General features: G+C 44.5%; 49 protein-coding genes and 1 tRNA gene (2 of these 50 running past the window's edge). 27 read left to right on the forward strand and 23 right to left on the reverse strand.

Annotated features, from left to right (window positions below; genetic code table 11):
- Positions 1-530: the 3' portion of an elongation factor G gene (gene fusA, locus ACXAH6_RS00885; protein ID WP_474874736.1), read on the forward strand. 1,555 nt of this gene lie to the left of the window's left edge; only the last 530 of its 2,085 coding nucleotides appear in the window; its start codon lies off the left edge, out of view; it ends in the stop codon at positions 528-530.
- 65 nt (positions 531-595) lie between these two features.
- On the opposite strand, the gene ACXAH6_RS00890 is transcribed toward fusA, so the two are convergent.
- The 3 genes from ACXAH6_RS00890 to ACXAH6_RS00900 all read right to left on the reverse strand — a co-directional run bounded on the left by ACXAH6_RS00890 (position 596) and on the right by ACXAH6_RS00900 (position 4,556).
- Complete coding sequence (locus ACXAH6_RS00890; RefSeq protein WP_474874737.1) at positions 596-2,617, reverse strand: transglutaminase TgpA family protein; 2,022 nt, start codon at positions 2,615-2,617, stop codon at positions 596-598.
- Entirely contained in the window at positions 2,617-3,351 is a 735-nt protein-coding gene (locus tag ACXAH6_RS00895) for a DUF58 domain-containing protein (protein WP_474874738.1), read from the reverse strand. The genes ACXAH6_RS00890 and ACXAH6_RS00895 overlap by 1 nt, the downstream gene beginning before the upstream one ends.
- Positions 3,352-3,638: 287 nt before the next feature.
- Positions 3,639-4,556, reverse strand: coding sequence for an AAA family ATPase (locus ACXAH6_RS00900; protein ID WP_474874739.1), 918 nt, complete (start codon positions 4,554-4,556; stop codon positions 3,639-3,641).
- 316 nt (positions 4,557-4,872) lie between these two features.
- On the opposite strand from ACXAH6_RS00900, the gene seqA reads away from it, so the two are divergent.
- The 7 genes from seqA to ACXAH6_RS00935 all read left to right on the forward strand — a co-directional run bounded on the left by seqA (position 4,873) and on the right by ACXAH6_RS00935 (position 13,418).
- Positions 4,873-5,475: a replication initiation negative regulator SeqA gene (seqA, locus tag ACXAH6_RS00905; RefSeq protein WP_474874740.1), complete on the forward strand. Its 603-nt coding sequence runs from the start codon at positions 4,873-4,875 to the stop codon at positions 5,473-5,475.
- Between the two features lie 39 nt (positions 5,476-5,514).
- Complete coding sequence (pgm, locus tag ACXAH6_RS00910) at positions 5,515-7,167, forward strand: phosphoglucomutase (alpha-D-glucose-1,6-bisphosphate-dependent) (RefSeq protein WP_474874741.1); 1,653 nt, start codon at positions 5,515-5,517, stop codon at positions 7,165-7,167.
- 203 nt (positions 7,168-7,370) lie between these two features.
- Complete coding sequence (locus ACXAH6_RS00915; protein ID WP_474874742.1) at positions 7,371-9,842, forward strand: glycogen/starch/alpha-glucan phosphorylase; 2,472 nt, start codon at positions 7,371-7,373, stop codon at positions 9,840-9,842.
- Positions 9,843-10,247: 405 nt separating this feature from the next.
- Entirely contained in the window at positions 10,248-11,561 is a 1,314-nt protein-coding gene (locus tag ACXAH6_RS00920) for a putative bifunctional diguanylate cyclase/phosphodiesterase (protein WP_474874743.1), read from the forward strand.
- A gap of 90 nt (positions 11,562-11,651) precedes the next feature.
- On the forward strand, positions 11,652-12,686 hold the full coding sequence (astE, locus tag ACXAH6_RS00925; RefSeq protein ID WP_474874744.1) for a succinylglutamate desuccinylase: 1,035 nt from the start codon (positions 11,652-11,654) through the stop codon (positions 12,684-12,686).
- Positions 12,679-13,095, forward strand: a complete 417-nt coding sequence (locus ACXAH6_RS00930) for an HIT domain-containing protein (RefSeq protein ID WP_474874745.1) — start codon at positions 12,679-12,681, stop codon at positions 13,093-13,095. Before astE ends, ACXAH6_RS00930 begins: the two co-directional genes overlap by 8 nt.
- A complete protein-coding gene (locus ACXAH6_RS00935; RefSeq protein ID WP_474874746.1) occupies positions 13,092-13,418 on the forward strand; it encodes a heavy metal-binding domain-containing protein in 327 nt (108 codons plus the stop codon). Before ACXAH6_RS00930 ends, ACXAH6_RS00935 begins: the two co-directional genes overlap by 4 nt.
- Before the next feature lie 25 nt (positions 13,419-13,443).
- Here the strand turns inward: ACXAH6_RS00935 and ACXAH6_RS00940 are convergent, their stop codons facing one another.
- From ACXAH6_RS00940 to ACXAH6_RS00965, 6 genes are all read right to left on the reverse strand, one after another.
- Positions 13,444-13,593, reverse strand: a complete 150-nt coding sequence (locus ACXAH6_RS00940; RefSeq protein ID WP_474874747.1) for a hypothetical protein — start codon at positions 13,591-13,593, stop codon at positions 13,444-13,446.
- Positions 13,590-14,267, reverse strand: a complete 678-nt coding sequence (locus ACXAH6_RS00945) for a M15 family metallopeptidase (RefSeq protein WP_474874748.1) — start codon at positions 14,265-14,267, stop codon at positions 13,590-13,592. The genes ACXAH6_RS00940 and ACXAH6_RS00945 overlap by 4 nt, the downstream gene beginning before the upstream one ends.
- A complete protein-coding gene (gene dapE, locus ACXAH6_RS00950; protein ID WP_474874749.1) occupies positions 14,264-15,391 on the reverse strand; it encodes a succinyl-diaminopimelate desuccinylase in 1,128 nt (375 codons plus the stop codon). Before dapE ends, ACXAH6_RS00945 begins: the two co-directional genes overlap by 4 nt.
- Positions 15,388-15,738 carry an ArsC family reductase gene (locus ACXAH6_RS00955; protein WP_474874750.1) on the reverse strand — a complete coding sequence of 117 codons (351 nt, stop codon included), beginning with the start codon at positions 15,736-15,738 and terminating at the stop codon, positions 15,388-15,390. Before ACXAH6_RS00955 ends, dapE begins: the two co-directional genes overlap by 4 nt.
- 107 nt (positions 15,739-15,845) lie before the next feature.
- Positions 15,846-16,355 carry a PTS sugar transporter subunit IIA gene (locus tag ACXAH6_RS00960; RefSeq protein ID WP_474874751.1) on the reverse strand — a complete coding sequence of 170 codons (510 nt, stop codon included), beginning with the start codon at positions 16,353-16,355 and terminating at the stop codon, positions 15,846-15,848.
- A 9-nt stretch (positions 16,356-16,364) separates the two neighbouring features.
- A complete protein-coding gene (locus tag ACXAH6_RS00965; protein WP_474874752.1) occupies positions 16,365-16,751 on the reverse strand; it encodes an ACT domain-containing protein in 387 nt (128 codons plus the stop codon).
- A gap of 508 nt (positions 16,752-17,259) precedes the next feature.
- Here ACXAH6_RS00965 and ACXAH6_RS00970 point away from each other — a divergent pair.
- Positions 17,260-18,333, forward strand: coding sequence for a patatin-like phospholipase family protein (locus tag ACXAH6_RS00970; RefSeq protein WP_474874753.1), 1,074 nt, complete (start codon positions 17,260-17,262; stop codon positions 18,331-18,333).
- Positions 18,334-18,381: 48 nt separating this feature from the next.
- On the opposite strand, the gene ACXAH6_RS00975 is transcribed toward ACXAH6_RS00970, so the two are convergent.
- On the reverse strand, positions 18,382-21,906 hold the full coding sequence (locus tag ACXAH6_RS00975) for an ATP-binding protein (protein WP_474874754.1): 3,525 nt from the start codon (positions 21,904-21,906) through the stop codon (positions 18,382-18,384).
- Positions 21,907-22,162: 256 nt separating this feature from the next.
- Between ACXAH6_RS00975 and ACXAH6_RS00980 the strand changes: the two genes are divergently transcribed.
- A tRNA-Val gene (locus ACXAH6_RS00980) sits at positions 22,163-22,239 on the forward strand.
- A gap of 197 nt (positions 22,240-22,436) precedes the next feature.
- Here ACXAH6_RS00980 and ACXAH6_RS00985 read toward each other — a convergent pair.
- The 5 genes from ACXAH6_RS00985 to ACXAH6_RS01005 all read right to left on the reverse strand — a co-directional run bounded on the left by ACXAH6_RS00985 (position 22,437) and on the right by ACXAH6_RS01005 (position 26,216).
- The gene (locus ACXAH6_RS00985; RefSeq protein ID WP_474874755.1) at positions 22,437-22,871 is read right to left on the reverse strand and encodes a hypothetical protein; all 435 of its coding nucleotides are present in this window, start codon (positions 22,869-22,871) and stop codon (positions 22,437-22,439) included.
- A gap of 360 nt (positions 22,872-23,231) precedes the next feature.
- The gene (locus ACXAH6_RS00990; protein ID WP_474874756.1) at positions 23,232-23,651 is read right to left on the reverse strand and encodes a hypothetical protein; all 420 of its coding nucleotides are present in this window, start codon (positions 23,649-23,651) and stop codon (positions 23,232-23,234) included.
- Between the two features lie 194 nt (positions 23,652-23,845).
- Positions 23,846-24,918, reverse strand: a protein-coding gene (locus ACXAH6_RS00995) for an IS3 family transposase (RefSeq protein WP_474874757.1) whose coding sequence is annotated in 2 segments (ribosomal slippage) — positions 23,846-24,672 and positions 24,672-24,918 — 1,074 coding nt in all. Because the reading frame shifts where the segments join, the coding sequence is not laid out codon by codon here.
- Positions 24,919-24,990: 72 nt separating this feature from the next.
- Complete coding sequence (locus ACXAH6_RS01000; protein WP_474874758.1) at positions 24,991-25,251, reverse strand: hypothetical protein; 261 nt, start codon at positions 25,249-25,251, stop codon at positions 24,991-24,993.
- 359 nt (positions 25,252-25,610) lie between these two features.
- Positions 25,611-26,216 (reverse strand): hypothetical protein, encoded by a 606-nt coding sequence (locus ACXAH6_RS01005; protein ID WP_474874759.1) that lies wholly within the window; start codon positions 26,214-26,216, stop codon positions 25,611-25,613.
- Between the two features lie 263 nt (positions 26,217-26,479).
- Here ACXAH6_RS01005 and ACXAH6_RS01010 point away from each other — a divergent pair, with 263 nt between their 5' ends.
- The 5 genes from ACXAH6_RS01010 to ACXAH6_RS01030 are packed head-to-tail and all read left to right on the forward strand — an operon-like array spanning position 26,480 to position 35,860.
- The gene (locus ACXAH6_RS01010; RefSeq protein ID WP_474874760.1) at positions 26,480-29,704 is read left to right on the forward strand and encodes a helicase-related protein; all 3,225 of its coding nucleotides are present in this window, start codon (positions 26,480-26,482) and stop codon (positions 29,702-29,704) included.
- Positions 29,701-31,545, forward strand: a complete 1,845-nt coding sequence (gene drmB, locus ACXAH6_RS01015) for a DrmB family protein (protein WP_474874761.1) — start codon at positions 29,701-29,703, stop codon at positions 31,543-31,545. Before ACXAH6_RS01010 ends, drmB begins: the two co-directional genes overlap by 4 nt.
- Entirely contained in the window at positions 31,545-32,750 is a 1,206-nt protein-coding gene (locus ACXAH6_RS01020; protein WP_474874762.1) for a DEAD/DEAH box helicase, read from the forward strand. The genes drmB and ACXAH6_RS01020 overlap by 1 nt, the downstream gene beginning before the upstream one ends.
- Positions 32,747-34,288: a hypothetical protein gene (locus ACXAH6_RS01025; protein WP_474874763.1), complete on the forward strand. Its 1,542-nt coding sequence runs from the start codon at positions 32,747-32,749 to the stop codon at positions 34,286-34,288. Before ACXAH6_RS01020 ends, ACXAH6_RS01025 begins: the two co-directional genes overlap by 4 nt.
- Positions 34,289-34,291: 3 nt before the next feature.
- On the forward strand, positions 34,292-35,860 hold the full coding sequence (locus ACXAH6_RS01030) for a nuclease-related domain-containing DEAD/DEAH box helicase (RefSeq protein WP_474874764.1): 1,569 nt from the start codon (positions 34,292-34,294) through the stop codon (positions 35,858-35,860).
- A 397-nt stretch (positions 35,861-36,257) separates the two neighbouring features.
- On the opposite strand, the gene ACXAH6_RS01035 is transcribed toward ACXAH6_RS01030, so the two are convergent.
- The gene (locus ACXAH6_RS01035) at positions 36,258-37,316 is read right to left on the reverse strand and encodes an SDR family oxidoreductase (protein WP_474874765.1); all 1,059 of its coding nucleotides are present in this window, start codon (positions 37,314-37,316) and stop codon (positions 36,258-36,260) included.
- A gap of 126 nt (positions 37,317-37,442) precedes the next feature.
- Between ACXAH6_RS01035 and ACXAH6_RS01040 the strand changes: the two genes are divergently transcribed.
- From ACXAH6_RS01040 to yfbR, 3 genes are all read left to right on the forward strand, one after another.
- A complete protein-coding gene (locus ACXAH6_RS01040; RefSeq protein ID WP_474874766.1) occupies positions 37,443-38,405 on the forward strand; it encodes a LysR family transcriptional regulator in 963 nt (320 codons plus the stop codon).
- 178 nt (positions 38,406-38,583) lie between these two features.
- Positions 38,584-39,852, forward strand: coding sequence for a diguanylate cyclase (locus tag ACXAH6_RS01045; RefSeq protein WP_474874767.1), 1,269 nt, complete (start codon positions 38,584-38,586; stop codon positions 39,850-39,852).
- Between the two features lie 106 nt (positions 39,853-39,958).
- Positions 39,959-40,603, forward strand: coding sequence for a 5'-deoxynucleotidase (gene yfbR, locus ACXAH6_RS01050; RefSeq protein ID WP_474874768.1), 645 nt, complete (start codon positions 39,959-39,961; stop codon positions 40,601-40,603).
- A 2-nt stretch (positions 40,604-40,605) separates the two neighbouring features.
- On the opposite strand, the gene ACXAH6_RS01055 is transcribed toward yfbR, so the two are convergent.
- On the reverse strand, positions 40,606-41,508 hold the full coding sequence (locus ACXAH6_RS01055; RefSeq protein ID WP_474874769.1) for a LysR family transcriptional regulator: 903 nt from the start codon (positions 41,506-41,508) through the stop codon (positions 40,606-40,608).
- Between the two features lie 219 nt (positions 41,509-41,727).
- On the opposite strand from ACXAH6_RS01055, the gene ACXAH6_RS01060 reads away from it, so the two are divergent.
- Positions 41,728-42,024 (forward strand): ArsR/SmtB family transcription factor, encoded by a 297-nt coding sequence (locus ACXAH6_RS01060; protein WP_474874770.1) that lies wholly within the window; start codon positions 41,728-41,730, stop codon positions 42,022-42,024.
- Between the two features lie 99 nt (positions 42,025-42,123).
- On the opposite strand, the gene ACXAH6_RS01065 is transcribed toward ACXAH6_RS01060, so the two are convergent.
- Positions 42,124-42,480 carry a MaoP family protein gene (locus ACXAH6_RS01065; protein ID WP_474874771.1) on the reverse strand — a complete coding sequence of 119 codons (357 nt, stop codon included), beginning with the start codon at positions 42,478-42,480 and terminating at the stop codon, positions 42,124-42,126.
- 334 nt (positions 42,481-42,814) lie between these two features.
- Between ACXAH6_RS01065 and ACXAH6_RS01070 the strand changes: the two genes are divergently transcribed.
- From ACXAH6_RS01070 to ACXAH6_RS01090, 5 genes are all read left to right on the forward strand, one after another.
- Positions 42,815-42,988 carry a hypothetical protein gene (locus ACXAH6_RS01070; protein ID WP_474874772.1) on the forward strand — a complete coding sequence of 58 codons (174 nt, stop codon included), beginning with the start codon at positions 42,815-42,817 and terminating at the stop codon, positions 42,986-42,988.
- Positions 42,989-43,117: 129 nt separating this feature from the next.
- The gene (locus ACXAH6_RS01075; RefSeq protein WP_474874773.1) at positions 43,118-43,966 is read left to right on the forward strand and encodes a LysR family transcriptional regulator; all 849 of its coding nucleotides are present in this window, start codon (positions 43,118-43,120) and stop codon (positions 43,964-43,966) included.
- 76 nt (positions 43,967-44,042) lie between these two features.
- On the forward strand, positions 44,043-44,393 hold the full coding sequence (locus ACXAH6_RS01080) for a DUF2750 domain-containing protein (protein WP_474874774.1): 351 nt from the start codon (positions 44,043-44,045) through the stop codon (positions 44,391-44,393).
- 117 nt (positions 44,394-44,510) lie between these two features.
- Positions 44,511-45,803: an MFS transporter gene (locus tag ACXAH6_RS01085; protein WP_474874775.1), complete on the forward strand. Its 1,293-nt coding sequence runs from the start codon at positions 44,511-44,513 to the stop codon at positions 45,801-45,803.
- Positions 45,804-45,819: 16 nt separating this feature from the next.
- Positions 45,820-46,842: a LacI family DNA-binding transcriptional regulator gene (locus tag ACXAH6_RS01090; protein WP_474874776.1), complete on the forward strand. Its 1,023-nt coding sequence runs from the start codon at positions 45,820-45,822 to the stop codon at positions 46,840-46,842.
- Positions 46,843-46,868: 26 nt separating this feature from the next.
- On the opposite strand, the gene ACXAH6_RS01095 is transcribed toward ACXAH6_RS01090, so the two are convergent.
- The 5 genes from ACXAH6_RS01095 to ACXAH6_RS01115 all read right to left on the reverse strand — a co-directional run bounded on the left by ACXAH6_RS01095 (position 46,869) and on the right by ACXAH6_RS01115 (position 51,981).
- A complete protein-coding gene (locus ACXAH6_RS01095) occupies positions 46,869-49,322 on the reverse strand; it encodes a glycoside hydrolase family 2 TIM barrel-domain containing protein (RefSeq protein WP_474874777.1) in 2,454 nt (817 codons plus the stop codon).
- A 73-nt stretch (positions 49,323-49,395) separates the two neighbouring features.
- The gene (locus tag ACXAH6_RS01100; protein WP_474874778.1) at positions 49,396-49,995 is read right to left on the reverse strand and encodes a hypothetical protein; all 600 of its coding nucleotides are present in this window, start codon (positions 49,993-49,995) and stop codon (positions 49,396-49,398) included.
- Positions 49,988-50,563: an RNA polymerase sigma factor gene (locus tag ACXAH6_RS01105; protein ID WP_474874779.1), complete on the reverse strand. Its 576-nt coding sequence runs from the start codon at positions 50,561-50,563 to the stop codon at positions 49,988-49,990. Before ACXAH6_RS01105 ends, ACXAH6_RS01100 begins: the two co-directional genes overlap by 8 nt.
- Before the next feature lie 42 nt (positions 50,564-50,605).
- Complete coding sequence (locus tag ACXAH6_RS01110; RefSeq protein ID WP_474874780.1) at positions 50,606-51,244, reverse strand: energy transducer TonB; 639 nt, start codon at positions 51,242-51,244, stop codon at positions 50,606-50,608.
- Between the two features lie 68 nt (positions 51,245-51,312).
- Entirely contained in the window at positions 51,313-51,981 is a 669-nt protein-coding gene (locus tag ACXAH6_RS01115; protein WP_474874781.1) for a YceH family protein, read from the reverse strand.
- A 221-nt stretch (positions 51,982-52,202) separates the two neighbouring features.
- Here ACXAH6_RS01115 and ACXAH6_RS01120 point away from each other — a divergent pair, with 221 nt between their 5' ends.
- The 3 genes from ACXAH6_RS01120 to ACXAH6_RS01130 form a co-directional block, all read left to right on the forward strand.
- On the forward strand, positions 52,203-54,380 hold the full coding sequence (locus ACXAH6_RS01120; protein ID WP_474874782.1) for a S46 family peptidase: 2,178 nt from the start codon (positions 52,203-52,205) through the stop codon (positions 54,378-54,380).
- A 108-nt stretch (positions 54,381-54,488) separates the two neighbouring features.
- Positions 54,489-55,859 (forward strand): ribonuclease J, encoded by a 1,371-nt coding sequence (locus ACXAH6_RS01125; RefSeq protein WP_474874783.1) that lies wholly within the window; start codon positions 54,489-54,491, stop codon positions 55,857-55,859.
- 219 nt (positions 55,860-56,078) lie between these two features.
- Positions 56,079-57,671, forward strand: partial view of an EAL domain-containing protein gene (locus ACXAH6_RS01130; protein ID WP_474874784.1) — the beginning only. The gene runs 2,529 nt beyond the window's last position; the window shows 1,593 of its 4,122 coding nt (coding positions 1-1,593); its start codon is at positions 56,079-56,081; the stop codon falls past the right edge of the window.

Below are 57,671 nucleotides of genomic sequence, written 5' to 3' on the forward strand. Positions count from 1 at the left end.
GATTCAAATTTGAATCTACTGTTGTTGGTGGTAACGTTCCTAAGGAATTCTTCCCTGCCATCGAAAAAGGCTTTAAGTCTATGATGGAACAAGGTCCTCTAGCGGGTTACCCAGTACTAGACGTTGAAGTTGAACTATTCGACGGTGGTTTCCACGCAGTTGACTCATCAGCTATCGCGTTCGAAATCGCAGCGAAAGGTGCATTCCGTCAATCTATGCCTAAAGCGGGTCCTCAGCTTCTTGAGCCTGTGATGAAAGTTGACGTGTTCTCACCTGAAGACAACGTTGGTGACGTAATCGGTGACCTTAACCGTCGTCGTGGTATGATCAAAGACCAAGAAGCTGGCGCTACTGGCGTTCGCATCAAGGCTGACGTACCGCTTTCAGAAATGTTCGGTTATATCGGTCACTTGCGTACTATTACATCTGGTCGTGGTCAGTTCTCTATGGAGTTCAGCCACTACTCAGCATGTCCTACTAACGTAGCTGACAAAGTAATTGAAGAAGCAAAAGCGCGCAAAGACAAATAAGTCTTGGTAGCTAAACGCTGATACGAAAACCCTGAACTTGTTTCAGGGTTTTTTTTTAGTTTTTTTTAACTAGGGCGAGATGTTTTTGCTTGTTTATTCAGCCTTTTGATAAAGGTATCAACGGCGTTAACAAACTGGCCGTCTTGTTGTTGTCCTGACTGATAGGTGAGCTGCACTAAATTTTGTGACAACATTAAAAAATGCACCGCCAGTTCATGGGGGAGTTTACCGTATACTAAATTGGCGTAATCGATTGGCCCTAGGTTACCGCGTGCAATCTGGGTGTAGTGAGTAACGGCTTTTACAGCGCGAAGATAATGAGGGATGGGACCGCGTTGTCGTTTTTGCTGCCAAACAGGCAAGTAATACACTGCGACTAACAAGGTGATCATCAACAACACCGTGAGGCACAGGAGTATGAGCCTTTCTGGTGTAACATCGCCAAGGAGAGTTTTGAGTAAGTCCTGTTGTAGCGCACTGTCATAACCGAGTATCCAACGGCTCCACATGTAATCAATGTTTGACCACACATGTTTTAGCGCCCCAATGCCCGGCAATACCTCAATATTAATCCAACTGCTGCTTAATAAAGCTGACTCTTCAGGTACTGCGCGCGCTAGACCAAATTCTACGCGGTCAGGAGAAACCAACGCAGTTGGGTCGAGTCGTTGCCAGCCTGTTTCGTCTAGCCAAGCTTCAACCCACGCATGAGCATCGTACTGATAAACGCTTAATACCTTGGGCTTTAATGCTTCACCCCCTTGATACCCAGTGACGAGGCGAGCTGGAATACCACCAAGTCGGAGTGAATAAGCCAGTGCAGACGCATAATGGGCGCAAAACCCAGCCTGATGCTCAAATAAAAATGCGTCAACAGGGTTTAGCGGCATCGGTGGTGGGGTTAGCGTATAAACAAAACGGTTGGTGGTAAAATAGCTCATTAGTGCGTTGACGAACTGCTTATTGTCTTGATTGCGTGCACGCAATTGTTCCACCCAAGCCTGGGTTTTGGGGTTCCCTTGCGCTGGCAGTTGCAAATTAAGGCGTGTGACCCATTCAATGGGCTCCTGATTCAGCGGCAGTTGGGGGTACGAACTCAACTGATATGCAGTTCTGCTCATTAAAGGGCGCTTAGCCCACAATTGATAATCGTAACCTCGCCAAATGAATTGCGTGTCAGTTGGATCAGTAGGTACGGCAATATCCAATCCGTAAAGCCACTGTTTACCCGTTGGCTCGGCAATAACCTGATAGTTGAAGTGATGGCCAAATACGTGGGGAGAAAACGGCACGCCCGCCTGTTTGTATTGTTGTCTTACTGCTTCTCTTTTAGGGCTTACAGACCATGTTGCACCATCGAACTGTTCTAAACTCATTGCCCGCCAGTATCGCTCTTGCATAACGGGGACACGGTTATTAAACGTAGCGCGAAATACTAATTCATCTGATTTTGACAACTCCGCGATGTCTCCTGGGGTTATCGTGTCAGATAGCCCGGTTTCAGAAGACTGACCATTGGGCATTTTCCACAATGGTGGTAACTGTGGGATCATCAAAAATAACAGTGCAGCAATCGGTGTTGCTTGAATAGATAGAGTAATTACCTGCTTAATGTGATTGCGAGGACCTAACTGCGGCGTATACAAGCTAGCCAGTGCAAGTAGTTGTAACACCATCAGCAAAATATAAAATAGTGAGGCGGCAACGGATTGCTCAAAAACAAAACCACAAGCGGTGAGAAATAAACAACACACAAAGAGTTGCAGAATGTCTCGTCGACGCGACAACAACATGAGCTTCAAAGCACAGGCCATGACTAATAAGTTAACCATGCTGACTAACAAGCCAAGTGAAAAACTAAACGAGGCCAGTGTGACACCAGATAACAGAGCTAATAAATTGACTGTTCGCTTACTTGGGGCGTGTTGATACCAACCGAAAAATAGTACGACGCGTACGGCTAATCCACACATGGCGAGTAACAAAACCCAAAACGCTAAGGGCGAATACAAGCTGATGCTTAACAGAGCAAAAACAATGCTAATCAGCAGGCTTGCATGGTGATGTACTATCGGAAGACGGGGCATTAACTTTGCCTCGCGGCAGATGAAACTTCAAGGTTAGGTGAATAAGTAGCTAAGGCATTCAAGCAGTGAATACGGTGTGTTTCACCTGCGGCAGGCGCAATTTCTACCGATCCTAGTTTTAACCCAAATTTGTGTTTGCGGTCAGACAGTGTCATGACTTGATAACACAACTTGCCTAATTCGGTTTCTAATTCATTGGCGGTAGAAGAGGGCAACATTAACCAACCCGTGGTTGCCACCTGAGCACTAAAGGTTTTACTCATCCATTCACCGCCTTTGGCTACTTGTTTCCAGGCAACACGGTGAAGTGGATCACCTTCTCGGTAAGTGCGCAGACTGTGAAAATCATCCTGACCAGCTATATCACTTTCACGCTCTCCCTCGTCGTCTTCGTCGTGAAGTGCGTGAAGTTGAATTGGGCACGTAATGGGTTTGGGGTAAACCGTCACACATTGATCAAAGTCTAAATAGGTCCAGCATCGATAAAGGCCAAGTGGGTAATCAGAGCCAATACTCACTCTTGGTAACATGAACTTGCCACGAGAATGCATTTCTCTTGGTAAATAGAGTTTGTTTTCACCTTGAGTCATTTCATGTTCGATAAAATCACCCTGTTCGTGTTGCCAATGTAAATTTAGTAGCCCCTGCGCAGATACTCGGTGGTTCGACGCTAAGTGGGGAGTGCCAAGTGTGATCGTCAATACGGCATTTTCTCCACAGAATACTGGTTTCACGCCTCGACATGCGGGTGTTAATCGCGAGAAATTTAAATAGCTCAAAAACAGTGTGAGCAGAAAAATTGCCAACAAAAAATGACACAAAAGAATGATCAAGTTGTTTTGATAATTGGTGCCCAATAAGAACAAGCAAAGGCACATTCCCAGATAACCCAGACCAAAACGGCTGGGAAAAATAAAAATCGACCGGTTGCCTAATGTGAATGATGTACTGGCCGGTATCCGCCGGCGTAACCAACGTTCTGAGTACGTATTCAGGCGCGTTTTCAGATAGCGATACATTGCTATGCGGCCAAGGGGTCGACTTGTTCCAGTAAGCGTTGGCTTAGTACGCCTTTTTCAAAATGGTTACTGTTTTCACTCCGTAGCCTATGTTCGGCAACGGCGGCAAACACCGCTTGCACATCTTCGGGAATGAGGTAATCGCGGTCGTGTAATACAGCCCAAGCTCTCGCTGCGTGAAGCAGTGCTTTACTCGCCCTTGGTGATAATGGGTTGGGAAAGTGGCCGCTTTCACGAGAATAACTAACTAGTCGCAGAATATAATGGATAACCGCGTCACTGGCGTGAACGTGGGTGGCTGTGTGTTGAAGGCTCAATAGATCTTGTATGGATAACTGGCTATTTAACTGTTTAACATCAGCCAGTGTATCTTGCTTTAACATTGCCTTTTCTGCTTCCCAGTCGGGATATCCTAGGGTTATTCGCATCAAAAAGCGGTCGAGTTGTGACTCAGGAAGGGGGTAGGTACCCGATTGATGACTTGGGTTTTGTGTCGCAATAACGAAAAAAGGCTCAGGTAGTCGGTGCGTCACACCGTCAATACTCACTTGGCGTTCTTCCATTGCTTCAAGTAACGCACTTTGTGTTTTGGGGCTAGCTCGGTTGATTTCATCGGCTAAAACTAAATGATTGAAAATGGGGCCTTGATGAAAACGAAATGTTTGCTCTTGAGCGTCGAAAATACTGACCCCCAATACGTCTGTGGGTAGAAGGTCGGAAGTAAATTGAACACGTGAGTAGTCAAGATCCCAAGCCTTGGCGAGTGCGTGAGACAGGGTGGTTTTGCCCATGCCGGGTAAATCTTCAATTAATAAATGCCCATTGGCAATTAAACAAGTGATGGCTAATTTGAGTTGTTCTGTTTTGCCTATCACAAACTTATCTAGCGTTTTAAGCAGCATCTCACAATTTTTTCGCATGGGTACACCTTTACCATGACCTAACTAACACTTTGACCACTATCGCGAATCACGTTGTACGCTTGTACTTTTTGTTTATCTATTACTACAGCAATCTCCCGCTGGTGTACATAGCGCAATGATTGTCTTAGGTGGTTAAGCTGATACTTGAGTATAGGCTATGTCTGATTTGGTTCCCAATTGAAAAAGGCAGGGGAGAATACGGTGGATCGCAAACCCAACAGGCCGGATCAGAAAAAGCGTCATTTGCACAGATTAAGTGCTGCGATAGTGGGCGGGGTTGTCTATAATGGTGCGTCAAAAAAGGAAGTCGTCTATGAAAAACATTGAAATTGATGAAGAGTTGTATGCTTTCATCGCTAGTCAAACCAAACATATTGGTGAAAGCGCTTCGGATATTTTGCGTCGCTTATTGATGCCGGAGTCTCCTGCACCTGTTACACCTACTACGGAAAAAGCAGTCACTACCACTGCCAAACCACAAAAGAAAAAAGTAACACCAGTGAAAGAAGTGCAAGAGCAGAGCCAATCAATTGAAGAGGCGCCAGTTGCTGCTGCAGCCCCAGAAGATTTGCTAGCCCGTATTACTGCTGACACATTAGGCATTTACACTAAACGCGTTGAGCAATTCTTGTTTATCTTGTCTCAGATCTGTGCCGTGCAAGGTGACGAATTTAAACGCGTGGAGCAAATTAAAGGTAAAAACCGTATTTATTTTGCCACCAGTAAAGAAGCGTTACTGGAAACGGGCAGTAGTACAAATCCAAAACAAATTCCTGACAGCGAGTATTGGGTAGTGACGAATAACAATACCGGTAAGAAAGTCACGATGCTGGAGCAAGTTTTGCAAGTATTAGGATACGATGAACAAACCGTGACAACGGTGACGTCATGTTTTGCACCAGAACTTACGAAATAGCAGAGATTCATTAAAATTGTAAAGCAATAAGGATATCTAATGGCATTACACCCAGAAGCTGGTAAGCCAGCTGCACCCGAGCAACTGATTAACGTTGCAGAACTGATCACGCAATATTTCACTTTTCAACCTGACCCAACCAAGCCAGCTGAAGCAGTGAGCTTTGGTACATCAGGCCACCGAGGTACAGCGGCGAATACAACTTTTACAGATATTCATATTGCCGCGATATGCCAAGCACTAGCGGAATACCGTCAGCACCAATCAATTACTGGCCCTATTTTTATTGGTAAGGACACCCATGCGTTGTCTGAACCCGCTATGGTGACAGCCATTGAAGTGCTGTGTGCTAATAATATCAATGTGGTTATTCAACGAGCTGACAATGCCAGCAAAGGTTACACGCCAACGCCGGTTATTTCCCGCACCATCATTCGCCATAACCGTGGTATTACCGAAGGTTTTGCCGACGGTATTGTGATTACACCTTCTCATAACCCACCATCAGATGGTGGTTTTAAATATAATCCTCCTCATGGTGGCCCCGCAGACAGCGATGTAACTAAAGTTATTCAGGATCGCGCAAATGCGTTTATTGCCAATGGCAATAAAGACGTGAAACGCATGTCGGTGCAAGATGCTAAAGCCTCTCCATTTTTCACAGAATCTGATTTCATGATGGATTATATCGACGACCTAGCTCAAGTTGTGGATATGAAAGCGATTGCGGGTGCCAAGCTGAAACTGGGCACCGACCCTCTCGGTGGGGCTGGTGTTGGTTATTGGGAGCATATTGCAGACAAATACGGGCTTGATATTACGGTAGTTAACGACAGTGTCGACCCACAATTTGGCTTTATGCGTCGCGATAAAGACGGCAAGTTACGCATGGATTGTTCTTCTGCTTATGCCATGGCGGGCCTAATTGAATTAAAAGACAAATTCGATTTAGCATGGGGCAACGACCCCGACTTTGATCGTCACGGTATCGTATGCCCGAGTTCAGGGCTAATGAACCCTAATCATTATCTCGCGGTCGCAATTAACTATTTGTACCAGCATCGTCCTGAATGGTCGAGCGAAATGAAAGTGGGTAAAACCTTGGTATCAAGCAGTATGATAGACCGTGTTGCGGGTTCTCTCGACAAGTCGTTGGCAGAAATGCCAGTAGGCTTTAAGTGGTTTGTACAAGGCTTGTCATCGGGAGATCTAGGTTTTGCCGGTGAAGAAAGTGCCGGTGGGATCTTCTTGCAACGCAATGGCGAGACATGGGCAACCGATAAAGACGGTTTTATTATGTGTCTTCTTGCTGCAGAAATTACTGCGGTCACGGGTAAAGATCCAGGGCAACACTACAATGCACTAACAGAAAAGTTTGGTGCACCTTGTTACATGCGTGTTGATGTGGCTGCATCGCTGGAAGAAAAACAGAAGCTATCGGCAATGGATGCATCGGTTGTTACCAGTGATACGTTAGCGGGTGAGCCTATTACCGCAGTACAAACTCATGCACCGGGTAATAATGCTGCGATTGGCGGTGTGAAGGTGTCCACTGAAAACGGTTGGTTTGCTGCTCGTCCTTCAGGTACAGAACAAATTTATAAAATTTACGCAGAGAGCTTTAATGGTGAAAGCCACTTACAAGATCTAATAAAAGAAGCTGAAGCGCTTGTTGGTAAAATTATAAAATAACGGCGTTTACGCCACCATTTAAAACAACTTTTAGTTAAATAAATGTTAAAAACCGAGTGATTGCATACGAATTCACTCGGTTTTTTCGTATTTTAACAAAGATTTTACAAAAAGTTTGTTTTAACCTTGCTATATTCTCATCATTACCGCTGTAATTTAATTACACTTTATTTTTGGCTAGCAAGTAAATGGTGGGAAAAATCATGAACGCGAAGACCTCTGATACTGATCTTCAGTTGGATAAAAACGAATTTAAAGCTTCTGTCATTCGTCATCTTCACAGTACGCTGGGAACAGACGAAAACAAAGCGAACAACCATGCTTGGTGGAAAGCAACCTGTGCTGCGATGCAAGAACAGGTTCTTGAAGGATTAAGAAAGACGCAAAAGACCCACTACCTGAACGACACCCGTGCAGTGCATTATTTTTCTGCAGAGTTCTTGATGGGCCGTTTGCTGTCTAACAACTTACACAACTTCAATTTATTTGAAGCCGCTGACGAAGCACTGCAAGAACTGGGCATTAGCCTGACTGATGTACTCGAAGAAGAACCTGATATGGCCTTGGGTAACGGTGGGTTAGGGCGTTTGGCCGCGTGTTTTATTGACTCACTTGCGACTAAAGAGCTGCCAGCTATTGGTTATGGTATTCATTATGAGCACGGCCTTTTCCGTCAAGAAATTCAAGCTGGCGCACAAATAGAGCGCCCAGACAGCTGGCGTGACTACGGAAACCCTTGGGAGATTTGTCGTCCTGAATCGATTCAGGAGGTGTCTTTGTTTGGTTATGTGGAAACCAAATATGGCGACAATGGCCGCATTCAAAAAGAATGGCATCCGGGCGCTATTGTAAAAGGCGTACCTTGGGATATTCCAGTTGTTGGCTTTGGTGGCAAAACCGTTAACGTGTTGCGTTTATGGCAAAGTAAGTCGTCTGGTTATTTTAACTGGGACGTGTTCAATGCCGGTGGTTACGTGGATGCACAAGTTGAAAATGTACAAGCTGAAACAATTTCAAAAGTCTTGTATCCGAACGATGAGACCGAAGCGGGTAAAGAATTGCGCTTAATTCAGCAATACTTCTTCTGCGCTTGTTCATTAAAAGACATCATCCGTCGTTATAAGCGCGCTCATGGCGATGATTGGAGCCGTTTCGTTGACCAAGTAGTGATTCAGTTGAATGACACTCACCCAGCGATTGCTATTCCAGAGCTGATGCGTATTTTGGTCGACCGTGCTGAATTAGATTGGGATAAAGCTTGGGACATTTGTACCCAAGTATTCGCTTACACCAACCATACCTTGTTGCCAGAAGCTCTAGAGAAGTGGCCGGTGCGTATGCTTGAGAAAATCTTGCCGCGTCACATCGAGATCATCTACGAAATTAACCACCGCTTTATGGCTGAGGTTGATAAGAAGTGGCCGGGTGACAATGCAATGAAGACCAAATTGTCGATCATTGAAGAAGGCAATGAAAAAATGGTTCGCATGGGTCATTTGTCTGTTATTGGTTCATTCCGTGTCAATGGCGTTGCCGAGTTACACTCTAAGTTGGTGAAAGAAAACTTGTTCCCTGAGTTTGATCAATTGTGGCCAGAAAAACTCACTAACGTGACTAATGGCATTACGCCTCGTCGTTGGTTGAAGGCTTGTAACCCTGAACTTTCTAAACTGGTTGCGAAGAAAGTTGGTGCAGATTGGCCGAAGGAATTGAAAAAGTTAGAAGGGCTAGAAAAACACGCCACTAACAAAACATTCCAAAAGCAATTTATGCAAGTGAAGCATAAAAACAAAGTGGCATTGGCCGAAGAAATTAAAGCCAGTACTGGCATTGAAGTCGACACCAACGCCATTTTTGATATTCAAATCAAGCGTCTTCACGAGTACAAGCGTCAGCATTTGAACTTGTTGCACATCATGGCCTTGTATCGTCGACTACTTGAAAACCCTGATTATGACATGCACCCACGTGTGTTTATTTTTGGTGCTAAAGCCGCACCGGGTTACAAGTTGGCGAAAGACATTATCTTTGCCATTAATAAAGTGGCGGATAAGATTAACAACGATCCTCGTGTGAACAAGAAGCTCCAAGTCGTATTCTTGCCAAACTACCGAGTGTCGCTGGCGGAAAAAATGATCCCAGCGGCGGATGTGTCTGAGCAAATCAGCACCGCGGGTAAAGAAGCGTCGGGTACGGGTAACATGAAGCTTGCGCTAAACGGTGCATTGACTATTGGTACCCTTGATGGTGCAAACGTTGAAATTGCTGAAGAAGTGGGTGACGACAATATCTTTATCTTTGGTTTAACCGTCGATGAAGTCAATGCGTTAAAAGCAAAAGGCTACAACCCTTACGATTATTATTATCGCAATTCGGAAATTAAAGCGGTACTAGATTGGATGGAGAGTGATTACTTCACGCCAGGTAAACCAGGTGCACTAGCGGCGATTAAACAAAGCTTGCTTGATCACGGCGACCCGTACTTATGTTTGGCGGATTATGAGGCCTATTCTGAAGCTCAGAAGCTTGTTGATATTGCTTATCGCGACAAAGAGCGTTGGGCTAAAATGGCTATTATCAATACCGCGAAGATGGGTAAATTTACTTCTGACCGCTCAATTCAAGATTATGTTGACCGAGTGTGGAAGCTACAATCTTGTAAAGTAGAGAGCTAATAAAGCATCTCTTTCTCGTTAGCTAATCAATGCCGTACAATTATTGTGCGGCATTTTTGCTTGTAAACGCCGTATCGAGTTTGATTTTTTGTTTCAAACTTTACATAAACAAGCATAAATGTAAGGAATTGTTTTAAATCCAAACACTGATACAAAATAAAACCTATTTACGCTTGCGATCGACCTTGCAGCGTGGTTTTATTGAGTTAAGTGATGAAGGAACATCAGTATTCCGAATGGATTGTGTGATCTTAATTGCATGCGTTTGACCGCGCCAAAGGATTCATGAACTAAAGTAAAAGTGCATTCTAGGGCCAGCAATTTAGGTTGTGTGTTGACAACTTAAGTTGCGTATAAAAGAAAAACAATAACCCGAATTCTAATTTGAAGTAGTAGACCTTTTTTATGAGTCGATTCCACCAGTCGTTGGCGACTATTCCTAACCGATTTGTTTTTATCGATACCATTGAACAGCATGCACAGCTGCATGAAGATATGTCGCTAATGTTGGTCGATGTTGTGCGTTTTTCAGACGTGACCACGAGTTTTGGTATTGCCGTTGGCGACCAGTTTTTGCTCGAAATTGCGAATAGAATTTTGCATTTATTCAGTAGTAAAGTCAGGCTCGGTCGCATCAGTGGTGACGTGTTTGGGTTGATTTTCCCCGGCAGCTATTCCGCTATCCGATTACAGCAGAAATTTGAAACCCTGATAGAGCATTTTAAAACGCCCATGCACCATGAAGGTCATGCTTTTATCGCTGATTTTAATGTAGGCGTGGTGAATAAAACGGCTGGTGAGTTTGATATTACTCAATTTGTTTCGAAAGCCGAGGCTGCACTTAAGCAAGCTAAAGAGAATAAATACGAAAATTTCTTTATGCTGAATATGCGGGATAAGTCATTTACTGGCCGTAGTCTCGCTTTAAAAGCCGACTTACAACGCGCTATGGCTCGCAATGAACTCGAGTTGTACTATCAGCCACAAGTTGATCTGAAAACCCTTAAAATTGTGTCTGCTGAGTGTTTGTTGCGCTGGAATCACCCCCTAGACGGCGTGTTATTTCCAGGCCCGCTTATTGAAGCCGCAGAGTCGTATAATATGATGAACGAGCTGGCTTACTGGACGCTTGAAAGCGCCTTTAAAGCGCAGGCTGATATGGATGCCCAAGGCGTGTTTATTAGCCTGTCAGTGAATATTTCACCCACACAGTTATACGACACTAAATTGATTGCCCAATTAAAACGACTCAGTGCCGTTTATCAACGCGACTTGTCGCGCATTGAGTTAGAGTTAACCGAAGATGTTGCACTGTCTAATTCACTGATGGTGAAAAAGCAATTGTCTCAGTTGCAGAGTATGGGGATTAAAATTGCCGTTGATGATTTTGGCAAGGGGTATTCCAACCTCGCTTATATTCGCGAATTGTCGATCGATGCGTTAAAAATAGACAAGAGTTTTGTGATGGCGTTGACCGATGATCCTGTGAACAAGGCCATTATTCAAGCTGCGATGTTAATTGGCCAAGCCAAGCAAACTGAGGTTATTGCAGAAGGGGTGGAAACCATCGAGCAATTACACATATTGCGTGAAATGGGTATTCCTGTGGGGCAAGGCTTTTTGTTTTCTCGCGCCATTACTTTGCCGAGCTTTATCCAGTTAGCGCAACAAGAAGTGATTATTGGCGGTTCTTATCAACGTAAAAATCAGGCTGTTTAGCGCGGCTTACAGCCCTGATTTTGTAGTTCAAACAGCCTTCAGGTAGACTAGCGTCGGTTTAATTATCAATGCAGGTTACCCACAACAATTATGCAGACTGCGCTTCTCGAATCTGGACAGTTTCTTCACCTTTCTCGTACTCAAGCCGAGCAATTTTCACAGCCGCTATCACTAACGCTACAAAATGGCACTCGGGTTTCCATCCACGCACCAGGTATTATTTGCTTTGAACCGGCAGAGTCTGGCGGCAAGCACATTGTGTATTCTTCTGGCGTACACGGTAACGAAACCGCACCGATTGAAATCTGCGACGAATTGGTGTCGTCGCTGCTAACCGAAAAAATAGCGGTTAAGCATCGCGTGTTGTTTCTATTTGGCAATTTGCCTTCGATGGACATCGCCAAGCGCTTTGTCGAAGAAAACATGAATCGCTTGTTTTGCGGTGCACATTCAGCCTCGCCCGGGTTAGTGAATGAAGAGCGAAAGCGCGCAAAACAACTCGAAATCGCAGTCACAGCGTTTTTTGCTGAGGCAGGGGAAGGCGAGTGTAAAATTCATTACGACCTACATACTGCAATTCGCGCTTCCAAGAACGAAAAATTCGCAGTGTACCCCTTTTTACACGAGCGCAAACACAGCCAAAGTCAGTTGGCAATGATGGCAGCGTGCGGAGTGAAGACCATACTCTTGTCTGAAAGCCCAACTACAACCTTCAGTTATTATTCGTCATATCATCACAATGCGCATGCCTTCACGGTAGAGTTGGGTAAGGTGCAACCCTTTGGTCAGAATGATATGCGCCGCTTTGCTGAGGCAAAAGAGGCCTTAACGGCGCTCATTACCCAAGTGGATTACGCGCCACAAGTGGATATAAGTGAGCTGACGATTTATCGTGTCAATCAAGTGATCAATAAGTCGCAACCAGACTTTACGCTTCACTTTGGTGACGACACACCTAATTTTATGGATTTTGCCAAAGGGACAGTGTTAGCGAGCGAAACCGGCAACACGTACGAGGCTGAATACGAGGGTGAGGCGATTGTTTTCCCTAACGCAAATGTAGCATTGGGGCAACGAGCATTATTAACCGTGGTACCTACTCAGATAGAGGAAATGGATGTTTAAACTCGCCGAACCCTTGCAAAACGACACCCTGTTTGTTGGTGAACTCCCACTTTGCCAAGTGTTATTAATGAATGATGCTCAGTATCCGTGGGTTATCTTGGTACCCAAGCGCGCCGACAAAGTGGAATTACTTGATCTTACAGATGAAGATTATCTACAGTATTGCCTGGAGTCTAAGCAAGTGTGCCAAGCGATGCAGGATATCTTCCAGCCAGATAAGTTAAATGTTGCTGCGATAGGTAATGTCGTATCACAACTGCATATTCATCATGTGGCTCGGTTTACATCTGATGCCACGTGGCCTGCACCGGTGTGGGGAAGGTTACCCGCACGTGCTTACGACAACAGTGTACAACAAGCATACATTGCAAAATTAAGAACGTCTCTTAACCTCAAGGAAGCATTATGATACTTACAACAACGCCAGGTATTGAAGGCAAAAAAATCGAACAGTATTACGGTATTGTCATTGGTGAAGCCATTATGGGCGCAAATATTTTTAAAGATTTGTTTGCATCAATTCGCGATATCGTCGGTGGTCGCAGCGGCGCTTATGAAGACGAACTCACGAAAGCACGTCAACTCGCTTTCGCAGAGCTTGAACATGAAGCGTTGGCAATGGGGGCGAATGCCGTTGTGGGTATCGATTTAGACTATGAAGTCATTGGTGACAAAGGCAGTATGTTGATGGTGAGCATTAATGGCACGGCTGTGCGTGTTGTCGATGCTTAAATAGGATAACGGGGCGATGGGTGAATTACCAATCGTCCTCGTCATCATCATATTTTTTGGCTTTGAAGTCTTTAGGTACATCGAAGCGTTTGTTTTGTTTCAGTAAAAATACGTGGCTTAGAATAACGCCAACAACGAGTAACAAAACAATGATTAAAATGACCCAGTGGTTCATGCTTTACCTCTATTGAGTACATAACGCGGATATAATTCGTCGAGCATCGCCAATACCACGTTTTTCCCCAGCATATCGGCATGACTAATAGCGTGGCGCAAACCTGATAGGTTTCTCATTGCTTCAAATTCTTTAGCAATGGGCGTATAAGATAAATGCCAACGTTCAGTGGCCACACCGCCGCGATAAGCCATAAATGGGCGTGAAAAACCAAACGCTTCCCCGTGAGTGCCAATGAATTCAGACAGCGCATAACACGGGCCTTGTTGCGTATATTCCGCATCAACAAGTTCAAAAGAGATACCCGAGGCCTTCACCGCAGTTTTGTCATAAACGTCGATGTCGGTTCCCCAATGATGGCGGCTACCGCCGGGTAGGGCTGACCAAGTCAATATAGCATGCACTTTTTCTTCGTCAGAGAGGGCCACCGTATCGAGTAACATTCCATTGGCGTTGTAGAGAGGCGCGTTTCCTTGCCATTTGTTGTTCCAAATAGCGAGTTGTCGTTCAAAAGAGCGATAACTACTAACCAATTGGCAATCTATGCTGTGTTCAAAACAGGCTTGTTGCAATTGCTGGAAGGCGGCAGCAACATCGGGAAGCAATTGATGTCGCTCATCTATTTGAATGAGGTCGGAATTGGCTAACCCTAATGTTGCTGCGTTGTCGATCATGCTAGCAAGTGCACCATGATGTGGTAGTACATTTGCTCCAGTTTCTCTAAGTCGGCCATACTAACGTGCTCATCGATTTTGTGGATCGTGGCATTTACTGGTCCAAGTTCAATCACTTCTGCGCCGGTTGGCGCAATAAAGCGGCCGTCGGAAGTGCCGCCAGCGGTAGAGAGCTCAGTAGGCTTGCCGGTGACCTTTTCTATGGCGTATTGGGTCGCGGCGACTAATTCACCTGTATCGGTGAGGAAAGGCTGGCCGTTGAAGGTCCAGTCAATATCGTAGTCAAGCTGGTGCTTGTCTAAAATAGCCAACACGCGTTGGATCAACTCTTGATCGGTTACTTCCGTTGAAAAGCGGAAGTTAAAGCATACGTGAAACGTTCCCGGTATTACATTTCCAGCACCCGTGCCAGCCTGAACATTGGAGATTTGAAAGCTGGTGGGCGGGAAGAATTCGTTACCATTGTCCCAGTGAGAAGCAGCTAATTCAGCTAAGGCGGGGGCCGCTAAATGCACCGGATTTTTGGCCAAATGCGGGTATGCAACATGGCCTTGAATCCCTTTTACGGTTAGATCACCGGTGAGTGAACCTCGGCGGCCGTTTTTAACGATATCGCCAACTTCTTTGGTGCTGGATGGTTCGCCTACTACGCACCATGTGATTTTTTCATTTCGCGCTTCCAGCGTGTCGATAACCCGAGTAGTGCCGTTGATAAAAGGGCCTTCTTCATCGCTGGTTATCAAATAAGCAATACTGCCTTTGTGGTTCGGGTAGTCGTTAACGAAACGCTCAGTAGCAGCGAGCATCGCCGCCAGACTGCCTTTCATGTCGGCGGCACCGCGACCATGAAGCATACCGTCTTTTTCGGTGGCGACGAACGGCGGCGTTTGCCATGCGTCTTCTGGACCACTAGGAACCACATCGGTATGCCCAGCAAAGCAAAATACGGGGCCTTGGTTACCACGGCGAGACCACAAGTTTGTGGTGTCTTCAAATACCATGGTTTCATTGTTAAACCCTAGGTCGCCTAACATCGACTGCATGAGTGTTTGACACCCCGCGTCTTCTGGAGTGACCGAGCGCTTGTTAATCAGTGTTTTGGCGAGTTCGATAACCTGACTCATATCGTGAAGATTTCCTCGTACTGCGCGGGCTTGAAGCCAACGTGAAATTCACCGTTGTTGTCTAAAACTGGACGTTTTATCATCGCGGGATGTTCGGCAAGTAACGCCAGTGCTTTGTCTTTATTCAGATCTGACTTTTGTTCATCGCTCAATTGGCGAAATGTAGTACCACGTTTATTCAACAGCACTTCCCACCCGACAACACTTTCGACGTTGCTCAACCAAGCTTGGTCTAAACCGTCTTTTCTAAAATCGTGAAAAGTAAATTCAACGCCTTGCTCAGTTAGCCATTTACGGGCTTTTTTGATCGTATCGCAGTTACTGATGCCATATATCGTCACGCTCATATAAACGCCATTCTCCCAATCTGTTTTTCGATAGTTATTGAGGCTTATTAATAGTCGCAAGCATAGCGTGAACTGATATATAAAGGCAAAAGGGATTCAATAGTGGCTTAAACATAAAGCGTAAATAGTGTGTCTTGGTTTGCCATTACTTGTTTAAGCGGAGATACCGACATGGCTGTTAATTTACTCACATTCATCAAGGTTACCGCGCATGCCAGCGCATTTTTCGTTTTTAACCACATGGGGTCTACTTCCATCAGCACCGTGCCAGCGGTGACTTTTTGGCCCGCTTTAACCAGCATGTGGCAACGCTCTCCGTGCAAGTTTTGCTCGGGCATTCCTACTTGTATATTTATCGTTAAACCTAGACGCGTTTTTATCCGCAGGTGATAGTGACCGGGCGTAGTTTGCATAACCAATGCATTGTCAGGCGCAATGATTTGATGGCCTGACAACAACACCACACAGCCTTCTCCGAGAAGGCGGTGTGCGAATGCGTTGTGGCTTGCTTGCTGTATCGCCTGAATTGTGCCACTTACCGGCGATAACAATGAGAGTGCTTTTTTGTATGTGTCGGGCGGTTGAGGCGAGACTAATGTGTTAAAGAGGTAGCTCATGAAGTTTATTTACGCCTGAATAATTTTGTAGTCTGCCTTTGATAGTGCCTGCATTGCATCAGCTAGTTTGTTGTCTTTGACCAAGAAAAAGTCTGTGTCGAAGGTAGATAACACGAAAATACTGACTTTTGCTGCGGCGAGTACGGCACCAATTTGTGCCATTATCCCGACCATAGAGAGATCAAGTGGACCAATCAACTCTAGTGCTCGCCAGTGAGGGTCGTAGTCTTCGGCATGCAACTCGATATCTTCAGGTACAACAATAGACAGCGCTTCCTCTGTCTTGCCTATAAAATACAATGGGGCAGAGGTGACTTGTGGTGGAATAGAGGCCTCTGCCGACAGGCTGTGGATCGTAAATTGTTGCGGTAACACGGCGAGTGTTTGTTTTGGCATAGGTGATCCTAAAACAGAAAATTTAACGATGATCGCTGTTTAACGTTTTCATTTAAGCATTTTTCCCCATCATTAGCTATTGTGTTCACAACTCAATGTTATCCACTTAATCTGTGGATAAGTTTGTTGAGTAACTTGGGGATTAAATTCAAGTGCATGAATAATAAGGATTTTTGATTTTGGTTATTCTGTGTTCAATAAAAATATCTGTTGACAATCTTTGCAATCTTTGGGTGATTTAATTTTAAACCTGAATCATATAGGCAGATGTCATACAAGACGCAGGCTAGCGGCCCGATCGTGCGATCTGTAACCCATTCAATTGTGCGATAATGGCGATGTGTTAGCATCGTTTTATGTGTGCTGACGATAAATTGTGCAAGTGTGGAAAACTCATCGGCTGGATAAAGGCAAAGTCGGGTTATATTGTTATGTTCTTTAGTACAGGGTGTTTTATTTGTTATTAGCTGGTAAATTATCGCTTTTATCTCACCAAGGAACGTAGGTTTTGGCTCCGCTTAATATATATGCTGGTCCCAGCGCAATGAAAGCCCTCAAAAAAGACGGGTTTTATCCCAAGATGTTTAATTATTTTCTCGGGGCGTCTGGCGGGCCAAAATGGTTTGTATTAGCGGGTCTTGATCGTGTGTTGTTTCCCGAATACTTCAGTAAACGGGGTGGGCAAATTCAAGTGATTGGTTCATCTGCAGGCGCATTTCGTGCAGCGTGTATGGTGCAAAAAGATCCATTGAAAGCGATTAACCGATTAGCTGAACACTATTCCCACACTGTTTATTCAGCCAAACCCGACGTGAGCGAAATTACCCGCAAAGCTCAAGATTTGATCCATTATGTTATGGGCAAAGACGGTATTTTAGACGTATTGACTAATGAAAGGTTTAAAGCCCATATTTTTGTGGCTAAGTGCCGTGGGTTAATGGAGAGTGAAAGCCGCACTTCTCAGTTGAGTGGGCTGGCTGCCAGTGCGATTGCCAATAGCTTCAGTCGCAAGCGTTTGTCGTTGTTTTATGACCGATATGTTTTTTCAGCGCCAGATAGCCGTTTGAGCGTATCCGACCCACACGGCTTAGCAACCCACCGTATTGAACTTGGCCACAATAATGTTAAAGATGCGTTGTTAGCATCAGGTTCTATTCCTCTCGTTATCAGGGGCGTTACCCACATGGTGGCGGCACCAGACGGTGTGTATCGAGATGGCGGTATCATCGACTATCATTTTGATCTCAAGTTTGGGCCGCGTGAAGGCTTGGTGTTGTACCCGCATTTTTATGACCGACCAATCCCAGGTTGGTTTGACAAAGGCCTAAAACGTCGTCGCCCACATTTGTCGAGTTATGACAATGTTGTTATGTTGGTTCCTTCATCTGACTTTGTGGCGTCGTTGCCTTTTGGCAAGATCCCCGACAGGAAAGATTTTGAAAAGCTGGATGAAAAAACGCGAATCGACTACTGGCAGCGCGTTTTGAAAGAAACCGACCGCTTGGGCGAATACTTTATGAAAGTGACCGCTAGCGGTGAGGTGATGGATGTAGTGAAACCCTTGCCCTTCGCTTGTCAGTAATTCGGCTGACAAGCAATAAGACATTTTTCTTGAAAAGGCAGGGGAGACTTATGTTGCATCTGGTTTCTCTGTACACAGGTAAGCTTGGATTTCTTCGATAAGAGGCTGTGTGAGCGCCTGGCTTTGCAGAAAAACAGCCTGAGCGTTTTCAAAATCTTGGTCTCTTGCCGCGCGCTCAACTGATTTCATTGCCGCATTCAACTTTTCTGCGCCAATCTCTGCACTCAAACCCTTAATAGAATGGCTGTGAAGCACAATGGCTTTTTCATCTTTATTAGCGAAAGCCTCTGATAATAACTCGTATTTATTGGGTAGCCGTTCTACAAACATACCACACACTTTTTTAAGTAAGTCATCATTATTCATCAACCGCATCAAGGCGTCGGTTTTGTTCCACGTTACATATTCTGACAGATGCTCATGAAGTTGGGGATTTTCATCCACACATGACGAATCTATAGCTGGCTTATCATTGCCTTTATCCATAGCCTCATGGGTATCGGCTTCTGCTGATTTGGCCGAGGGGTGTTGTGTTACTACTAGGATTTTCTCGAACAACAGGTGTCTGTCGATTGGCTTGGTAAGGTAATCGTTCATGCCTGACGCTAAGCATTTTTCTTTTGCACCAGAAAATGCGTTGGCAGTCATAGCAATAATAGGAGTTTGCAAATAACGGTTACCGGCCTGACCTTGTCGAATGTGCTGTGTGGTTTGATAGCCATCCATATCAGGCATTTGGCAATCCATTAGAATAACATCAATGTGCTGTTGGTCGGCTTCACATTGTTTGAGTACGTCAATGGCTTGTTGCCCCGACGTTGCGGTGTGAGTTTTCACATTCATGTTACTCACGATTGCATTGGCAACTTCAATGTTGATGCCGTTATCATCAACGATCAGTACCTGAAGGCCGTCAGCAAAACGGTGTTCTGCAAGTTGTGTGATTTTTCCTCGTTCCGTTAGCGGTGGAATATTCACATCTTGGTGGTCAACAGCATGTAAAAAGTCAGACATACGAACCGGTGAAGACAGGAGCTCAAATCGTGGGTCATTACACTGTTCTGCAGACTGTACAGATTTAATTAAAATGACTTTTGCTTGTGACCCGTCGGGGTTGGTAAAGTTTTCGTAGAATTCTGGCGACACCGCATTCGTTAGCCGTTTATCAACAATCACAACATCGATATGAGGCGGTGTACTGTGAGTGAGGTAATCGTTTAATAATATGGCGCTTCCACCAAAACGAGTTACATAATTTTGCAGGCTGGCTTTTGGCCAATCAGCGTTGCTGCAAATGAGAAATTGCTGCGACTGGAGGCTCTGGGCCAATGGCGCACAGTCGAGCGCAGGCTGATTGAGTTTAACGGTGAAAGTGAACGTAGACCCCTTGTTTTTCTCCGACTCAAAATAGATATCGCCGCCCATAAGCTGAGTTAATTGCTTACAGATAGATAAGCCCAAGCCGGTGCCACCAAATTGCGTTGCCGTTTTTCCATCTTCTTGGGTAAAGGCCTCAAACAGTTTCTTTTGATTTTCTTTCGCAATGCCTATGCCGGTATCTTTAATCTCACATTGCAGCAATATATCGTTGCTTTCTAGTTGGGTCGTTTTTGCTGATAAGCTCACATAGCCTTTGTGTGTGAATTTGATGGCGTTGGTCATTAAATTAATAACGATTTGTTTTAAACGATTAGGGTCGCCTTGCACATTGATATGGGTAACCGACGACAAGTCGATATCAAGAATTAACCCTTTATTTTCTGCTTTGATCACCAGAGAGTCGGCAATACTCTCTAATTCCACTATTAAGTTAAAATCAATGTTGTCGAAATCTAGCTTTCCAGCTTCGATTTTAGACACATCCAACAAATCGTTAATTAACGACAGTAAGCTACTCGAGCTGGTTTCCATCATTTTGAGGTAGCGCTTTTGGCTTTCTGACAATGAACCTTGTTTGAGTAAGTGTACAAAACCGAGGATACCGTTCAGCGGCGTGCGCATTTCGTGGCTGACATTTGAAATAAACGCCGATTTTAAATCGCTCGACTTCAGGGCTTCTCTATGTGCAATGGCTAGCTCGGCTGTGCGTTCATTCACTTGTTTTTCGAGGTTTTGATGCACTTTCTTCACTTCCTGCTGAGCATGACGCTCTACCGAAATATCGCGAATTAACAGCGCCGCCCCAGCCACAGATTGGGCGTTTTTTCTTATCGGAGAGAAACTTACAGAGACGGGAAAACGATGGTGATTTTTTGATATTGCGTCGAATTCTTTAACGGGTACAAACATGTCATTGACCAATGCGTTAATATCGGCCGCAATGTCTTCTTTAAATACTTGAAGCTGGTCAAAAGTTTTGCCTAATGCATCTTGCTCAGCAATGTCAAAAAGTCGGCTGGCAGCATAGTTCCAGCTGGTGATGTAACCTTGGTGATCAATACCCACGATAGCTTCAGAGGTACTATTGATAATGGCCTCGAACTCAGAACGCGCATTGGCTAGGGTTAAGCTGTTGCGCATTAATTTTACGAACAGTATCAACATAGCCAGCATTAATGTGAGTGCAATGACCACTAAAAATAGGGCGGTTGAGCGCCGCTCATTAATTTCACTGTTGAAAACGCTTTCGTCCTGACTCAACAGAATTTGTAAGTAGTTGTGGCCATCAAGATAATTATTACCTGTATAAATTGGGCTGATTAGCGCGTGAATTTGTTTACCTGAATCTCGCTCTTTGTATATTTTCATACCAGCGAACGCGTCGCCTTCGTTTTGAACGAACTCATACTGGCCTTGAAACGTGTACGTGGTGTCGAGATCGCGAGAAAATTGAAAGGCCCCATTAGGGTGAGAAACGAAGTACCCAGCTTCGTCGAATAACATTAAATCGAGACGATCACGTACGGCGCTATTCACTTGTTTGATAATGTACGTCGCATCGATATTAGCGATTAAAAAGCCAAAGCGCTCATTGCTGCCGGGTTGAAAAAGAGGGATCGCCATTTTGATTGTGGGCGTGTAAGGAATCGTGATTTTGCCGTATTCTCTATTCAGATGAAAATAAGAGATATAAATTTGGTTATTTTGCAGTTGATTAATTTCGGAAAAGTAACCTTCGTTCGCTTTTTCGAGTAATTGTGGCTCTGGGGCAGAGGTAACAAAACCTTGTTGGCGACTCACACAAACGACTTCTCGGCCGTTATTTTCTAGCCCAATAACAGCTAATTGCAATATATGAGCATTGCGCTTCATCATTGCAGTGAAAATGGTCGTAATGTCTTCTTTTGCTGACGTATCTGCATTCCCCTCAGCACCCTCCGTTTTGTTGCGCATCAATGCATGGATAGGGGGTGTGTCGTGCAGCACTTGAACCAGTTGCCGATATTGCGCTAATTCCTCTTTCAGAATTTTTTCACTGACAACCAAAGACTGTTTTAAATCGCCATAGGTCGCATCTACCACATCGTGGCGTATCTTGTTTTCGATAAACACCAGTGATAAACAGGCAATGACGGCAAAGCCAATATATAAATAAACAAACGACTTACGAATGTGACTGGGTGTATTCTGCACTGACAAAAGATTCCAATAATAACTACATAAATTGTCGTAGCGTCATCAAGCTTGTGCTTATTATTTTAATTTATTTTGAACAAGTGTAGTAGAAACAACAAAAGTCTGTGTTTTTTATAGACTTAAATCGTTATTAAAGTAGCATTATGAACAATGTTTGTTCGATTGAACGCCGAAGCCGAAAATATACTTGCACCAACACAAGTGCATCGTTATTATACGCGCCGATTCAGCAAATGCTGATGGCTTCTCAAATGCGTCTATAGCTCAGTTGGTTAGAGCGCTACCTTGACATGGTAGAGGTCCCCTGTTCGAGTCAGGGTAGACGCACCATTTATTTGTCTTTCAAAAATTTTTTCCAGCGTCATTTTAAAAATATTTGAGTTTACTAACTCATTGGCAGCATTGAATTAGTTGGTTTTAAGCAGATTTTTCAGAATTTCCGTTTCTTTTCATTTTTTCCTCTGAATACTGTCAGGATGGTCACAATTCGTGACCAACTCTAGATTTCACTCCTTCTTTATTTCCCGTTATGGCATTTTGTATTTAACAAAGTCGCCCAAGAACTTTTCCCAGTCCAGTTTCGCACAGCCACGTATTAAATTGTGCAATGCTGTTTTTTCATGAGGTTTTAGTGAAGTGACGTTACGAAATAATAAGCTGTTTGAAAAGATGCCGTAACCGTTTGTCGCGCAGTTAACATTAAACAACGTGACCCCATCAATCGATGCAAATGCAATATATTCATTATCTCCAGTATTTCTGAAGAATAAATGCAGGCGCACTTGATTATCTAAAAGTATGTAGTAGCCATCAGAAGAGAATAAGTCTTCTTTTAACCGTAAATTTGGATGAGCGCACAGAAGTAAAAGGGATTCTGCGGAAATAGACATTTCTGATTCAAAGGCGTATTTCTTCACTTTTACGAGCTTTAAGCAGCCGTTTTTTAATGTTGAGCGATGCATGCCTTTTTCAGCAGAAGCTTCTTTTAAGTTGTACGCGTTCCTGGGATTTCACTGTCATGCATCGCGGATGTCGCAGTTGCTACGCCTACAATGTGCTGTTTGCGGTGCATAAAGACAATATCGCCGAGAGATACTTTTTTCAGCTGCTCCCATCCTGGTCTTTTAAAAGTAATCCCATCTTTACGCACACCGAGTTTTGGTGCCTATAAAAACCTTCCGTCTACGACTTCCTTGTAGCTGCTGTTTACATTAACCCAAAACACTCTTTTCATCACATTTCCTGCTTACTTAAAATCAAAGTTCGATTAGCCGACACACGCGGCGATTAATGACAGTTTGTAGCTTCTTGACTGTCTGTTCTTAAAAGCCGTCAAAGTCACTAACCCGTGCCAAACTATGGCAAAAGCTTGATAATCTGGATGATTCAGATTGTGTCAAATCTGCGGGCAATGCAATGTCAATGGGTGTTCGCGCGTCTAAATAAAACGTTAAATCAATTTCGTCTGCGCTCAATTCATCTGGTTCATCGTCTTCAGACATAACCGCAGAGTTTATTAAGTCAGAGAGTCTTCTTGCTTGCGATTCGGTAAATTTAAACGGTAACTCGATATTGAAGTCATAGTGACGCCTTAAAAGGAGAGAATGACTGTACCAGTCGTTGTCATGCACATCGTCGGTTTCAAATGTCGGCTCTTGTGATGTTTCGGCTTGCACATCACGATACGAATCTTCGTGGCTTTGGTTGTCAGGGTAAAGTGCTGTCTCAGCTAAATCCAGCATGTCGTAAAAAACTTAAATCTTGCTACATTGCTCCGCGAGCCTTTAATGCGTTTACCACAGTTGCATCCTTCTAGTTTGCCAAGCGCTTTCCAAAGTGAGCGGTTAGTGGGCTCATTGTAAAGTCCTCTGGCATTCATGTATTTGGCAATATTCTGTAGCGTGATTTCAGAGCGATTTGAATCGACACCAATAATCTAGACACTTCTCAGCCGTTCTTGATATCGCTTTTCATACTCTACTGGCGAAAGCAGATCATTGGAACCATGTTTTCGCTTTACTCGCTCACGTTTCAGCAGTTGGAAGAAGCTCTCAGCTACCGCATTATCATGGCAGTTACCGCGTCTGCTCATGCTGCCTTCAAGGCCATTCACTTTAAGGAAGTGTTGCCAATCATGACTCGTATATTGGCTTCCTTGATCTGAATGAACTGTCACCATTTTCTTAGGATTACGCCGCCATACCGCCATTAATAAGGCATCTAGCACAATTTCCTTAGTGATCCGTGATTGCATTGACCAGCCAATGACTTTACGTGAGAACAAATCGACAACCACAGCCAAGTAAAGCCACCCCTCATGAGTGCGGATATGGGGGATGTCGGTCACCCAAGATTCATCTGGCGACTCAGGATTGAATTGGCGCTGTAATCGATTAGGTACAACGATATGGTTTTCTCCGCTACGATGACGAGGCTTTCGGTACCCAACTTGAGCTTTCAGTCCTTCATCTCGCATCAGCCGATAAACGCGATTCACACCGCACTTTTCACCAATATCTCGCAAGTCAGAATGGACTTTTCGATAACCGTAAACGCCGCCTGACTCTAACCAGAACTGCTTAATCAAACCTGTAAGACGTTGATTGGCTTTAGCTCGGTTAGAATGAGGGCGTTTGTTCCATGCGTAATAACCACTTGGGTGAACATCGAACATTTTGCACAACCAGCGAACAGGCCAACTGTCCGAGTTTTCTTTGATAAAGGCATACCTCAGTCGGACTGCTTTGCGAAGTATGCCGCGGCTTTTTTCAACAGATCACGTTCTTCTGTTGTTCGCTTTAACTCTTTTTGCAACCGTCTAATTTCAGCCTGAGCATCGCTTAATTCGTTGTGCTGTTTAGAATCAGGACCGTATTTTTTAACCCACGCATAAAGACTGTGCGTTGTGACATCTAATCGTTTGGCAACGTCAGATATTGCATGGCCGCGATCAACCACTTGTTTAACCGCTTCAATTTTGAATTCTTCTGGGTAGCGCTTGCCGCTCATATGCACCTCTATATTTTTAGTTAGTTTATCTAACTAAGAGGCGTCTAGGAAATTAGTGTCGATTCACAATCTCTAACTTGCTTGTTTGCTTGTTTGCTTGTTAAGTGCGCCAACTCGATTAGATATTTGACGTTCGTTGATTTTGAGTTTCTTTTCCTTATACCAGTGTTTGATATCTGAAAAGCTTGCATAGGAATACACATCCTCACGTTGAGCGTACTCTTTGGCTGTACTCAGAACAGCGACAATTAGCAAAATTCCATGCTGATTAAACTGTTTCATCGCGTTTACGATTTTTTGCTTTTTCTTATCGTCATCAATATTGAGACTCACTGAAGTAGCTTGCGATCCAGAGTTCTCTGCTGGTAAAGCCGATGTATTAAAAACTTTCTGATAAAAGAGGGCGACCTCATCAGCATCGCCAGTGACTTAGATAGTCATTTTTGCGGTTATTGCCACGTAATTAGACTTCTTTATTCCACGTTTTTATTTAACGAAGTTTACAGAGGTGAATATACACCAATAAAACAATATTGAAGACATATTTGTATTCAATGTTGTTTTATTGTGTTTGATTTCGCTGTGTGAAATTATATATCCACTGATAGGTGGGATAAGACATTTAAGCTGGTAGTCATACAAAGATATGTCAATTGAGTTGGTGGTTGAGTTGTATTTTGAATGCGGCTGTTCTATAAAGCTATAAGCTCACCAAGCCATTTTTTTCTGATTACAAAAATATCTTCTGACGTAAAGTTATATGGTTTCGATGGCCCAGGGTTTCTAGAGCTGTCAATAGTAAGTTCGTAAAGTGGAATGATACTTTTTTCGTTATCGGAATCGAGCATATGTAAGCCTTTGTCAGAAACCTTCTTAACAACTGACCAATGGCCTCCCGTCTGATGGTCGTAGCCGACAATGCAAACACAGTTTTTTGCATTATCCGCTTGAGCTATCTGCTCAAGTACTTGTTTTCTATTACGTGACGTGTCGTTCAACCAATATGGAATAGAAAATTCAAATTCATAAAGTTCTTGGGTTCTATCGTGGTACATATCGAAATGAGAATTGAGATAGTCTAGCACTCGACTTAGAGTATTCTTTATGGTCCCCCGTTTTGTACCATTAAAATAACTCATATAGTCGCCATCTCTTAGGAAAGCGGCCAATACTTGACTAAAAAGTTCAGGCTTATCAAGGCTGGGTTCAAGTGCGTGGATAGCGTTAACAATGGCATAGAAGCCGCAGGCACCATCTAGCTCTCCTTGCTTGGCTGGTTTTATTCTTTGTAAGCTCATAAGTACACATCCTTATTTCGATAGAAAACTGACTTTAACTGTATAGGCCTCTGCAAGGCTTTAGGTAGAACCATCATTGCCATATTGTACTTTTATATATAGCTCAGAGACTTAACGCTTTAATGTTATACTTTAGTCTAGTATAAAAATGGCTGTTAAATTATAATTTAGTTAAATCAAAGAAATTGAACTCCTAATTTTTCAATAGTATTCAAATTTTATCGAGTCATTCTGCAAGTGCGTGAAACCAGGGATGGAGTTGTATGACGGATTATAGTAAAGCGAGACAGAGCTTAGTTAGCTGGGTAAAAGATACACTAACGGGCAATGTTTTGAAGGATAACACCTTATGGGAGTCTAATCCTTTTAATTGTTATACAACCGGAATTCTCTACCCAGTGGGTACAGTTTATGAATCAGATGACGATGAGCAGTCTGAAGATGATGACAGTGAAGCCTCAATGGCAAGCGGTGCTAAAAAAGTCCGCTATCAACCCCCATCTTCTATGGGCTTTTCTTTTTATGTAGATCAATTAACTCAATCAATCCGTGTTTTTTACAGCGGTTTCTCCTTTACTAAAGCCGGAAAACAAAACAACCGTCAGGCGTGGGAGAAAAATTCAGTGGTCTCTAATGAGGGAGAAGAAATAGAGGTAGCCCTAGCTGAATCTTCACGCTTCACTGTAATGAACTCAAGAGCCCTTGTAGATGTGAAGATAAGGCCTCACGGAATAGGAAAAATAGTCACTGTTTCATTAAGCAATATCAGCTCCCAAGCAAAGGAAGAACAAGAATCGGAAAGAGATGCGACAGCGAAAAATTCGATTTTTCAAGCTGAGCTTAAGTGTTTCATAAGTAGTAATTCTCTCAAAGATTACCCTAGGGTTAGCCATGCATTACTGAGTGAAGAAGAGCAAGAGTTAGAGCTACGTTATAAGGATGAACGCGTATATGCAATTGGTCATGGTGTTGCAGTAGATTGGCGAGTAGGGGAGAAAACGACAGAGTTTTTTAGTGACTTCATGCCAACCGTCGAAGTTCCACAGGTTACTGCCAACGCAGGTAAAGCTAACAAAGTACTAAGCTTTTCATTCTTAAAGTCTATCGAGTCTGATAAGTCGGTTTTTAACCAACTAAGCGACTTTATCGATAACTACGAAGACTGGATAGATAGTCAAATTGAATTAGCCAAAACAGGGACAAGTGAAGAAGTAAAGGTCGCTAACCGCATTGTTGAGCGTATGGACGAAGCTAAACAGCGTATGAGAAGCGGTGTATCGAGACTCCGTAACGATAACTACGCTCAAAAAGCATTTGCGCAAGCAAATAGAGCAATGCTTATGCAAATGGAGCTAAATGGCCCACCAAAGAATGGCGAACCTTATTCGTGGCGGCCATTCCAGTTAGCATTTGTTTTGTTAGCGCTTGAGTCCTCCATTGATGAAGATAATGACTTTAGAGACTGTGTTGACGTGATATGGTTTCCAACCGGTGGGGGAAAGACTGAAGCATACTTAGGCGTCATGGCGTTGGTTTTTGTTTACCGACGCCTCAGGTACAAAAATAGTGGTGGAGGCACGGCCGCTATTATGCGCTATACGTTGCGATTACTAACTTCCCAGCAATTCATACGCGCATGTAAGGTGGTATCCGCTTTAGAAATTATACGTACCGAGTCAGGTGAGTTAGGCGAAGAGCCTTTCAGTGTAGGTCTTTGGCTTGGCAGTGCTTCATCACCGAATACCTTTAAGCAATCTTTAGAAGTTCTGGATAATCGGAACTATAGCAAGTTTGTTCTACAGGAATGCCCGTGGTGCTCTACACCATTCTCACATGATAGTTTCAGCATTTCAGAAAGCAGCTTCTCATTTGAGTGTCACCACGAAGGTTGCGAGTTGGCAAACGCTACAGGAAATACTCTTCCTTTCAATGTGGTCGATGAAGCGCTGTATAGCTCTCCTCCAACCTTACTGATTGCAACGGTAGACAAGTTTGCTCGACTACCTTGGGAAGACAGAGCTGTTTCCTTTTTTGGAGGGGCCACAAATAGGCCGCCCGAACTAGTAATTCAGGATGAGCTACATCTTATTTCTGGGGCGCTCGGATCTATAGTAGGTTTATATGAAGTTGGTTTTGAAACCATCTTGGTATCGCGAGGTGTTTATCCAAAATTTATAGCCTCTACAGCGACAATCAGACAAGCCAAAGAACAGGTGCAAGCCCTATTTGGAAGGGAGAAGTCGGCTGTGTTTCCTCCTGTAGGAATTAGGCAGAAAGATTCTTATTTTGCAAAAGAAGTTCCAATAGCAGAAAAGCCTGGAAGGCTTTACGTGGGGTATATGGCATTCGGGCAAACGCGCACTAGCTGTCTTGAGCATCTGGCTGCTGCACTTGTATCAGCACCTAACGCCTGCTTTGAAGATCCTGAACTTAAAGACGCGTGGTGGACCCAAATGGTCTATCACGGTAGTTTAAAAGGCGTGGGAAACAGCAGAACGAACTTTCAAAGTGGTGTACCAAAAGTTCAGAGCAGCATGTTGTTTAACGAATTTATGAAGCAACTTGAGCAAACAGATCTCTCTGCTGCGAATAGCTTAAGGGATGACAAAAGTGCCAGAAGTAGCGCGTTTTTTAACGGTGTAGTTCCAAAAACTTTGCTAGACAATAAAGACAATGTGGAGCTTTTTCAACGATTCTTTCCCGCTAGGCAGTTGAGAGTGAAATCGTTGACTAGCAACCAAACAGCGGAAGAGAATGCTCAAGTTTTCCAAGATCTCAAAGCAAGTTATGAACACAAAGCACATTCTATAGATTCTGTATTAGCTACAAATATGGTGTCGGTAGGCTTAGATGAACCAAGGCTAGCGTTAATGGTAATAAATGGCCAACCATTGACGACTGCCGAATATATTCAGGCCAGCAGTCGCGTAGGTAGAGGTAATACACCAGGAATTGTTTTCACAAACTATTATAAAACCCAAGCCCGAAGTCTCTCTCATTATGAAAATTTTAGGGCTTACCATAAGTCGTTTTATCGTTATGTAGAGGCGTCAAGCATTACTCCTTTTACACATCAAGTTAGAAAAAGAGCACTTCATGCGTCTTTAGTATCGGCATTTCGACATGCCGAAGGTGGCTTGCTAAAAAACTCTGATGCGCAAGAACTTACTTATGATACCCCCTTAACACAAACAATTATTCGATTGATGAAAACTAGAATTAAAAGTGCATTAGTAGGGGATAAAACCGAAACAAAACTGTTGTTGGAAGAGTGCGAGGAGCACATCGCTCGTCTTATTCGAGAATGGAATAAAGAGGCATCCTCAGCAACGAACTTAAGATACCTCGCTAAGGACAAGTCTGCTGAAAGTTTATTGGTGTCTTTTGATGATGTTAAAACCAAAACTGGGCTTTGGGAGACGTTAAACTCCATGAGAAATGTAGAAAAAACAGGTCTCTTTGAGGTGGATGGGGGGCTTGATTTTTGAAAAATAAACAATGGTTTACGCCTGTAAGGTTTTCTCACCTCACAGGGCACGCTGGTGTAGGTTCAATTGTACGAGATCAAAATGACTATCTACTGTTTGTTAAAGACACATCGACTTGGCCTGTAAAAAATTTAAGCAAACTTCACGCGGTTGAAAGAGTAAAACGACATCTGGAAGTATCCAGCAATTTAGTTTTGCCGCCTGAGGCATCGATTGATGAGACCGCCAACCTAAGGATCTCTGGTGGCGCGATTCCTACAGTACGCTTTCCGAACTGGGCTTTATGTAATTTATGCAACACATTGCATCTCGCACCTTGGAAGAATAGCAGTGTTGAAATAAGCCAAAAGCTGAAATGCCCGACGTGTAACAAAGGAACACTGAGTCAGGTGACATGGTGTGCTGTAAGTAGTTATGGTGATTTAATTGATGTTCCTTGGCATAAACTCAGTCACCGTAATCCAAAAAACGATGCTCAAACACATTGTCGTTCCAGCTCGAACGAGAGTTATCTAAAGCTAGAGCTTAATGAAAGAGGGCGATGGGAAGTTCAGTGCAAGAAGTGTGGTGCTAAGAATTCGTTAGAGATGACGGATTTTCAAAGAAATGTACACAAACAGCCTGGTTATCGTGAACGAAAATCTTTAAATAGCGAGGCTATTACATATACCGTTATGGAAGTGAACGACCCACGGGTGTTTTCCTCAGTTAGCGAAAGGACGTTAGTCATACCGCCAGAGTCAAATATTGATAAAGCTTCGTTGTTTTTCAGATTAACTCAGCAATCACAGCTGGTTGCTGGCATAAAAGACGCAAAGAGGCGACTGCAAAAAAAACGAGCAGAAAAGAAAGTGATGAGGGAGCTCAAGTGTTCAGAAGAAGAGTTGTTCGCAGTATTGGAACAGATTGACAGAGGTGATTCAAAGGATGCATTAGACTTTAGCAGCGTTACGCCCGATGACATGATGTTTGATGAATTCGAGGCGCTAACTAGAATCCAAAAATTCAATAGTAACGCTGACTTTATAACTACTCACTTAACTAGCGAATGGGCTGACTATCTAGGTTCACTCAGCGAAAGCAGTGATATCAGACCAGAGATTAACGTTATCGACAAGTTAAGTGCCGTAAACCGTCTGAGGGTTATTGAGGTTTATAAAGGTTTTCAACGTGCCGCTAGCGATGCAGAAGATTTCGACCCCACACCAATAGTAGCTCCAGATTTTACCGGTAATCTTGACTGGTTACCCGCTATAGAGCTTTTTGGCGAGGGCATGTTTTTTACACTTGATAATGAAATCATTGAAAAATGGGAGCATCACCCTCTCATTAGGCAGCGCGCTTCAGAAATAGAAACGAGATATCAAGATTCCGAAATAATTTTGCTAGATAAGACTATTCCTACTCCTAGGTTCATTCTTTTACATACGTTGGCACATGCACTTATAAGAGAGCTGGAATCGATGGCGGGCTATCCCGCTGCGTCTCTTCAGGAACGAATCTATAGTTCTGCAGATAAAAAAATGGCCGGTGTTCTTATTTACACTGCTGTTCCTGATATTGCAGGTTCGCTTGGTGGAATAATTGAGCAGGCGAAACCACGTCGATTCATCAAACTATTGGATTCTGTATTCAAGCAACTTGAATGGTGCTCAATGGACCCCGTGTGCGGTGACATGGAAGGGCAGGGGCCATCTTGGTTAAATCGTGCAGCCTGTCATGGCTGTGTCCTTTTGCCAGAAACTTCATGCAGTTATAACAATGTATTTCTAGATAGAGTTTTTATTAAAGGTAAGCCAGATGAAGGTATACCGTCACTGAAGGAGTTTGTGAAAAAATAATGGCCGCACGTGTTTTTGAGTTACCTAAAGAACATGAATTAACAAAAGATCAGAGAATGGCGATTCGACTACCTGCGGATGGGCAATACTTGGTTGTTGGTGCTCCTGGGACCGGGAAATCTGTAGTTGCGCTCATGCGCCTTAGAAAATACGCGACAACAAATGAAACGCTATTCTTGTCGTATAACCATGTACTAAACCATGCAAATAAATTATTAGCTGGGGCTGATGAAAATTTTCATATGAATACTGCTATGTCTTGGCTTTATGATTTTCAATACAAAGTAGCGGGTGGCTCGCAGGCAAATTTTGAACAAGCGAAGATGCCTGAAATTGATAACCACAAACCGGACTATGAAGCGTTGATTAATCGTTTTGAAGATCTAGGCGCATCGTGTCCATCAACGAACTTTATTATTGATGAAGGTCAGGATTTACCGCCAGAATGGTACGAAGCGGTCGAGGCTCTTAATGTCGAAAATTTCTTTATCGTTGCTGATCAAAATCAGCAGATTACCGAAGAGAACTCATCGCAGGCAGATTTACTGGATGCATTGGGTCTAGAAAAAGACGACTTATTCCACCTGAAAGAAAACTGGCGAAACACCACGCCGATTTCTGCCTTTGCTAATTATTTCTATACTGACAAATCGAGTGAAAAGCCAGCGCTTCCGAAAAAGCCATCGGCACACGTTCCTATATTGTATGAATATAAGATGCTTGAAAGTGTAAAGGAACTCATTTTAAGTTCTTATGATAATGACCCATCAAAGTTGATAGGTTTGTTTGTCGCGAATGAAAATAAAAGAGGGTATTGGGCGAAATACCTAAAAAATGACCATAAGCAAAGGCGAGAAGCTGCCCCTATTGTTAGTACCTACTATTCCGATCAAAAAGGCTCAGTAAACATCGACTTCTCACAGGGCGGAATTGTTGTTTTAAATGATAAATCTGTGAAAGGCATAGAGTTTGACGAAGTGTTTATTATCATTGACGGCTTTAAAGCAATAGGTAGTGACATCGAATCGTTAATGAAGCGAATGTATGTCATGGCGTCGCGTGCGCGAGACAGACTGTTTTTGTTAAAAAGTGAAGTACAAGAAAGTATATTTGAAGACATTCTTCCGCCCTTAGGCGAAATGATTGAAATTGAGCGAAATGGCCACGTTGAAAAACATGAACTCCTCAAGAGAATTAAAATATGAGCGCTAACAAATGGTTTTTGGTAACCAATACAGAAAATCTTAAATATTACTTCGACTGTAATATGATTGTAGAAATGCAGGCGTTTGAAGGTAATGCGTATCTTCGAGATATTCAGGTAGAAAGGCCTAAAGGGTACATTACTCTAAATGATCAAACTAACTTAACTGACGCGCTTGAACTTTCTGTTTCGGAAGATCCTAATCTTGAAAGTTGTATAGTTGAAGTAGACCTAAATGGGCTTGAGTCGCCAAGCGTTTATGGTAGGGCTTCTGAACAGCAGTATGAGTTCGGTAGTCTTGACCAGATATTACGTTCTGATGTCGACGAAATTTTAATACCAGCGCCGCTACCTATTAGCATTATAAAAACTGTATTTCTAAAAAATGCCAAGGCCAGTGACTTATTAAAAAGCGAGCTTACACGTCAACATGGTGGATTTCCTCCAAAATACATTACGCAAAATGCAAAACTGTTTAAATCTGGGAAGCAAGGCAATTTGCCTTCTGAGCTAGACGTAGACTTATCAGTGGGCTGTATGAGTTTGGCAGACATTGCCGATATTACTATTGATTATAAAAAAGCAGAGGCACTTGGTGGTGCTTTATCACTGGCATATTACCAAACAAAAAATGGTCGCCTTTCTTGTGAACTTTATAACAAATTTGTAGGGAAACGTTCTGAAGAGCTGACCAGTGAGGCTATTATTGCCTTCCAAAATTGGCTAACTGATGCCAACTCAGTAAGTGAACTCGATTCTTTCTATAAGAGAGTGCTTGATATAGCCTCAAGTGAATCTGACTTTGGCACTATTCAGCACGATTTGCTTAATTCGTTTGAAAGCAAAGATGGTATACCAGACGCTTACACAAAGGTTGCGGGCCTTGCTAAGCGATTAAGGCAACTCGTTGATAGAACGTATGAAGGCGACCTAGACACGTACTTCGCTAAGCTTATTAATCATTATGAGAGTGAAGAAGAGGGGGGCTCAAAACCCTTTTTGTTGATCTCAATGATTTTTGTACGTGACCACACAGAAACTGCTTTAAAGTTCTATCATGAAAGCTTTACTGAAGAAGATTACTTTCTGGTAGCCGCTTTCTATGGTCTTTTCCAAGGTATAAAGCGAGTGCCTGAACGAGTTCGCAGTGTAAGCGGTCTTCGAAATTGGGTGTCGCATCACATGGTCGCTTTGTCGCATAAAGCGACTGGGGCTCGCGTTACTGTGCAAAAAGCGCCAGTTCAACCGCCGCTGATGTTCCAAAAGTATATAAAAGATACAACGAATTCTAAGGCGCAAGATAATCTACAGAAGTTTATTTTATTTATGGAAATGGATGAACAAGATGTACTTTCTTGGGAGCTAAACACTAAAGAAGAGTATCGGGTAAAAGGAGGCGCCATTACTTTTTCTACTCGCCCTAAGCTTATGTCAAAGGTGTTGTCTTCAAACTTTGAAGAGTCAATGCGGCTTAAAACAATAAAAGACGCTGATGAATTGTTCGACATGAACAAAGCGCTCGATTTATTCAAGGCGTAAAATGTGAAGTTGATACCAGGGAAGCCTCATAACACGACGAGCAAAGCAGAGTTAAAAGTTTTTGAAAAACTCTCAGACTCTGAATTTGCCGATCATCATCCAGTAGGCTTCCATTCGCTATTACTTACAAAACACGATTACAAACGGGTCGGTGAAGCAGATTTTGTCATAGTCTCCATTTACGGCTTATTTGTCTTAGAAGTTAAAGGCGGAAAAATCTCCTATGTAGATGGTAAGTGGTCTACAGAGGGAAGAAATGGCAAAGACCAAATTCAAGACCCTTTTCATCAGGCAAATACGGCTGTACATGCGATAGTTAGGAAAATTGATGATTATTTAGGTCAACACAAAGTTCGTTTTCCTATCGGGTATGGCGTGGTATGCCCTGACTCGCTTTGGCGATCTGATGGTGGAGAGTGGGACAGAGAAATGATATGCGACAGCCGTGATTTTAGTAATTTCAATCATTGGCTTAAAGCGTTATTTGACTATTGGACGCTAGAAAGGCCTAACAACGATCAATTAATCAGCCAAGCTGATGTTGAAGCCATAGCAGCATATTTGCGGCCCGATTTTGAGACTATTCAACCGCTATTTGACCATGTAAAACAAGTAGAGCAGTCATCGGTAAGATTAACCGAAGAACAGTATAAATTTGTCGACATTGCTGAGATTAATAAACGCGTAATTTGCCAGGGAGGGGCAGGTACAGGTAAAACATTCTTAGCCGCTGAACTATCCAGAAGGTTTATCGCAAAGGGGCTTAATACGCTTTTCGTCTGCAAGTCTTCATGGCTTAGGCATTACTTAACAACGCGAATTCAAAACGACCGTCTAGTTATAGCAACCATATCGTCAGTGGGCAACGCATTACGCCGCTCTGGTCTCGATGTTTTCGACTCACTCATCGTTGATGAAGGGCAAGATTTGCTGAATTTTCAAGACTTGCAGCTACTAGACTCATTAATAGCTGGTGGTCTTGACAATGGACAGTGGTATTTTTTTCACGATGCCAATAACCAAGCTAATTTATTAGATACATTGGACGTAGAAGCCTTCAACTGGTTAAAAAACAGGAACAACCCAACGCTTCTTCCACTTAGCGTAAATTGCAGAAACACTTCTAATATTCTTAAGTCGGTTCAAAAAGAACTTACGTGTGATGTGGGTACGCCAACCCTTGCCGATGGTCCCGAAGTTATTGAATATCACGGTAATGAAAGTGAGCTGGTAGGCAAACTAGATAAACTCATTACTGAACTAGCAAATTCAGAGTTGATGCCTAGCTCAGTTACAATACTTTCACCAATAAGTATACGCAAGTCTATTATCAAAAAGCTACCCGCAGCAACACGAGAACTCATATCAGAACTTGATGACTATGTAGTAAGGAAATTACCGTTTGAGGGAATAAACTTTTCGAAAATCCAAGACTTCAAAGGGTTAGAGAATGATGTGATTATTTTGGTAGATTTAGTACACCCCTCAAAATTAAGTGATGATGAAAGTAAAGCATTGCACTATGTGGGTATGACCAGAGCTAGGGCAATGCTCTACTGTTTGTGGTGTTAGCAAACTCGGTTTTTACTACTCCTTTATTTGCTGCCTTAATATTTAAGCCGGCAAGTTGAGATTTACGCAATGCTTTCGCGTTTCTTTATTTCTTTCCAGAGTTACGAGACCCTCATATCTTTGGAGTCCGAACTTTTCGGTGAACGAAGCCTATTTAGCGGTATTGCTACATAGAAATGAAATGTTAGGTTTTCGTGACTACTTTCATTGGCTGGTGATGAATATTGGGTAGTTCACATGCAGATATAAAACTAATAAGAACAACTGAAAAGATGGAAGTGGAGTTCGCAAGACGCGTCTGCGAGCAAAATAAGTTTTAAGATATTGTAATTAGTTGATAACTGAAAAAAGCGGCACTGCAATAAAATCACGTGCCGCCTTACAGGTTGTGGTTGTATTAAGGAATGATCTTTTCAATACGCAAGCGGTTGAATAAGTCAAAAAAAGCCGACCGTGTTTCGCTAAAGTCAGTAAAGCCAAACTGCCTCGATTTAGTGAGGTCATTGACGCATTCTACTTCTCGCCCAAGGTCAGCATCGGTGTGCCACCACGACGCTAAATTATTTACCTCTGGCTCAACGAGATCATGCTGTTTGGCGATATCGCGCCATACGGGTTCGCAACCTGCCATCTGTTGTTCCAGCGGCTTTGGCGTCTCTGGGCAGTCAGCTACATCAACACCAAAATAGTCGCCTATTTCTCGCCACATTCTACGCCAACGAAACGTATCGCCATTCACAGTATTAAACGCTTGATTCGCTGCACCTGGCATTGTTGCAGCCCATTCCATTTGTCTGGCTAGTAAGGTTGCATCTGTCATGTCTGTCAGCGCATTCCATTGAGTTTGTGAACCGGGAAAAACAAATGGTTGCCCGGTCGACTTACAAATAGAGGCGTAAACCGCAAGTGTTGTACCCATATTCATGGCGTTGCCTCTCGCATAGCCAATAACCGTGTGTGGTCGATGTACATTCCACGAAAAGCCAAACTGTTTGGCGTTTTCAAAAAGAATATCTTCTAAGACGTAGTAGAAATTATCACCAGGCACTCGCGGCTCTGATTCGCGAAACGGCGTTTCTGTTTGGCCACTACCATAAGCTTCAAAAGACCCAAGATATTGTTTTGTGCCTGTTACCAGCGATACGTGTTTGAGCTTGTCACAATCGAGCGCAGTAAACAGGTTGCGCATCATTGTATTGTTCGCCTCAATGTTCGCTTTTTCATTATCTCTTTTAACCCATGTGCAATAGAAAACATGCGTAATTGATAGTGTTTCAAGCGCTCGTTGTGTGGCGGCTAGATTTAGTAAATCTGCTGCGACAGGGACAACACCGTATTGTGATGAACCACTGCGAGATAGCCCATATACGCTCCAACCTTTAGCCACTAAGTTGGTAGCAAGATTACCACCGGTTATACCTGTCGCTCCTACTATCAGTGCATTGCCTTTTCTCATTACTCACCTCCTCTAGATGAACTTAGCCCGGACTGAGATACCGGAATTGAGGAGACAGGGTAAATACCACTCAAAGTTGCTACAATAGCAGTTATTGCAAATGTTTATTGCGTGAGATGCAACTTCATGGATTTCAATACGATAGATTTAAACGCCCTGAGAGTTTTTGAGCGAGTAGCGGCCACAGGGAGTTTTACTGCCGCCGCTCGACATTTCCACCGGGCGGTATCTTCTATTTCTCGTCAAATTAGTGCATTGGAGGAATCGGTTGGCCAGTCTCTGCTTTACCGTCATACCCGTGCTGTAGCCCTGACCGAGGCTGGATGGCGTTACTATGAAGAAGTGCGCGAGATTTTGGAACGGTTAGACCTTGCTACAGAAGCGCTTGCATACCCTAATCCAGAACCCAGTGGTGTGTTGCGGATCAATGCTCCGACTGCGTTCGGACGACGACAAATCATTCCACTACTTAATGAATTCCAACGGCGTTATTCTGCTATTAGAGCAGAGTTAACACTTAGCGACCAAGTCATTGATCCCGTGAGGGAAGGCCATGATGTGACCTTTCGCGTGGGCGAGTTAACCGACTCGTCTCTGGTTGGCAGACGCCTTGCGCAAATGAATTACGTTGTGGCAGCTGCACCGAGTTATTTAGCTGCACACCAAGCCCCGTTAACACCGAACGATCTTACGCACCACAACTGCTTAATTTACAGGGGGGAGTTAGGTAGGCAACGTTGGTATTTTCAAGGGGCTGAGCAGCGAGAGCCTAGGTCATTAGAAGTGACGGGAAACCTCTACAGCAACGACCCGGAAAGCTTGGTTAAAGCGGCGCTTTTAGGTCAGGGTGTTGTGTTATTTCCGACATGGCTGATTGCTTCAGAACTAGCAGAGGGAGCCCTTTTGCCGTTGTTGGAATCTTGGCGCGCAGAAGTGACACATGGTTACCGGAATCTTTATGTGTTAACCCCACAACGACATCTTGGGGTGCTCAAAGTGAGTACTTTCATTAAGTATTTGTTTGACACACTTACACCAACACCGAGTTGGGATCGCTGGAAAGAGCAGCGAGTAATCAATAAAACCTAATGCCTTCGTGGCATGCCCACTTATTGTTATGGGCTTTTATACGTATTTAGCCATAGAAACACAGCATTTGTCGCGTATGATTATTCAATACTCAAAATATCGACTAAAGTATATATAGGCATTTGCTTTTATTTTTCCAGGGATGATGGGAGAGACTATTTTGGTTGAGGTATGGCCGGTGAACCGTTCCGATTTAACGGTATATGAAGCGACATTTGAACACTGTGCTGTTGGCCTAGCACACGTAGCGGCAGATGGCCGCTTTCTTAATGTAAACAGCGCATTCTGCGATTTTCTCGGTTACTCGAAGTCTCAAATTCTCAAATTAAGTTTTCAGCAGTTAACACCCGGTGAGCACCTAGCGAGCGATGAAGTGCACGTTAATGCGCTATTAGCCGGAGAGGAAGATATTTATACCATTGAGAAGCCGTATATTCATCGCGATGGGCATTGGGTGTGGGCGAGGTTAACCGTATCTCTTGTGAGAACAGAGCGTGGAGAGCCTGATTTTTTCATATCTGTTATAGAAGACATCGACGATCGAAAGCGCATTGAAACACGACTTCACGAGTCTGAAGAGCTATTCCGTCAGATTATCCTCTCTCTTTCAGACCGGATGTTAGTTTGGGTTGCTGAGCCTAATCTCAAAAGTATGCGATACGTGAATGGCGGCTATGCGGAAATTTGGGGGCGACCAGTGATGGAGCTGTATCAAAACCCCATGAGCTTTATTCATCATATTCACGCGGCTGATCGACAGCGCATTTTGGCGCATTATGGCGGGCTGATAGAAGAAGATTGGCAACATGAATATCGCGTGATGCGTGATGACGGTGAACTGCGTTACATTCGGGAAAAAGGTATTGTTGTTCGAGATGTAAATGGCGACAGTGTGTTTATTGTGGGTTGTGCTGATGACATTACTAAAGACAAAGGGATGAATTCAGCATTGCTTGAGGCCAATATGCGGCTTGAACGCTTGTCTCGTACCGACGATTTAACCGGTGTGTATAACCGCAGAGAAATCGAGCATATTGTACAAAGAGAGCTGTCTCGCCTAAAGCGTCAGGAAGGCAAGGCGGTGTTACTGTTTCTCGACTTAGACGATTTTAAATCGGTTAACGATACCTATGGTCACAGTGTTGGTGATAGGGCGTTAAAAGCGTTCTGTGACGCCATTTCTGGGCAAATTCGCGACTCAGACAGTTTAGGGCGTTATGGCGGCGATGAGTTTTTGCTCATGCTATATAACACCGACTTTTCTGAAGCAGAGCAGTTTTGTCAACGTTTGCGGTCAACGCCGATTGAGGTCTCGGTGAGTCCTGGTAAATCCTTCTCGGTGGCGTATTCGATTGGTATGTGCCAATGGGAGCCAACGCTAGAAAACCCAGACCAATGGATAGAACACGCAGACAGCCAAATGTACGGGGATAAACGTCAACCCTAAGCAAGATATGGGCTACGAAAGCCACACTGTGAAAGCCGCACAATTGAGCTAGTAGTCGTGTTACACTCATTGTCACGTTCAGATTTCTACAGGCTTGTTATCACTTATGGCAAATAATCACTCGGCATTTATCGGTTTAATGCAACGAGCTCGCAATGTTAAGCGTTGGCCCCTCATGGCACAATTTCAGGAAGAAATGCTCTCGACCCATATATATGAGGCGGCTGTCGTTGCGCATATGTTAGGGGCGATTGCAGCCGATGTGTACGGTGAAGAAGTGAACCCAGACAAGGTTGCCACGTTAGCGATATTTCACGAAGGAAGTGAAATTGCTGGCATGAGTGATATTCCTAGCCCTGTTAAATATCATGACCCAGAAACCACCCAAGCGATTAAAAAGCTTGAGCGTCGGTTTGAGGCCATGTTGCTAAAGACCTTACCTGAGCCGCTTCAGGCGCGTTATCAGCCTCTTATTGAGCAAGACAAAGACGATATTCACGTGCGTTTGGCAAAAGCCAGCGATGTGTTATGTGCGTATCTCAAATGTGATTATGAGCTGTCTAAATCTAACTCTGAGTTTTCCAATGCAATGGAAGAAATGGAGATGCAATTGAAAAAGTATCGACAGATGTATCCTTGTGTCGATTATTTTTGCAAGATTTTTCTGGAAGACGCAAAGGGGACGTTAGACGAGCAAACACGTGACCTCGACTGGGTTAAGCACGCTAACGATACCCATTTAACTAAATAAGCTCACACTAAGCCACAAGCCGTCGGCATATTCATCGACTGGTATCGCAGCTCGCCAATAAACGCGCGCGCCGCTGGCCCCAAGCGGTCGCCGTCTGAAAAGCACAAATGCATCAGTGTACGTCGAACGCCCCCTTCTTTTAATGGCAGCGGGGCCAATATGCCGTCGTTGAGTTGTGAACGAATAATCGCTACGGGCAACCACGCGAAACCTAGCCCTTTACTGATAATGTCTACCGAAGTACGAACATGGCTTACGGTCCAGCGTTGTTCCGCGCCTAACCACCCAGACTCTGCTTTGCGATCGCTGGCCGAGTCGCGTACAACGATTTGCCGGTGTGACTTTAAATCTTCTAAATTCAACTCTCTGTCGAGCTGATGCAGAGGGTGAGAAGGGTGTGCTACGGCAACAAATTCAATACCGCAGAGGTCTTCACTAAAGCCATTTTCAATTGGAAAGGGTGATATTGCCAAATCAACATCGCCCTTTTTCAGTAGCGTGTTGGCACCATTGAGCACGGTTTCCATGATTTCAATTCGCAACATGGGGTACTCTTGCGACACTTTGTTCAACACGTTGTAAAGCAATTCAGGTGGGAAAATAATATCCACCGCGATATTGAGAAAGCTCTCTACGCCCCCGCTCAATGAGCGTGCGACCAGCTCTACTTTTTCTGCTTCGTCTAACAGAAACGTTGCGCGGCGAAGCATAAGTTCACCCACTTCGGTTAGAGTAACTTTGCGACCCGTATTTTCGAACAGCGCCACACCTAATGATGCTTCTAATTTTTGCACCGCGTGATGGACACTGGATTGGCTTTTATGCACGACATTTGCTGCTTGATTAAAGCCGCCTGCGTCGACCACAGCTTTAAACATTCTCCATTGTTCGAGAGTGGCTTTCATATATCACCAGTTTGGTATTATCGAATGTACGTTACATAATATACCACTATCTATCAGTCTTAATAGAATATTGGTGATTGAAAGATGAGAATATTCATGGATTGACTATCCTTTATCAGACATTGGTCGCACACTTTGTGCGCGTGGTATCAAAACGCTTGCGCAATCGATAGCATTTTCTTTAAATGTTAAGCCCGAGTCAGATAGTAGATAACAACAATGAATGCTGATGAGATGTTAGCGCATGCACAAGATGCAGAGCGTTATTTAAAGCAACTAGCGAACAAAACGAGACTCATGGTGATGTGCTCACTGATTGACAAGGAATTGTCTGTTACTGAATTGCTGGCGCTAGTGCCGGTAACTCAACCTGTTCTATCGCAGCATCTAGCGTTGTTGCGAGAAGCAGATATGGTAACCACGCGCCGGGAAGGGCAGACCATCTATTATAAGCTGGCTGATGAGCGTATCAAACAAACTATGGGGTTACTGTATGGCTTTTTCTGCGAGAAATAGCTGTCGGTTCGACCGTTTAGAACAAAGTAAAGCTGACGTTTCTGCGTCAGCTTTTTTGTTTGCGCAATGAAAAAACAGTCTTAACTGACGCTTTTTTCGTTACGCGACATCAAATTCTTCGTCTGAGTAATCTTCGTCAAAGTCAGACTGGTTGCTCGCTGAACTGTGCAACGTGTAAAAATGACGCTTGCCTCGTGCCAATCTCACGTATTTTGCCCATGTTTTTTCAAGGTTGCTCGTAGGAGGCACTTGACCTTGAATCATCGCCACGAAGTGTTTTTCATCCTCGGTTTCAGGCGCGATTTCACTGGCTTCTAAACTCAATAGTGTTTTACCGAATTTAGTGAGTAAGTCAGCTTCAGAAATACTGAAGTCTCCAGACTTACGAAAACCATACGGGAAATGTTGACGATCAATAAACTGTTTTGCTGGTAAACGAATATCTGGCGCTTTCATGGTGTGTACCCCATAAAAAATTAACGGTCTTAATTGGGTGCACTTTTAAGGGAAAAATGGGGAAATGAAAAACAAAAATTTTTTTTCTTCACAATAAAAAAAACTGTTCAAATTGACTGAAAGAATGAGCGCACCGGTGATAGCGCCGCAGTGAGTACTATCTATGGGGGCTTCAAGAGGATTGCCGCTATTCGATGCAGAAGTATATATGAAGTTTCAATGACTAAATTTAAAGCATTTTTATCGTCACGATAAAAATGATTCACTTTCCATTTTTGCCCGAAGATTAATAATAAATCTGTGACATTTTTTCCACGAACAGTAAGAGAAGGCAATGAGTAAAGACTATCGTTACCAGCGAGATGAATGGGACTCGGTAGATGATGTTGATTACGAAGATTCTGCTAAGAAAGGCAGTCAGCGTCGTCATCATGAAGCAAAAACCCAACAAAAGCGAGACATGCAACGGCGCGAAAAGCAACGCCGAACTCATTTCGACGAATATTAGTCGTCTCGGTTTGTAGTGAATAAAAACGGCGTATCTGCAGGATACGCCGAGATAATCTATATTTTTTATTTACTTCCTTTACATCTTGTGACAGCGTAGGCGGTATCGGTTTTTTATGTTATTCCCGCCATGGACACGCGTTTTCTTACCACCTTTATTGAAGTTGTCAAAACTCGACATTTTGGCAAAGCCGCCGAAAATCTTTATCTCACGCAATCTGCTGTTAGTGCGCGGATTAAACAATTGGAAGAGTATTTTCATACAACGTTGTTTATTCGTCACCGAAACAGTATTCAGTTGACGCCGGCAGGCGAAAAGCTCTTGCCTTATGCTGAATCTCTGTGTGCTACTTTAAAGCAAGCAAAAAACGCATTGCAGGTGCAAAGTGCGGAGTATGTGGTATGCGGTTCGACACAGCTGATCAGTGAATTTTCGGTGCCTGATGTGTTACACGATTTGCATGCACAATTCCCTGAATGGTCAGTAAAAGCAGAGATTATGTCGCTTGATCAACTGTCTAGGCAGCTACACGAACGCACAGTAGATGTTGCATTTTCTCACGAGCCTTTGAAGTCAGAAGAATTTGTTAGTTTGCGCTATCACCAACAGCCGCTGGGCTTGTATCGGGTTAACAGTACAAGTGAAGCTGTGAATGCGTTGGAATTTGTTGCGATTGATTGGGGCAGTAAAGCCCGCGATGTGTTACTTGCACACTATCCGGTGTGCCGTGACGCGAAGTTGCGTACTAACTCGCTGCGTTTGGCTATGACTACGTTGCAACGAGATGGAGGCTATGCGGTATTACCTCAGTCGGTCAACTGGGCCATGTGGGGTATTCAGCACGTTGAACTTATCGAAACCTTACCTAATGTAAACGCAACGGTTTATATTAATTATATGAAGTCGATACGCCGCGTGGGCTTAGAGTCTATCATTGATCACATGGCATCAATGTGTCGGGCAACACAAAACACGTAATTGCGACACAAATTGATGTACTTGGGTCTTCTTTCATGTTCAGATCGCCCAATCAAGTAAGCGATGAGGAATTTTCATGACTGATGTAGACGCGTTTTTAGCCAAAAATTTAGACCAGCGCACTCAGCAATTTTTTAACGACGTAAAAGCCAATGGTGAGTTGTTTATTCTCACCGACGACGACGGCTGTGTAATGTTAACCACAGACGAAGAAGACGGCGTTCCAGTGTGGTCAAGTGCAACACTAGCCACCTTGTGGGCCACCGACGAATGGGCGCATTGCGTACCTAAAGCCATTAGCGTTGAAACGTGGAAAACCCGTTGGACGTCGGGCTTGAATGGCGACATGCTCGTGGTGATGGTCGCGCCAGTGCCCGGCGAAGATGGCGACGTGATTATGCCTGATGAGTTTGATGCCAAATTATAAATACGCGCATGCCGAGTGTCGTTGACATTCGGCTTCTTGCTTACTATGCCTAATCTAACTTCTTCTAACCGCTCTTTTTATTCTCAAAAATTAGCCCTTGGCGCAGGTTTCTTTTCAATGTTATTTGCTTCGCAAGTGGGGCAAGTTATGGCGGTGCCTTACTATCAGATGACATTGGGCGTAGACCCTTTTTTGCTATCGCTCGCGCTGGCTTTTCCGGTCTTGGTCGCCACACTTATTGCTCCTCTTGTGGGTCACTTTAGCGATAGCCTGCACTGTCGTTGGGGGCGAAGAAGGCCTCTTATCGCACTAGGGGTAATGGCCGCGTCGGTGAGTTTTGGCTTACTTTGGATGGTGCCAGTTAACTGGCAAACTCAATCACAACTGGCTTATTTTAGCGGGCTTTATTTGGTGTTCTTTCTCTGCGTTACCGTGGCTAATGTGCCAATGACAAGTTTGAGTTACGAACTGAGCCACTGTGAGCATGAACGCCAAAGCATTATGGTGATCAACACCTATTTTATTAAAGTTGCGTCGGTACTGTATCAGTGGAGTTTTCCTCTTGCGGGCTTGGCAATATTTGGCGGAATTGCCGCTGGTATTAAAGTTACTGGGTGGATGATTGCTATCGTGGCAATAGGCTTGATGGGCTTGTTGCCAGTGTTCATTTGCCGAGAACAAGTGACGGTGAAGACGCCACCCACTCCAACTCGGCTACGTACCTGTTTGCATTTACTCACGCACCCTGGCGTGGGGTGGTTAATGGTACTTTGCCTATTGCAGCTGGGAGGAAGCGTGATGGCTGCCAGCATGGACTATTATTTGTTGGTGTATGCGGTTAGCCAAGGCGATGTATCACAAGGCGCAGTATTAAAAGGCGTGTTGTCTACCAGCTATGCCGTGGTGGGGCTACTCAGCGTGCCGTTAGTCAGTGGTTTGGTCACGCGTTATGGCAAAGAGAGCGCCTTGCAGATAGTGTTGTGGTTAACCTTATTTGGCGGTGTGATTAAGTGGTTTTTATTTGTGCCTGGAGCCGGTTATTGGGTCGCGCTAGACGCGTTTTTTTGCTGCGCGATCTGGACTGCAATGTCGACCGTTGTTCCTATGTGTAATGCGCAACTGAGTGACCGGCACACGGCTCTCACAGGGAAGCAGGAAGCCGGTATGTTTTCTGCAATTTTTCATTCCACTGTTTCATTGGCGGGTATCGTAGCGCTAGTGGGCAGTGGCGCATTGTTGAATGCGATCCAGTTTGACGCACAACGCGGGGCTGCTCAAACTACGACAACAATATTGATGATGCGCTTGATACTGTCTGGCGGCACTGTACTGGTAGGCGTGCTATCTCTGTTATGTTTGCGTTATTATCGTCGAGCGGTATACAAGAATCATTGTAGCCAAGCGCAATAGGGAAAGAATAATAAATATGGTCACAATTAAAGATGTTGCACGTGTTGCGGGTGTGTCTACTGCCACCGTATCTCGCGTTATTCGCAATGGTGGGCAAGTGGGTGATGCTTGCCGTGCTCGAGTTAAAAAGGTGATTAAAGAGCTCGGTTATCGGCCAAACACTAATGCGCAAGCGTTGGTTAGTCGTGTGAATCATTCAATAGGCGTAGTAACACCCAAGCTCTCTATGTCGTTTTTTGGCACTTTAGCCAGTGGTGTTGAAAATACGGCGCGTGAAAGGGGGTACAAACTGTTAATGAGTAACTCCTTGTACGAAACTGAGTCAGAAATGGACGCCATTGACTCTTTACGCACCCACAATTGCCAAGCATTGATCTTGCACAGTGAATATTCTGATGAAGATACGCTAGTGGCATTAGCCAATGAAATTCCCGGCTTGGTATTGATAAACCGCTATATTCCGGCCATTGCTAACCGCTGTGTGTGGTTAGACAATGTGACGGGTGCACAGCGTGCCACTGACTATTTACTTGCCCATGGTCATAAACGCATAGCTGTTGTTACCAGTATTTACCAAAACCGCGACCCCAATATGCGAGTGCAAGGTGTAAAAGACAGCTTGGAGAAAGCAGACTTGACGTTGGATGAATCACTTATTGCCGAAGCCGGTGCCAACATCGATGGTGGTGAGCAAGCAGCAAGAGAATTATTGGCGACAGGGAAGGCCTTTACCGCAATTGTGGCGTATAACGACCTAATGGCGATTGGCGCGATGCATGCGCTACTTGATGCAGGCATTAAAGTGCCTGAGCAGGTATCAGTGATTGGATTTGACGATTTGTCGGCGGCTAAAGCGTGTCGCCCTCGATTAACGACAATGCATTATCCTATTGAAGAAATGGCAGCGTATGCCGCTGATCTGGCTATTAAGTTAACCGATCCCAATAACAAAACATCTAGTCAGACACATTTGTTTATTCCTGAACTAGTTGCACGAGACTCGGTCGCCACTGCGCCGTCCGAGCCTCTGAGTGATTAAACGACAGTGAAGCGCGCTAGCTGTTTTTAGCGCGCTTCGAGTGTAATCGAAGAGGGGGTTAGCCCTTCTCCACTCACGGTTAAGGTAATTTCGCCACTTTGACCAGCAATAGAACGCAGAATGACTTGGGCTTGCCCTCGAAAAGTACGTCGGGTCGTAACGTCGAACGGGCTAGTACTATCGGGTTCGCCATTACCCACTGCGTAGATATCTGCCGCTCCAGAGATACTTAACGACAAGTTTTTATCGTCGCCCCACCAATACACAGGGTTACCTTCCACATCGACCAAAGCAATATTCACATAAGCAAGGTCTTGGCCGTTGTTGTCGAGAACTAATTTGTTGCTCGTTAATGTGGTAGCACGTGGTTTTGTGCTTGTCACAAGTTGTTTTCGATTGAGGACTTCGCCTTGGTCATTGGCGCTTTCAACCGTTAATTCACCTGGCACATAGGGCACGGTAAAACTGAAGATGAAGTCAGTCGCTTGTTGTTGTGTTTGGGTAGCAATGGATTGACCGTTTAAGCGCAGCGTTACCTGCGGTGCGCGAGAATAAACTTCAACCGTCATTGGCGTGTTTTCTTCATTCGGCCAGGTCCAACTGGGGTGTAAATCACGCTGTACCCACATTAAATACCAATCGGGATCTTGCTGGGGCAACAATGATGGTGCGGGGCTTTTTACGTAAACATATAATCCGTTTTGTTCAGTTTGCCATAACACTTTACGATAGTTGGCTGCCGCTCTTGGTTGCCCTAGTACGTCAATTTCACCGCAGTAGGCAAGGTGCCAAGGATAAGGAGCTAATCCTGCCCATTCGGGGGCGTAGCCCGTCCAACCAATCGACGCTTCGCCGATATAATCCCAACCCGTCCACACGAAATCGCCAATGATAAAGGGATATTGCTCAACAAATTGCCAGTATTCAGCGGCTTTGTTGGCGTAGGTTTCAGAGCCATACATAATACGTTGCGGGAAACGCTCATGGTCATTGAGGTAATTGTGCTCTTGATAATTGTAACCCACCACATCGAATTCATTGAGGTACGCGTCGCCACTTTCGCCAGAGATATTTGCTCCTACTGTAATTGGCCGGGTGGTATCGAGAGTTTTCGCAAATTGCACAAGTTGACGAGCAGTGTCTGCGCCAAGAGGTTTGAATTGCTCTGGTATTTCGTTGCCCATACTCCACATAATGATGCTTGGATGGTATTGGTCTCGCTTGATCATGGCGGTGAGGTCTTGTTGCCAATTGTCGGCAAAGTATCTCGCGTAATCATTCACGTTTTGCCACTTATGCTCGTTCCACGCGTCAAAAGCTTCGTTAATAACCAATATACCAAGCTGATCAGCGGCATTCAGTAAGGCGGTTGATGGCGGGTTGTGAGACAGCCGTATCGCGTTATAGCCTTGCTGTTTGATAATCGACAGCTTTCTGTATTCTGCCGCAGGGTAGGCTTCTGCGCCAATCTGATAATTGTCGTGGTGAATATTCATGCCTCTGAGCAACACGCTCTCGCCGTTCAGCAAAAAGCCTTTCGACGACGAGAAGGCCAGGGTACGGATACCCACAGGCGTGATTTTCACTTGTTGCTCGCCATTGGCATTTTCGATGGTTTGACGCAATTGATACAAATACGGAGTTTTTGTCGACCACAAACGAGGTGAGGCAATTTTAAAATGTGTGGTGATACTTGGTGTGGCCCGAGTAATGTTGACAGGCGCTGCTTCGGCAACAACTTTACCGCTGTGATCAAGAATCTGTTGTGTTAGTGTACTGGTGCCATTTTCGGAGTGAAATGCAAGTTCACTGACTACATTGACATTGGCATACTGGTGGTGATTTTGTTGGGTGATTTCGCTGGAAATATGTGGCTTGTACACACCCAAATGATCTGCCGGAAGCCAATATAAAGCGGCTTGTCGGTATATGCCAGAGCCTGAATACCAGCGACTGTTTTTGTCTTCATTGTTAACGCGCACAGCGATCACATTATCGCTATTAGCGTGCAATCTATCAGTGATATCAACAGAAAATGGTGTATACCCATAATGATGCGTAATGAGCTTCTCACCGTTAACGAAAACCTGTGCATTCATATACACGCCATCAAAATATAATACTGCTCTGCGATTAATCTCACCGAGTTTGAGCGTTTTGCGATACCAGCCAATTCCCCCTTGAGTATACCCAGTGTCGTATTGGTTAATGGCATCGGGGAAAAAAGGGCCAACGCGGGTCGTTTTTCCCTGTTTTTCTATTAAGCGCGATTTTATCGACCAGTCATGGGGAAGTGTCACAGTCTCCCACTTGGCATCTGGCCACTTAGCCTGCGCAAAATGCGGGTTGTCTTGTAAAGTGAAATGCCAGTTTAGGTTAAAATCTGGCTGTTGTTGAACAGGTGGACTGGCGTAACATTTGGAGGTGGCAAGTAACAAAGTGACTAGGGCGACTAGCCACGCGTTTAATTTTAGGTACATAAAGTCCACTCACAGCAATTTAACAAAAATCACCGTGAGTGTAACGTTTAGGGTAAACGTTTACCACCTTAATTTATCCGCATTGTAACGGTACGCCCGCGGCAGCAATTTCAACAATGAAGCCCGCTTGGTTAAAAGCGATTTGAAGGGCGTCACCAGGTTTAGCTTGTGCGGGTAGTCGGTGTTGGTTTAACAGTTTGGTGATCAATTGAGGCGATATTTTTATCAAGTTTTGATGACAATCTTGAAGCACCCAGTCGTTGTCCGCTTTTACTAATGTCGCCATATTGTTATGAATGATCGTACTCGCCAACTGTTGTTGCTGATAGGCTTGCCACCCTAGCGCTTGTTTGGCGCGTAAATCGCTTTCTGTTGAGTCTGCCAAAGCGTCATTGTCTGTATAGCCGTGCATCACAGTGGTTACTTCTAACGAGGTTGAGGGTTGCCAAATGTGTTGGGACCAATGATGAAACCCGAGCACTCCGACCAGTAATGCGATGGCGAATGTGGCGGCATAAGCTGTTGCCCAATCGTACCAAGAGCGCGTTTTTGCCGATTTTTGGTTGCGTCTTGTATTCGACGACAGAATGGCAGTCTTGATGCTATGGGGGGCCGGGTTTGCTTTTTTATGAGCGTTATAGGCCTTGTTAAGTGACTCATCTGAATCATGCATGGTGAGACTCCAAACTTTCTTTTAACTTGGTTTTGGCGTAGCGCAATCGGGTTTTAATGGTTTCTACTGGGGTATCACACAACTGTGCAATTTCTTGTAGGCCAAAGCCTTCCTGTTGCAGTGAGAAGGCCTCTCGCTGTAAAAAAGGAAGGGCTTGCATGGCGTTTACAAATGCGTCTGCTATTTTGGTTTTGTCAACTAAATCACTGTCATTATGGGCGGGAACCCACGAATCGAGATCTCTTTGATCACTCAGTTGGTATTTTGATGAGCGTCTAAATTCATCGATTAGCGTACGACGCGCCATGGTAAATAGCCAAGCGTCGAAACGCCCTGTTGAAGTGAATAAATGGCGCTTTTCGATCACTTTAACAAAGGTTTTTTGCACTACATCAGCGGCAGTGTCAGGGTCGCTGAGTACGAGTAAATAGTGGTACAGATTCTGACTGGTTTGGTCGTATAGGCGGCTCAGCCACTTGTTTTCGCCTGATGCTGCGTATTGCAACATCAGGTCTTCGTTGGTCTGTGGCTTACCTAACCATGCTCGCATAGATAAAACCATACTCATAAATGTCGCTACTCCCTGTTATGCGCGGGTTCACGCTTAGAATTATTGTGCTAGCGTGAAGCTCAATAGTACACGCATTCCGGGTTGGCTCACAGCGCGACCGTCAACCAATTTGGGTTGATAGCGCCATTTGGACAATGCCCGTCGTGCCGCTCGGTTAAATATACGTGCCGGTTCCGCATTCATCACCGTAATATCTTGTGTCGTGCCGTTAGGCGCAATAGTAAAACTCAGCTCTACCCAGCCTTCAATGCCATCTCGGGCCGCATCAACAGGGTAATTGGGTTCAATTTGTACCACCGGCCGCGCACTTTGGTCGGTGTTGCCCAATGATATATTTTTGCCGATATCTATTGGCCCAATCTGGTTCCCGATGTTGTTTAAACTAATAAGCCCGTCGTCGATGTCTGGCGTTTGCGGTTCCATTTTAGGCGTTTCGGGAGCCTTGATAACTTCCTGTTTGGGCGGTAACGGTTGTTTCTTGATCACGTCGGGTTCTTCAATATCCAGGATAACTGGACCTATGGGTGTGAGTGGTGCAACGTGCTGAACAATTTGATCGTTTTCAATGAGCTTGGCCATCACAATGAACAGAGCAAATGCAGCCGTTGCGCCTAGTGTGATGCTGCCAACTAAACGCTTGTAATCAATAGCAATGGGTTGGTAAGAAACGAATTGCATGGGCTTTCTCCTTGTTAGTTATTAGATTAACGATGGAGAAAGCCAAACAGGGTGAAAAAAGATGTGTTTTATTTATCTGTTAGCGCATCGACCCGATTCAATAAGGTCGCCACTAAACTTTTTAGCGTTTTTACCTCATTTTCTAACGCGGTAATTCTGTCGTTATTGTCAATGTGGGGAGCATCCACGGCCGGGGCTTCAGGGGCTGCTTGGTTGTGCTCGCCATCGGTGTCACTAAAGCAATGTTGGTATCTCGCTTCCCGTTTTCCCGGTTCACGTTCAAGCCGACGAACTAATGGGTAAGGTTGGTAAGCTTGTAGGCTTGCTAGTGCAGACTCAACTTCCGATACGTCTTTAAGCGTTGCCATACGTTGGCTTCGGCCGCGTAACTCGCCGGGGGTTTGCGGCCCTCTAAGCATTAATTCGGTAATCAGTGCCGTGTGCTCGTCGGTAAGTTTTATATCGCTAAACTCAGTATTGCAAAAGCGATGTGCGTACTTATCGACTCGGCTACCAAACCCGGTCATGACTTGCACTAACCGTTTGCTTTGTAGAGTGTCGAGAATATCGCTGACTTGGGCTTCGGTAAGTGACATCACGGGTACGCGATTGCTTTTTTGGTTACACCCATTAGTAAGCGCATTTAAGCTCAAGGGGTATTGTTCCGGTGTCGTCATCGATTTTTCAAGCAAAACACCGATAACGCGGCATTCAAGCTCATTCAATGTAGTTCTCATGGCAGTCCTTGTTCGACTTAGAGAGTGAGGTTGATCATGGTTTTACGCAGAAAAACAACACTCTGCAGGTTGGTCTTGTACCTAATAAAGTGGGTTAGCGAGGCTTATTATTATACGTGGGTTCAACGTTGCTAACTCAACAATGCCTTATTAGGAGTCTAGAGAAAAAGCGTGTAATATCAAACTGTCGATAGTAAGAATTTATCAGTAAGGAATAGGTAATGTCACGACGTTTCTTGGCTGCAATGGCAGGAATGGCTTGTATATCAATAGCGCCAACATGGGCAAAAGAGGGCATGTACACGCCTGAACAATTGCCAATGATTCAACAAGAGCTTCGCGATGCGGGTATTGCTATTTCTCCGCAAACCTTAACCAATCTATCGGGCTTTCCCATGGGCGCTGTGGTGTCTTTAGGTGGGTGTTCGGCTTCCTTTGTGTCGCCAAAAGGATTAGTGCTCACCAATCATCATTGTGTGAGAGGGTCGTTGCAATACAACACCGATGAGCAAAATAATTACCTCGAAGCTGGCTTTTTAGCGCGCCAAATTGGTGACGAATTACCCGCCGCCCCCGGTACTCATGTATACGTTACGGTTGACTTTCGCGATGTTACGCCACAAATAGTTGCCGCTATTCCCCCTATGGCAGGCGGATTGGAGCGGTTTGACGCCATTGATATGGCAAGTAAAAACATGATTTCAGACTGTGAGGCAGAAGCGGGGTACCGCTGTGACGTAAAATCTTTCTATGGTGACAAAGAATATAAACTTATCAAGCAACTAGAAATTCGCGACGTACGTATTGCTTACGCCCCAAGCGACGCTATTGGACGGTTTGGCGGTGACGAAGACAACTGGATGTGGCCTCGGCACACGGGAGACTTTGCGTTTTACCGTGCTTATGTGGGGCCAGACGGCAAGCCCGCCGACTTTAGTGAAAACAATGTGCCTTACAACCCCGCCCATTATTTGGAAGTGGCAGCAAATGACCTAGAAGATAATGACTTTGTGATGGTGGCGGGTTACCCCGGGAAAACCAACCGGTATGCACGTGCCGTAGCGGTAGAACATGTGTTTGACTGGTTGTACCCAACGTATTTGTCTTTGGTTTCAGACTGGATAAAAACCATTGAAACTGCGGCTCCTGCCAAGAGCGAAAAACGGGTAAAATACGCGTCGCTGGTTAATAGCCTGAGCAATTTTCTGAAAAATACGCAGGGCCAACTCAATGGTGCAAAGCGGGCGCATTTGGTGGAGAACCGGCGTTTGGCTGAGCAACAACTGAACGATTGGTTGATGCTATCTCCGGCAAATCGTCAGTATGCCGCACCCATTCGGGCGTTAGATGCGCTGGCGCGGGAGCAGGCTCAGATACAAAAACAGAATTTTTGGTATACCAATATTACACGGGCACAACTGTTGTCGGCGGCTCAGCTCATTTATCGCTTTGCGGTGGAAAAAGAAAAGCCAGATGCCCAACGAGCCAGAGGTTTTCAGGAACGCGACCGCACGCGCTTAGAGCAGCGACTCACCAGAATTGACCGCCGCTTTGATACCGACGTAGACAGCGCCGTTTGGCAAATGTTTATTAATGAATACCGTCGCCAACCAGAACAACAGCACGTTGCTGCGTTTGATGACGCTTTGTCTCTCAATTTGTTACAAACTGATGAGGCGGTAAAAGCGGCAGTGGCGCGTTTTTACTCGCGCACGCAACTGGACAACCTCGACACTCGCCTACAACTCATGGCGGCAAGTCGAGAAGCCCTTGAGCAAAGCCAAGACCCGTTTATGCAGTTAGCCGTGGCGCTTCACGCGACTGAAATGAGATTAGAAGATCAGCAAAAGCAGATAAAGGGTGATATTGACGCCATTCAACCTGATTACATGAAAGGGGTATTGGCGTGGAAAGCCTCACAAGGGCAGCTAGCTTATCCCGATGCGAATGGTACGCTGCGAGTGACGTATGGCAAAGTTAAAGGCGGCTCTCCCCGTGATGGTTTAATTTATGAGCCATTTACCCGCTTAGTTGGGATTGCTGAAAAGCACACGGGTATGTCGCCATTTAACGCACCAGCAGTATTACTCGACAAAATAGCAACCGCAGATGCGGGCACCTATTCTTCACCTGTGCTAGGTACGGTTCCGGTGAATTTTTTGACCGACACAGATTCAACCGGTGGAAACTCTGGCTCTCCGACCTTGAACGACAAAGGGCAATTGGTTGGTATATTGTTTGACGGAACATTTGAAAGCGTGAATTCTGATTGGAATTTTAACGCCAAGGCAACACGTTCTATTCATGTTGATGCGCGGTATATGCTGTGGCTAATGCAACAGGTTGACAACGCCAGTTACTTAGTTGACGAAATGACAGTTGTGCCTGCACAGCACTAACTTCTGTTTGAGACTTGATGTAAATCACACAGTGGGTTTTCTGTCTGATTTACATTGCTGTTTGGAAACGCGGTTGTCATCAATGAACAAGGATTCACTCACGCCATTATGATCCCCACACATGAAGACTTATGGTTCGTGCCACTTGGTGGCACGGGTGAAATCGGCATGAATTTAAATTTGTACGGTCACGACGGCAAATGGTTGATGGTGGACTGTGGGGTGAGTTTTAGTGAGCCTTTAGTGCCAGCCTACCGCGAGGGGAAAATAGCCGAGGGCCAGTGTTTCGATGTGGTGGCACCTGACCCCAAATTTATCAGTGAAAACAAAGCCAATTTGGCGGGGATTGTTATAACCCACGCCCATGAAGATCACGTTGGCGCTTTACCTTACTTGTGGCAGCGTTTTTCGTGCCCTGTTTACGCCACACCTTTTACTTGCGCCGTGTTACGCCGCAAGCTGGCGCAAGTGGGGCTAGCTGGCAAAGTGCCAATTGTTGAAGTAAGCCCAGGCGCGGTGAAACAAATTGGCCCCTTTACATTAACTTGGTTGGCGTTAACCCATTCTATCCCTGAGCCTTTTGCTTTGTTTATCGAGACTGAAGCGGGCAACGTATTACATACTGCAGATTGGAAAATTGATGCCCAACCCATCACTGGGCCTGCTTTTTCACCGACCCAATTTCAAGCATTGGCAAACCACAACGTGCTGGCGATGGTGGGCGATTCAACTAATGCGCTGAAACCTGGCTTTTCTGTTTCTGAAAGAAACTGCTACGACGGGTTGTTGAGCACTATTAGACCGTTAAAAGGGCGTGTTGTTGTGGGCTGTTTTGGCAGTAACATTGCACGGTTAATTTCGTTAGCCCGTATTGCTGAGAAAACGGGGCGATATATGGCGTTGTTTGGTCGATCGCTCATCAATATGTATTCAATCGCAAAACAAACTGGATATTGGCCCGAGGATTTAACCTTGGTTGACCCCGAGCACATAGGGTATTTGCCGCCAGAAGAAGTATTGATTGTTGCCACCGGAAGTCAGGGAGAGCGCAATGCCGCCCTCACTCGAATGGCACAGGAAAGGCATCATCAGGTCGTTTTGCAAAAGGGCGATACGGTTATTTTTTCAACCATTGTTATTCCGGGCAATGAAAAGCCAGTAGCGCGATTGGTCGAACAATTTGTTGCTAAAGGTGTCCATGTTATTGAGTCAGCCAATAGCGTACTCCCCATCCATGCCAGTGGTCATCCGTGCAGTGAAGAACTAAAGCTCATGTATCATTGGGTTAAACCTGACATTGCCATTCCTGTTCACGGTGAGCCGGCGCACCTCGCAGCACATGCCGACGTTGCAAAAGAGGCGGGAGTACGAAAGCGTTATGTCGGCTTAAATGGCGACTTGTACAAGTTGGCGCCGCAATCGGGTATTCGCAGGCAAGTCATTCACGCTGGCCGAATACCAATAGAGCAGCGGCGTTAAAGCGATGTTGTGTCGAAGCTTTCGCGTGTAATTTACACTCATGCACAAACTTTATGCATTTTTTGTCAGTTAATCAGGTGCATAGGTTATAATTATCAGGTAAGGCATAGTTAAATGTCTCATCTGCGATTAAATAGATAAATGGAGTCGTCTTAAGTGCTTAGGTTGTTTACCTATCTCATAGCTATATTGTACTGCGGAGCGGTATTAGGCGAGCCGTTGCAGTCACGTCCTTATTTCACGTCTTTGTCCACAAAAGACGGGCTTAGCCAAGACACAGTTAACCAGTTAATGATCGACCATGCAGGCTTTTTATGGATAGCCAGCGAAGGTGGGTTAGAACGTTGGGATGGTTATCAACTTAACCGCATTGAAGGCAAGCAGAAACAACTTGTCGACGCCCCCATTTACTCCATATTTCAAGACAGTCGTCAAACAGTTTGGATTGGTACCGCCAGTGACGGCGTGTATACCTATAACTTAGACACCTTGGCGTTAACACCTCTCATCAGGAAAAATTTTGCAGGGCAAGACGATTGGGTGCAATACGCGAGCAACTTTTTTGAAGAGCCCGACGGGGCGATTTTAATCTCGCTAAACGAAGAAGTCGGGCGTTATAACCCTGATACACGAACCTATGCCACACTGGCGAGCCTCAGTGAAACGCAAATTGAAGCCGGTGAAAGTATTCGGTATGTGTATCGGTTTAAAGACGAGATCCTCGTGGCATCAAATTATGCGCTTTATGCCATAGTGAGTGATAACGATAACGGCGCTCTGGTGAAAATTAACCACTTGCAGGGCAACACTGTTAGTCGTGATAACGTTAATGTAAAAATGCTTCACGCTGACCGAGCGGGAAATTTGTGGGTTGGCACGGTAGAAGGTTTATATCGCTTAGACACAAGCGCGGTTGAGCGTTTTATTCATGGTGAAAGGCGTTCGCCGGTTGCCAGTGAAGAAGTATTAGCGAATCGCAATATTTGGCAAATTGTGCCAGAAGACGACGGCAGTTTTTGGTTAGGTACAGATATAGGTCTAATGCGCCTTACACGGCGTGATGGCCGTTGGCAAACCGAGCATATTCTTGAGCCTACAGATGGCCGAGAAGAGTTTTCACGCAAAGACTTGCTCTCTATTGTGCGCGACAGAAATAAAAATTTATGGATGGGAACAATGGTAGGCGGGGCTTTGTATTGGTCACCACAAAGCCTGCATTTTTCTATGGTACAAAACCTCACCGGCCAACCGAAAAAGCTAAGCAATAACACGGTGTGGAGCATACAACAGACCGACGATGATCACCTTTGGATTGGTACCGAAAACGGCTTGAACTACTACAGTTTCGACACCGGTACGAGCGAGAGCTTTATGGAGGTGCATGAAAAATCTCTCAAGGCATTAGACATGTCAACGGTGATTAATATTATTCCTGGCCCACAGAACAAACTGTATCTGGAAACCTATGATGGCTTGAAAGAGTTTGATAGGCAAAGCCATGAACTGGGTGCATTTAGTCTGGCTAATGAGGCCGATAAAGACAAATTTGACGGGTTTAATTATGGCTCGGCGAGAGACAATAGTGGGCGTGTTTATTTTATCGAAGATGGTTTTTATCGCTACAACCCGGTCGATAAGCGCATAGTTCAACTGCCACTTCCCGATAACGTTTTTGTGCCGAATATGTCAGCTTCTTTTATCGATAGTGTGCCATTTTATCCTCACCACATTTTTCTATCGACATTTGGCACATTGTGGATGATCGATGTCGAAACCTTTGAATACAAAAAGCTCTTTTCCCTTCCCAGTGAA

This window comes from Alteromonas sp. ABE4_545 (assembly GCF_056161325.1).

Excerpts from the sequence above, each read along its gene's own strand:
- ACXAH6_RS01105 (WP_474874779.1), bottom strand. The coding sequence starts at position 50,563 with ATGAGTATGGTTTTATCTATGCGAGCATGGTTAGGTAAGCCACAGACC.
- ACXAH6_RS01080 (WP_474874774.1), top strand. The coding sequence starts at position 44,043 with ATGACTGATGTAGACGCGTTTTTAGCCAAAAATTTAGACCAGCGCACT.
- ACXAH6_RS01110 (WP_474874780.1), bottom strand. The coding sequence starts at position 51,244 with ATGCAATTCGTTTCTTACCAACCCATTGCTATTGATTACAAGCGTTTA.
- ACXAH6_RS00990 (WP_474874756.1), bottom strand. The coding sequence starts at position 23,651 with ATGCTGGATTTAGCTGAGACAGCACTTTACCCTGACAACCAAAGCCAC.
- ACXAH6_RS01095 (WP_474874777.1), bottom strand. The coding sequence starts at position 49,322 with ATGTACCTAAAATTAAACGCGTGGCTAGTCGCCCTAGTCACTTTGTTA.
- ACXAH6_RS01065 (WP_474874771.1), bottom strand. The coding sequence starts at position 42,480 with ATGAAAGCGCCAGATATTCGTTTACCAGCAAAACAGTTTATTGATCGT.
- ACXAH6_RS00945 (WP_474874748.1), bottom strand. The coding sequence starts at position 14,267 with ATGATCGACAACGCAGCAACATTAGGGTTAGCCAATTCCGACCTCATT.
- ACXAH6_RS01070 (WP_474874772.1), top strand. The coding sequence starts at position 42,815 with ATGAGTAAAGACTATCGTTACCAGCGAGATGAATGGGACTCGGTAGAT.
- ACXAH6_RS01090 (WP_474874776.1), top strand. The coding sequence starts at position 45,820 with ATGGTCACAATTAAAGATGTTGCACGTGTTGCGGGTGTGTCTACTGCC.
- ACXAH6_RS01040 (WP_474874766.1), top strand. The coding sequence starts at position 37,443 with ATGGATTTCAATACGATAGATTTAAACGCCCTGAGAGTTTTTGAGCGA.
- ACXAH6_RS01005 (WP_474874759.1), bottom strand. The coding sequence starts at position 26,216 with ATGAGCTTACAAAGAATAAAACCAGCCAAGCAAGGAGAGCTAGATGGT.
- ACXAH6_RS01125 (WP_474874783.1), top strand. The coding sequence starts at position 54,489 with ATGATCCCCACACATGAAGACTTATGGTTCGTGCCACTTGGTGGCACG.
- ACXAH6_RS01055 (WP_474874769.1), bottom strand. The coding sequence starts at position 41,508 with ATGAAAGCCACTCTCGAACAATGGAGAATGTTTAAAGCTGTGGTCGAC.
- ACXAH6_RS01075 (WP_474874773.1), top strand. The coding sequence starts at position 43,118 with ATGGACACGCGTTTTCTTACCACCTTTATTGAAGTTGTCAAAACTCGA.
- ACXAH6_RS00920 (WP_474874743.1), top strand. The coding sequence starts at position 10,248 with ATGAGTCGATTCCACCAGTCGTTGGCGACTATTCCTAACCGATTTGTT.
- ACXAH6_RS00900 (WP_474874739.1), bottom strand. The coding sequence starts at position 4,556 with ATGCGAAAAAATTGTGAGATGCTGCTTAAAACGCTAGATAAGTTTGTG.
- ACXAH6_RS00940 (WP_474874747.1), bottom strand. The coding sequence starts at position 13,593 with ATGAACCACTGGGTCATTTTAATCATTGTTTTGTTACTCGTTGTTGGC.
- ACXAH6_RS00985 (WP_474874755.1), bottom strand. The coding sequence starts at position 22,871 with ATGCATCGCTCAACATTAAAAAACGGCTGCTTAAAGCTCGTAAAAGTG.
- ACXAH6_RS00915 (WP_474874742.1), top strand. The coding sequence starts at position 7,371 with ATGAACGCGAAGACCTCTGATACTGATCTTCAGTTGGATAAAAACGAA.
- seqA (WP_474874740.1), top strand. The coding sequence starts at position 4,873 with ATGAAAAACATTGAAATTGATGAAGAGTTGTATGCTTTCATCGCTAGT.
- ACXAH6_RS00965 (WP_474874752.1), bottom strand. The coding sequence starts at position 16,751 with ATGCCAAAACAAACACTCGCCGTGTTACCGCAACAATTTACGATCCAC.
- ACXAH6_RS01035 (WP_474874765.1), bottom strand. The coding sequence starts at position 37,316 with ATGAGAAAAGGCAATGCACTGATAGTAGGAGCGACAGGTATAACCGGT.
- ACXAH6_RS00935 (WP_474874746.1), top strand. The coding sequence starts at position 13,092 with ATGATACTTACAACAACGCCAGGTATTGAAGGCAAAAAAATCGAACAG.
- ACXAH6_RS01115 (WP_474874781.1), bottom strand. The coding sequence starts at position 51,981 with ATGAGAACTACATTGAATGAGCTTGAATGCCGCGTTATCGGTGTTTTG.
- ACXAH6_RS00930 (WP_474874745.1), top strand. The coding sequence starts at position 12,679 with ATGTTTAAACTCGCCGAACCCTTGCAAAACGACACCCTGTTTGTTGGT.
- ACXAH6_RS00960 (WP_474874751.1), bottom strand. The coding sequence starts at position 16,355 with ATGAGCTACCTCTTTAACACATTAGTCTCGCCTCAACCGCCCGACACA.
- ACXAH6_RS01010 (WP_474874760.1), top strand. The coding sequence starts at position 26,480 with ATGACGGATTATAGTAAAGCGAGACAGAGCTTAGTTAGCTGGGTAAAA.
- dapE (WP_474874749.1), bottom strand. The coding sequence starts at position 15,391 with ATGAGTCAGGTTATCGAACTCGCCAAAACACTGATTAACAAGCGCTCG.
- pgm (WP_474874741.1), top strand. The coding sequence starts at position 5,515 with ATGGCATTACACCCAGAAGCTGGTAAGCCAGCTGCACCCGAGCAACTG.
- astE (WP_474874744.1), top strand. The coding sequence starts at position 11,652 with ATGCAGACTGCGCTTCTCGAATCTGGACAGTTTCTTCACCTTTCTCGT.
- ACXAH6_RS01020 (WP_474874762.1), top strand. The coding sequence starts at position 31,545 with ATGGCCGCACGTGTTTTTGAGTTACCTAAAGAACATGAATTAACAAAA.
- ACXAH6_RS00890 (WP_474874737.1), bottom strand. The coding sequence starts at position 2,617 with ATGCCCCGTCTTCCGATAGTACATCACCATGCAAGCCTGCTGATTAGC.
- ACXAH6_RS00955 (WP_474874750.1), bottom strand. The coding sequence starts at position 15,738 with ATGAGCGTGACGATATATGGCATCAGTAACTGCGATACGATCAAAAAA.
- ACXAH6_RS01100 (WP_474874778.1), bottom strand. The coding sequence starts at position 49,995 with ATGCATGATTCAGATGAGTCACTTAACAAGGCCTATAACGCTCATAAA.
- ACXAH6_RS01025 (WP_474874763.1), top strand. The coding sequence starts at position 32,747 with ATGAGCGCTAACAAATGGTTTTTGGTAACCAATACAGAAAATCTTAAA.
- ACXAH6_RS01120 (WP_474874782.1), top strand. The coding sequence starts at position 52,203 with ATGTCACGACGTTTCTTGGCTGCAATGGCAGGAATGGCTTGTATATCA.
- ACXAH6_RS01060 (WP_474874770.1), top strand. The coding sequence starts at position 41,728 with ATGAATGCTGATGAGATGTTAGCGCATGCACAAGATGCAGAGCGTTAT.
- yfbR (WP_474874768.1), top strand. The coding sequence starts at position 39,959 with ATGGCAAATAATCACTCGGCATTTATCGGTTTAATGCAACGAGCTCGC.
- ACXAH6_RS01085 (WP_474874775.1), top strand. The coding sequence starts at position 44,511 with ATGTTATTTGCTTCGCAAGTGGGGCAAGTTATGGCGGTGCCTTACTAT.